The following is a 57,671-nucleotide window of genomic DNA, read 5'->3' as shown; positions in this document are numbered from 1 at the left end:
ACGAGCGCGCGCTTGCCTTCGGCCACTACGAACGCTTCAACCAAGAGATTCAATCCGAAGCTCTGAAGCCTTACATCGGACTCCCGCTAGGCGGGGCCAAACATCGGATGCACCAGCTAAGCTCCGCGGTCGGACGGGTTCAGCTCCGGCATTACGAAGAGAGACAAGCGGAAATTCGCCGCGCCATGAATTACTTCTGGGATCTGCTGGAGGGAGTGCCCGGTCTCCGGGCGCACCGTACCGCGCCGGGTTCGGACAGCTTGATGGGCGGCTGGTACGCCGCACACGGCCACTACCGTACGGAAGAGCTGGGAGGCTTGTCCGTATCGCGATTCTGCGAAGCGGTCAGAGCCGAAGGCGTCGAGGATTGCGTGCCGGGCTGCAATCTTCCGCTGCACACCCACCCGCTGTTCAAGGAAGCGGACGTGTACGGACATGGCCGCCCGACGCGGGTCGCGAACTCGGAGCGCGACGTCCGGACGCTGGACGCGGACCTGCCGGTGAGCGGTGGGATCGCAGCCCGCGTGTACGCGATTCCTTGGTTCAAGCATTATCGGCCGCAGGAGATCGAGCAGTACGCGCTCGCCTTCCGCAAGGCGGCGCTGAACTATAAGGAGCTGCTCGAAGGCGATACGGGCAATCCCGCTTCGATGGGCGGCTGGAATATGTTCAAGCGCAAATAGCATCATGCAAGAGGGGCTGTCCCAATTTATTTTTGGGACAGCCCCTTGCAAGTTCGATCACACTTTCCGCCGAATGTATGGTACCTCCTCCCACTGTTGCGCGCTCGACCACATTTCCCGCCGATTGTATGGTACCTCTTCCCACTGTTGCGCTCTCGACCGCACTATCCGCCGAATGTAGGGTACCTCTTCCCACTGTTGCGCACTCGACCGCACTATCCGCCGAATGTATGGTACCTCCTCCCACTGTTGCGCGCTCAATCACACTTCCCGCGGAATGTATGGTACCTCGTCCCACTGTTGCGCTCTCGACCGCACTATCCGCCGAATGTATGGTACCTCGTCCCACTGTTGCGCTCTCGACCGCGCTTCCCGCCGAATGTATGGTACCTCGTCCCACTGTTGCGCTCTCGACCGCACTATCCGCCGATTGTATGGTACCTCCTCCCACTGTTGCGATCTCGATCACACTTCCCGCCGAATGTATGGTACCTCGTCCCACTGTTGCGCTCTCGACCACATTTCCCGCCGATTGTATGGTACCTCCTCCCACTGTTGCGATCTCGATCACACTTCCCGCCGAATGTATAGTACCTCGTCCCACTGTTGCGCTCTCGACCGCGCTTCCCGCCGAATGTATGGTACCTCGTCCTACTGTTGCGCTCTCAATCACACTTCCCGCGGAATGTATGGTACCTCGTCCCACTGTTGCGCTCTCGACCGCACTATCCGCCGTATGTAGGGTACCTCATCCCACTGTTGCGCTCTGGATCACACTACTTGCCGAATGAATGGTACCTCGTCCCACTGTTGCGCTCTCGACCACACTTTCCGCCGATTTTATGGTACCTCGTCCCACTGTTGCGCTCTCAATCACACTTTCCGCCGATTGTATGGTACCTCGTCCCACTATTGCGCTCTCGACCGCACAATATGTCCCTCTGGTCCTTGCAGACCTTCCGGCTGCAAGCCGACTTCGCACTGCACGGCCGATACTTTGCCCGCATAGGACCCGCCCGAACCGTCATAGAAGCGGCCGGCACACTCCAGCCTCCCATCTTGGAATCAAAAGAAAGCCCTCCAAATTGCGAAGGGCTTTCTCCGTTTCCTATTCGATTTGAAACGCGCTTAGAGAGGATATCTTTTATTATATATGTTGTACAACAGCACCGCCGCTTCAGAGCGGGTCGTCATGCCGAGAGGATTCAGCTTGCCGCCCGATCCGGCAATGATTCCTTCCTTGACCAGCGCGGATACTGTTTCGCGCGCATAATCCGATACATTGGACTTGTCCGCGAACTTGTCCAGCTCATTGCCCGTTGCGCCCGGCTTCAGCAAGCCGGCCGCTTGCAGCGCCCTGTTCGTCAGAACGATCATATCCTGTCTGCTAATGCTCTTTTTCGGGTTGAACAGGCCTTGGTCCACGCCCGACGCGATGCCGAGACTTCTGGCGATGGCGATTTCCTCATAGTAGTAGTCGCCGGTCTTCACATCGTCAAAGTTGACATTCGCGGCAGCTTGCAGCCCCAACGTTCTTACAAGCAGCGCCACAAAATCTCCCCTGCTAATATTGGCGGTTGGCGCGAACCGATCGGCCGACAAGCCGTGGATGATTCCTTTGGATGCAAGCACCTCGACAGGATGCTTCGCCCACGCGATCTTCTCCACATCATTGAAGGTCTTGAAGCCGTCCGCAACTGCATAAGTTCCCTGAGCTTCCGCTTCGAAGACGATAACTCCTGCCGCCTTGTCATATCTGGCGCTTGGAACGGCTATTGCTTTCCCTTCGCTGTCCACTCTCCATACCGTAATGCTCTCTGCATGCTTCCGTTCTTCCGCTGTCGGCGTATACGGAAGCATGACCTCGACCTTGTCATTCCCTGCGGTCAGCGCTATCGGTTTTCCGCCTTCCGTTAGCGTCACGGTTACCGCAGGTCGAGTTCCGATCGCCGATGAATGTGCCGCCCCAATGTTCAGCACGATATTGTCCGCACCGGCTGCGTTCAGAACGGAATTCGGAATGCTTACTGTGCCTGCAGAAGTGCTTATTACAAGCACAACGGAATCCGTCGAGGCAGCTGCGGGATTCGGTATCTCTACCGAATAAGCTCCGGCGTTTTGCGTGTCGGGCAGCTTAATCTCGATTCTCTTCGTTCCATCCGCTTCTATTGAAGCAGACTTCAGAGCATTTTCCAGCTCTTCCGCAGTCATCTTGGCGCTGGCGATGCCTGTCTTGGAATCAAGAGCGGGATTGGCTATCGTTCCTTCGGCTTCGCCGCTTGGGACGACCGGAGTCGTTCCTCCTCCACCCGTGTTTCCGCCATTGTCCGTATGGCTAGGAATGTACTCGTACGCACCCAAATCGGGCTTACCCACTCTGGCGCGCCCCAGTATATCGACATTCGGAGCGTTTTCACTTACCCCTTTGTTGATGCTAGCGCTGGCAGAAGTAACATCCAGAATATCGTCAAATATTCTTTGAGCTCTCTCATATTCGTCCGCTGCGCCGGCGATAGAACCTTTAAAGCTTACATTCCCTTTGAACATATTAGTGTACCTGTTATTGGTCGCCGCCGCATTCTCGGCTGTCATAAAATCTTTGATCGACATGACATTCGTGACGAATTGAGCATTCGCCGGGAATGTTTTGTAATCGTACATGTTATTTCTGAATGTGTTCCCGACTACCATAGGGGTTGTGGTCTGGTCGGAATTTGTTCTGACGACATTGTACTGGTAACCGATAATGACCGGCTTCACTTTCCCGTAGACTGAATCATACTCCTCCGTGCGGTCATTATAGAAGATGTTGTTCTGGAACAGGTTATTGCGTACGTTCCAATCGAGATACAAATCGTTTTCCCAACTGTTATAGAAAGTATTGTTGGTTACCGTCACTCTTTCGATGCCGACAAGGATCAGACCGTACTTGGATTCGGAGAATACGCTGTTCTTGACGACGATATCCGTCGCATGAATGTCGTAATTGTCGCCAGCGTAAAACTGCAAGCCGCCGCCCGGCGAATTCGACACCTTTATGCCGTCGAAAACCAGGTTGGAGCCGTGACCGATATAAGCGCCGTGGTCGGCCTGGCTCTTGCGAGTCTGACCGATATCCCATATATTGATGTCTTTGAACAAGGAATTCGTAGTGCCGTTAATCAACAAGCCCTGTACACCGGAAGTGACCTCTTCAGGAGTATCGATATCCCATATGTTCAGATTTTTCAATACAATGTTGTCGCTGTCCAACGTCCAGATCCCGGCGCCTTTGAACCCTGTAATATAGAGTCCTTCTATTGTAAGATACGAGCTGTTCGTAATCTTCGTCATTAAATCGCCTTTCGCTGCTTCGTCGCGGTCCTGATAGTTCGTTTTGCTTGTGAAGACAGGTCCGGGAAGCGAGAAGTTGGCCAAGTCCAGCGGGTCGTTCGGATTCGTGCTGGCTTTGATGACGATTGGCGCATCGGCCACGCCGTGCTTATTGTTAATATCATAACGTCCTGAGTAAATCCCCTTATGGACAATGATCGTGTCACCGGAATCCGCCGCGTTGACGGCTTGGGCGAACGTCCGGAACGGATGCTCCGCCGAACCGTCGCCATTCAGTTCCCCGGCATTGTCGCCTGCCAAGTGGATCGTCTTTATGCTGTAAGGCGAATAATAGGCGCCGATATCCTGACCCAAAGCGCTGTAAGGCGTTCCCTCGAAATCGACGCTAGGAGCCGGAATGCCGCTAACCGATTTGGCGCCGGTTCTCGACGCTGTGCTTCCTTTTGACAGCTTGTAATTTCCGTTCGCCGCGTCTTTGAACGAAGGGCTTCCGATTCTTCCCTTTTGTTCATTGCCGTTCGCCGCTGTTTCCGCATAAGTTCGATCGACGCCGTTCACACGGGTAATCTTCTCCTCCGCAGACGCGTCATACAAGTTGTAATCGGAGATGAATCCCCCCATTTTGTCGATTCGGGTGAATGCGCCCTGACCTCTGGAGCTTCTGGAGAAAATATTGTTCACAATGGCCGGATTGGCCGCATTTCCTCCCGCTTGCGCAATGTCAATGCTGTACCCGCTGTTGTTATAGAAAGTATTGTTGAAAATGGAGAAGCTGGGTTCGCCCGTCCCCGCCACGCCTGCCGCCGAATACGTGATCAGGCTCGTATTAAGCGTCAGGACGATTTGGTTTTTCGCTTCGATGGCAACGGCGCTTGCATGGTCAACCGTCGAGCGGGTTACCGTTGCCGGAGTCGCCTCGCCGATTCCGTCCAGAACGATCCCCTTCTCAACATGGTGAATGTTAACCTTGTTCATGGACAAATTCGGACTGTCCGTTGCGCTGATCCCGTATTTTGCATTTGCGATCGTAAGATTGTTCAAAGCCGCTTTCGGAGAAGCGTTCAACGATACAGCCGTGTTTCCTGCGCCGGCATTGACGGTGAAGCCGTCGATGGTAACGCCGGTTGCGTTGTCCAACGTGATGCTGCCGTTCAAAATTGCGGCTCCAACCGCTTTGATCGTATATTCGCCGGTTTCCTGAGCCGTCCGGTTTGCAAGCACGATGTTCTCCGTGTAAGTGCCTGCTTTGACGATAACCGTTTCCCCGTTTCGCAAAGCGTTCAAGCCTGCGCCGATCGTCTTAAACGGCGATTCCGCCGTTCCCGAGTTAGTATCCTTGCCGGTCGAAGCGTCCACATAATAGCTCACATCGACGGCAGCTGCCGAATAGGCGCCGATGTCGGAAGGAATCTTTCTCATTATCCCGTTAATATCCTTCGCAGGAGTATTCGCATCCGTAATGCCTGCGCCTACAGCCGGACTGAGCTTATAAATACGGTAATCCTTGGCCCTGGCGTTGATAAACTCGGCAGGCGCTTTAACGGCATGCGCCTCCGCAATGGCATTCAAATCGGCCTGCCCTATCGTATCCGCATTGTACAAGTTGTAATCGAATTCATTGCTTGCGTTGCTTGCCCGCTTGGTTGAGAAGATGTTGTTCTTGAAAATATTGCCCGTTGAATCGGCGCTTAAATCAACGTCTTTTCCGTTTCCATACAGCGTGTTGTTGAATACCTTGTTAGCCGCAGATGCGTCCGCTAGATGAATAGCCGTCTGTCTTTCCGTTATGACGTTGTTGGTGATCGAGCTATTCACGCTGTCGTTCACCAAGATGGCGTCGGCCGCTTTCGGAGCAAATATATTGTTTGTAACCGCTGCTCCGTCCGCTTGGTATAAGGCTACAACGCCGTTTATACGGTTGCCGTCAATCGTTACTTTCTTGCCGGACAAAGCAGTACTGCCGGCAATGGTAAGATTCTTAATGGTGATGGCTTTATCCGCCGAGCCCTTCACATTCAATGCGCCGTTTATGATGACTTGGCCCTCATACGGCTTGACCGTGACATCTCCGTTACCGGTCGATGCCGCCATGTCGATGCTCTCGTCGGCGTTATAGCTGCCCGCCAAGACCTGGATGCTTTTCGCTCCCGCATTCACGGCAGCGCTAATGGATGGATACGGATGCAGCGGCGATCCGTCTGCGGCTCCGGAATTTGTTCCTACAAACGCAAAGGTTTGATCGAATGCATAGGCGCCGACCTCGTTCTGCGTTCGGACCTTCCCGTTCACATCGGTTGCCGGAGCCTCGATTCCGGGTACGATGCTCGTATCGGCTGCGCCGATCGCAGGGTTCGTGGCGAATATAATCCGGGCATCGCTTGCCGAATTAACGAACGTCACATTTCCGAACTTCCCGTTCGTCTCCAGAGCTCGGCCCTGATTGGCCCATGCCGTTCCGCTTTGCAGTCCGGCCAGCGTCAAGACGGGACCCTCTCCTCCTCCGTTGTACGTCACGCGTTGCGTGCCGGCAATCGAGTACACATTGTGGTCGAATACGACGTTCTGCGAAGCGTCGATAATGGATTTGCCGCCTTCCAACTGCGTGCGAATCGGCTTGGTAAAGATATTGTTCTTGAACACCAAATTCGTCGAAATGTTGATCGGATTAGCAACCTCGTCGTACGTGCCCTGCACCGGATAGAGGTCATATCTTCCGCTGCCGCCTGAGGCGTCGTACGTGTCGGCGAACGTGTTGTTGTAGAACAGCAGATTGGAGCTTTTGCCCCACAAATTAACGCTGCGCGACGCGCCGTAAATGACATTGTTAAAGATTTTGCCGTAGCTGCCCGCCTTGGCCTTGGCCTCCTGGAAGTACAATCCCAGCCGTCATTGGACACGATGACATTGTTGGAGATTTCGAAATCGCCAAACCCGACGTTCACTAAATCTCTTGTGGCGATTGCCGTGCTGGTATTTTCGAAGCGATTGCCGGTAACGGTAATGTTGGAGCTTGGCTGACTTCCTGCCGTATGGTTATCGATCCGCAGAGCAGTGCCTCGCGAGCCGTTCTGCGATGCATTCGGCGCGAACGTCAAGCCTTCGATCCGGATATGCTGGCTATGGCCGAGATATATAATGTAGTCCGGGCTGTCCGACGTTAAAACGGCCTTTTCATTCTGATAGCTTTTGAAGGTAATCGGTTTGTCTGCCGTACCGGTGTACGCTTGCAAAACGATAACGCCGTTGTACGTGCCTTCCCTGAAGTATACGGTGTCCCCTGCCTTCAGCTTGGCGATGAGGCTTGAAGATACCGTCCGTTTCGGGCTATCGATCGTGCCGAGATTCGCATCGCTCCCGTTCGACGAGATGTAATATTCGTTCATAATGAACGCTGCCGTACTGAAATTCCATACGACGTCAGCCGGAAGGTAGTTGCCGTTCGCGCTCATCAAATCTTTCTTTACCGTCACGGTGTAGGTCGAATCGTAATTAAGATTGGCCGACGGCGTAAACGTAATCGCGGAGCCCGCGCCTTCGTCTGCCGTACTGAAGCTGCCGGATACGGCGACCGTCTTCCCGTCCACGACCGTCGTCACCGCGACATTGCTCGCGATATTGCCGTTGTTGTCGTTTGTTTTTTCGGACAGTACAATCCGAATGGCGGAATTGACATTGAGGCCGCTTCCCTGCGGCGACTGACTGATGACATAGAACGCAGAAGCATCGCCTGCATATTCGTAAGCGCCGATGTCCGTCGTGCCAAAGCGGACGCTGCCGTCGCGGTCGAACTCGGGGGCATTCGTATTCGTCCCTCTGTTGATCGCGGCGCTGCCCAATTGAAGGCGATAGTCCGAGCCGCTTGCAAACAACGGATTGCCATATACGCTGTTCGTCTCGTTAGCGGGCTTTCCGTCCGCTAGGCCAGCGCTTGTGCTGTCATACAAGTTATAGTCGACCGTATTTCCTGCCCCGGCATCATAGAAGGAAGCCGGCGCTTGAATCGCGGCAGGACCTTCCGCCCGGAAAATATTGTTGGCGATGGTATTGCCCGTATCGGTTCCCTTCAGAATGATATTGGCGCCGTCGCCGTAACGGGAGACAAACACGTTGTTCATGATCAGCGTATCGGTAAAGCTGCCGCCCTCATTGAGAATGTTTTTATAATTTTCAAAAATATTGTTGTAGATTTGATTGTTTGAGGAATCTTTAAGCAGGATGCCTTTTTGATCGGCTTGCTTGAAGGTATTGTTGTAAAATCGGGAGCCTCTCGTATTGCCGGTTATTTCAATGCCGTGCACCGCCGTCGTAAAGGTCGATCCCGAGATCTTGCTGTCGATGACACCGTTCGCCAGAAGCGCGGAATTGCCGGTGCTTGCTAGCGACAAGCCTTCGATCGTCACATTGGCAATATCCGTTAGCGAAATGGCGGGGCTGGAGCCGCCGTTGATGTTAACGGTGCCTTCGCCCAGCTTCTTAATCGTTATCGATTTTGTGTCCGACGCGCCCGTTCCCGTAATCGCGATTTGGCCGGAGTAGCTGCCAGGCTTCACAAGCAGCGTTGCGCCCGGTACGATCGCCGCGTTGGCATCCGCCAGGTTGTTGAACGCGGCGGCTTCACTCAAGCCGTCCCCGCCGCCCGCAGCATTCGCATCGACAAAGTAAATCATGCCGTGCGTATAGGCGCCGATGTCGGCAACGCCATACCGCTCGTTGCCGTCGCGGTCATAACGCGGGAGACCGATGTCGGTGCCTGCATCAATACTGAGGCTGCCTTCTTTCAGATGGTAGTCCGAGCCCGATACGAACGTATCCGCAGCCGTCGCCACGACATCCTTGTCGGAGGTTTTTTGGCTGTCGCTTGTTACGCTGTTGTAGCCGACCGTATTTCCCGCTCCCAATGAAATAGCCGGATTCCCTAAGAAAATATTGTTCGTAATAATGCTATTCTCATATGTGCCGCCGTAAAAATGCTCGCCTTCACCTGCGAACACATTGTTGCTGATGACATTGTTCTTCGATGTGCTGGATTCAAAGTGGAAGGTCCACCATTGTGTAAATATATTGTTCGTGATGGTCGTGTCGTTAATTCCGTAGCCGTAAAAGGCATTGTCGGCGCCTTGGACGTAGTTGCCGTCGATGACCAGCTTCTCATTATTCGTGTTCAGGTAAAAGACGGCATATGCCGGACCGCTGTCCCCGAAAGAATTGTTGTGCACGTTCACATGCTTGGTTCCGCTAATTCCTGCCATGTAGCTATCGCCGGATTGGGGTGCGTCGCCGAATGCAAAATGAACATTGCTTATGTTGACGTATTGGCTGTTAATAATGCTGATGGTGAAATTTTTCCAAAAGGGAGCGTTTACATAAGCATTGGCCGTTATGCTCGCACCGTCCTCGCCCCGAATCGTAATCGGAGCTTGAGCGGTTCCCGTTAAGCCGTTCAGAACGAGCGCTTCGGTATAATCGCCCGCTTTGATGACTAACGTATCTCCAGCCTGCAATTGCGAAACCCCTTTTGCCAACGTCTTGAACGGTTCGGCGTTACTTCCCGCGCTGCCATCGTCCCCATCATTGGAAACGTAATACGTTGTACCCGCACCCGTGTTTCCTGCCGACGCAAAGCCTTGCGGCAGGACTGCAAATATCGTCATAACAACCATGAATGCCGCAAAAAACCTATTAATGCTCTTCTTCATCTTAGAACCTCCTTGTATGCTAAAGCAGCTTCTGAATTTAGGGTAGCTCTGATGATTATTGCACTTTCCAACATGCTTACCGTATCCCGCGCGTCGCCGCCCCTTTCGCCTAGCAGATTTTCATACATCAAAAAACCAAGCGGAAGCATAACCCATTTCGGCCTGCACAGTGAGATTCGCGATTTTTCAACCCCTTTATCTGATAGAATAGGTTTGGTACCTATTCTAGTAATCTAATAGGGATTTCGGTTATTGTCAATTATCAATTCTCACAATTCAGATAATTAAAGCCTGTGTAATGTCCATTTCCTTTTTTTTGTTTAGAGACAAATAACAATGCAGCCAAGCAATCGTTTAGGATAGAGACGCCGTTCCATAAATCGGTCCGAAGACGTTGAAGGATAGTCACAAAAATTAAAATTTCATTACTTTGGATTAAAAATAGAGAGGTTTGTGAGCCAGAGGGGAAAATGGACGCCCGCCGCGCAAACGGCGAGCGTTGGATTCGACAAACTAGAGGCGAAGAGGTCTATCGGGGAATATTCAGAACGATACCGTTCGATGCTCTCCTGCTCCGAATCGATAGGTATCGATACGGGATCGTTCAAAATCTATCGTAACGATATCCAAAGCCGTCTCGCTTAACGTGTCGGGCTCGCGTTCGGGACAATCGGGAAATTCCTTGCGCGTGCAGGCGTTAAGACTTGAAACCATCGGAATTCCGTCCTGGTACACCGTCTGGTCGAAATGAACATGCCCGAACAGACATCCGATGACTTTCCCTTTCCCTTGCGGGCTGAAGTCGCCTTCCACCGCGTAAGCGAAGTCTCCCTCGCCGCCCGTCAAGGAGTATGGGCTGCCGCTTTGGAAAGCCTTCACAATCTCCCACAATGCCTCCCCGTTGGCTACGGGATGATCCGTTCCGAATACTCCATCCTCAATGATCTCTACATGCGAAGCGATCAATACCCGCCAATCCGGCTTACCGGTCAGATTCAGCGCTTCATGCGCAAGCCAGTTCAATTGCCGGGACGAAAAAGCGTACTCCCATTGCCCCAGATAAGGCAGTCGGCCGTCGCTTCCGGCCTCATAAGGAATATTCATCGTATCAAGCACGATAACACGAGTCTGTTTGGCCTCTACATCCAAGTAATAATACAAGCTGTCGGGACAAGACTCATCCCATCGGGCCGCTTGGGGAATCCCTTCTTGGATAAGCGCTTTGGTTTCGGCAGGGTAAATGACATGACCCGCCCGGGTTTCCGGACGTTCGTGACCGTAGATGGAATTGTCGTCATGGTTACCCTTTACCGTCAGCAGCGGAACTCCGGGAGCGCGAAGCGCCTCGAAGATTTCTCGTTGAGCTGCCAGCGCAACATCTTTGGCAGCGTTAATGCAGCTGTCTCCCCCGTTCAGAATAAAATCCAACGGCAATCGCGCTGCCAATTCGCGTATGATCCGGGCGGCACGCAGTTGATTGCCGCCTTGGATATGGTGCAAGTCGGTAACGAATACAAAATTCAGCGTCGATTCATTTTGCTTGGCCGAGAGGACTTTAACGGCTTTGTCCAACTCTTGTTCGTATTGTTCATCGATGTCGACCACATGAATCCCTTCCCTTCTCCTCTTTGCAATGCCTTACGGGCTAGTCGCCCCAAATACCGATTAGCAAAATCCCGGCAAAGATTACTCCGGCCGATACGAGACGAATAACTTCCTTGCGCTCTTTCAGTAAATAAATGCCGGCGAATGCTCCGAACACGGTGCCAAACTCCCTTAGCGGCGCGATATAGGTCAGCGGCGAAAGATCCATAGCAAGCAAAAACAATAGATAAGAACCGGGGGAAAGCACAGAGCCGAGCAACAGCAGCCTGATCTTGTTCTTTCCTTGAACAACCGCGCGGATTTCATCCTTCTTGATAAAAGAAACAAGTCCAAGAATAAAACCCATATTGGACACTTCAAGCAGCGTTATCGGAGAGAAGTGCCTCAGGTTGATCTTGTCAATCAGTACGTAGCTCATTGTGCATAAGCCGACTCCTACTGTATACCAAATAACTTTTGACGAAACGGCTTGCCGGTGCCGCTTGGATCCTATACCGCTTGTTAAGCAAAAGCCTGCCGCAATGAACAGAAGTCCGATCCACCCCCATAACGATAAGGTCTCGCGCAAAAAGATGCTGCCGATTAACGGAAGCAGAAACGCGCTTATTCCTCGCATCATCGGATACACCTGCGACATGTCGCCGTTAGCCAGAGACTTGGATAAGAGGAAACCGTAAACAGCCTGTACCATCAGAGACATCAACAGCAGAAAGTAACCTTGACCGGAGATTCTCTGGTGAAGCAATTCGTTCGCAAAAACCGGAAACAGAAGCAACGTGCTCGGAATAAGAATCAGCAACAGAAAAATTTGTTTGTTGTCGCTGCGCTTGGTGAGCATGTTCCAGATCGCATGCGCAATTCCGGAAGCCAACACCAATAGAACAGACAAAATACCACTCCTAAAACACACATTTTCACACATAAACACTCATTATCACAAATTACGATTCAAATCGTACCATCATGCGCAGTCACCGTCAACAACGTATTGCTTAAAGTTTTGGGTCTTTCCCCCAACAACCGCCAAAGAGCCGCTGCGCAATGCGCAGCGGCTCTTTGGGAAGAAATCGTTCATTTATTCATACACAATTTGGATACCATGCTCCTTATACGAACGAACAAGATCCGGAGCGACATTGGAGTCTGTCACCACTTTATCTATCTCCTTGAGACTGCACACGGGAGATAAGGAGACGACTTCGAACTTGCTGCTGTCCGCAAGCACGATAACCTTTTTGGAGCGGAGCAGCATTTTTTTCTTAAGCTGGATTTCTCCGATCCCGTAATCGGTCACTCCATCCTTCAAGGAAATGCCGCTGATGCTCATGAAGAACGTATCCGCATGGAATTGCGAGACGAAAGCCTCGGCGATATCGCCCACGACGCTCTGCTCCGAATTGCGTACGGTTCCGCCTACGAAAATAATCGTAAATCCCTTCTTGCTCATCAGAAGATTGGCAATGGGGAAGGAGTTGGTCAGCACGGTCAGCCGCTCGAATCTCTCGCTCAGCACTTTGGCAAATTCCGTGTTAGTCGTGCTGACGTCGAGAAACAGCGACTGGCCTTCCTCTACGAATCGGGCCGCGGTCTGCGCCAATTCTCTCTTTTCTTTGATCAGCTTCAGTTCCCTTACCGTAAACGGAAGCTCGACTCGGTAATCGTTGGCCGGCAACGTAGCCCCGCCGTGCACTCGTTTCAGATATCCCTCTTTTTCCAAATGCTCGAGATCTCTTCTTACCGTCTCGAAGGAGACGCCGAACAACCCCATTAACTCGTTCGCTTTGACGAACTGATTTTGATGCAGCATATGTAAAATTTTATTGTGTCTCTCGTGAGCCAGCATGCCGAACCCCCTCTCCGTATTCTCGCATGCCATGCTGACAGTTTAGCATATGCCCTCGACAAATCACAAAAAAACACAACTCCACGCGGGCATCGGCGAAGTCTCCCACGAGGACACACGAATGAACCCCTCGCAGGGAGGGGCCTCTCGACATGATATCTCCATCCGGGTCCTTGTTTTAGTCGTCTCTATAAGCCGTGTAATCTATGGGATTGCTGTCTTCGGATGAAGGCTACTTAGACTCGTCGCTGGTGAAGTCCATATCCGTGTAGCCGCGATCGATCGGCTTCTCGCCGATGTCGTTGGCTGAATCGTATCCATATTTGTCGCCATCATATTTGTCGTCATTATAGATATCTTCATCTTGGCGATATTTGACATCATTGCTCGTATATCCGCCGCTCTCGACCTCTTCGGTCTTTTTGATAATTTCCTCTCGTTTATTTGCCCCAAAATATTTCTCTTCCTGAATGCCTGAGATCGGCGCAATCTTGGCTCTCTTCGATCGCAATTCCCTCATTAAGTTGGCATGATTCGACTGTACGTCATCGCGGTAATTGTAGTTGATCGGCTCCACGGGCTTGACCTTACCCAGCAATTCCTCTAACATTGCGTTTTTCTTGCCGTGCATGTCGCGCATGCGCTCTTCGGCGGCATCGGGCGAGTGATCGGCATATCCGAGCAGCTCCATCGCGGAAGCTTGCATGTTCTTAGACACAGATTGCAGCCCGTACTGGTCTAGTTTCTTGACCTTTTTGCCTTCTGCGTCGAGTCTGTGGACCTTCTTCCCCGTCGCCTCATCGACTCGGTGCTCCCCCGTTTTAAGATCCGTCTCGTACTCGAATTCAGGTTTTCCAATGAATTCTACGCCCAGTTGTTCAATCGGTACTTTGTTTTTCTCGAGCTGCTGCACGGTCTGAATCATCTGCCTCGAGCCCGGCTTGTAGTGGCCGCTTGCATCGGAGACAAGCTCGACTTGTCCGTCACGCACTTGAAGCTCGCCTGCTCCGGCAATGTCTCCCCCTGCATTGAAGCTGGAGTGATGAAATCGCTCCATCGCAGGGAGTTCCATATTCCTTAGCTTCTCCTGGTTCTCCGGATCGCTCTGCAAGCCTTTCAAGTCCTGCTTACGTTGGTTGCGGATTTGCTTGGAACGATCCCGGTTTTCCTTGACCGCATCGGTCGAATGGAATTCGCCTTGCCCATCCATCGTGAAAATGTGCCGGTCAGCCTTCGCGCCTTTAGTGGCCGATCTGTCAGCTCCGATCGTATTCACCGCTTTGCTATCCGTCTTGTTTACCATTTTGCCTGTGCTGTCGAAGCTTCGGCTATAGGAAGCCCGTTGCGATTCATTCGCATAGAAGGTCGTCGAATCGAGATCCACGCCGCTGATCGCCCCCTGGTGCAACAGCTTTTTATCAAATTTGGCTTCTTTGTTGCTCTCCATGTAGAAGCCCTTGTCGGAAATTCTGGGCAAGTTCGAACCTGACGCACTCGGTTCAGCCGCTCCTGAGACTTTTGATAATTGCCCGCTTTCAGAGTCTATCTCGCTGTCAGATTCTTTCTTGCTGTCAGATTCTATTTCGATGTCAGATTCAGATTCATAATTATAGTCTTCGGGAACGTCTTGTTTGAACGGTGTATACCCCATCGAAATCGTCTTCGGCGGGGTAGTCGCATAATCTTCGGGAACATCATGCTTAAACGGCGTATACCCCTTCGAAATCGTCTTCAATGGTTGGGAAGCCGCTTCCCCGCCTTTGTCGCTCTCAGGTTGAGATTGCGGCGCACTTGGTTCGGCCGATCCCGCGATGTTAAATAATTGCCCGCTGTCAGATTCAGATTCATAATTATAGTCTTCGGGGACGTCGTGTTTGAACGGCGTGTACCCCCTCGAAATAGTCTTCGGCAGGGAGGTCGTTGTGTTTCCATCCATATTGTCCGATTCATAATTATAGTTTTCGGGAACGTCGTCCTTGAACGGCGTGTACCCGTTCGAGCTATATGCATCCGTGCTGAATTGCGGCTTCGGTAACTCCTGCTCGGTTCCTCGTGCGGAATTCAATAGCAGCTCCTGCGTTGCTTGGTTTCCGACCACACTCTGCATCTCTAGTATCTGTTGCGTACGGTGCCCGCCGATCGGTAATCTTACGCGATGCGAGCCGATTGTCGGCTTGTGCGACGGCTTGGCTCCAATGAAGGGTGCATTCGTTGTAGAGATGGCGTTACTACGTTTTCTGCTCAAGGAATAACCTCCGATCAATTAAATGTTATCTTGCTTCTCCCATTACGTCCGGGCAATAAATAATTGAAAGCCTATCGGGGTGTCCCCTGAGTGATGACCTCTTCTTCTATCCGGCACCTAGCGCTTGAAGTATACCATTCGCCGTTTTTTGAAACTCTTAATGAAATCTTAAAAGATATAACATCGTCTATAGAATCTAAATAAAATGAGGGCCGCTCGCAGCAAACCTTTTCAGGAAGTGAACGTTATGTTCGTCTCTGAAACACGTTGCGCATTAGGATCTGCTTCTTTCTCTGTAGATAAATTCGATTATTAACACAAAGAACCCGAGAGAGAACACTTTATTCAAAGTGTCCATCTCTCGGGTTACCGTGGCAAGTGAGATAACTCTCCAAAAAAGAAAGTCTGGGACCCCTAAATTTCCAGCGGCGGTGTCCCCTCGTCAATGACAAACTCCACGAACCGGCGCAGGATTGTTGAAGCCTCTGCACGAGTTGCGTTTCCGGCGGGATCAAAACGATTGTTATCTTTGCCTTCCACAACGCCGGTTTGCTGGATAGCTTTTACCGCTTCTTTTGCCCATGAGCTGATTTTCGCTCCATCTGCAAAGGTGATGGTCTGTCGGGACACGGGCAGCTTATAGCCGATGACTTTGGTGAAACCCGCCATCATAACCGCCATCTGTTCACGGGTAATCGGGCTGTCGGGGCTGAACCGGTTATTTCCCACGCCCTGCACGATCTTGTTCTGCACCGCCCATTCGATGTAGGGCATAGCAGGGTTTGTACTTGAAACATCGGTGAAGCTGCTTTGCTTGTAGCCGCTCATGTCCACGCCGGAAAGTTTGCCTAGCGCCATCAGGAAGTCCCCGCGGGTGATCGCCGTGTTGGGAGAAAAGGTTTCCGTACTTGTGCCTGCGATTAGCCCGCGGCTGACAACAAAATCAATGTTCTCCTTCGCCCAATGCTTCGCCGTATCGCTATACGCCCGAGCCGGTTCCAGATAGCCCACTCCGTAGATAGATAGGCTGTTCCTGCTGAACGCCAGCTTGCCATTGTCATAGCGGGAACGGATCAAGATCTGTGGCTTACCATCTTTGTTCACATACACGGCATAGAGATTGACTGTCTTTTTTTCACCCAAGTCAACCTTGTAAGAAAAGCCTAGTGTGACCGTTCCTTTTCCAAAGTTGGTCACATATTCGGTCTTGCCATTCTTCTGATAGCTGACGGTGATCTCATACACCGGACGGCTGCCGATCAGTACCCTTGCCGCATCAGACAGCTTGGTGACAGGACTGGCTGTGATCGTGACGTCGCCCGATGCCTGAGACTTCATTTCCTGAATGGCTGTTTGGTCAAAGGTAGAGCTGACTAGCGAGGTGTTCACGGCAAAGCGTTTCACACCTTCCTTTTCCAGCAGGGCGAGGGCTCCTTCCTCCAGCTTCACGCTGAAGCTGATCCCTGCTGCACCGAACTGGATGTTGCAGGCAATGCCGATGCCGTCAACTGTATTTCCTTTGTTCTGAGCATCCTCTTTCGCCGCATCGATCAATGCCTTTACTTGCGACTCTGTGAGGGTGACCGAAGCATTGCCATTCTCATCGACGGTTGCATTCAGGCTCGTGGTTGCACTCGTCGGTTGACTTGGCTTTTTGTCGATCGTGATCGACATACTTGGCGCGGTTGACGATGAGCCTCCTCCGCTGCCCCCGTTCCCGCTCCAAGTGGCCGTGACGGTCACGTTATGGGCAAGCATGGCAAAAGTGGTAGCCACGCCGCTGGCGTCCGCGAAGGTCACGCCGTCCGACGAAGTCCAGCCATTAAAGCTGTAGCCTCTGCGAGTTCCTGCTTGTATCGAGACCGTATCGCCGCTTGCATAATCCCCGCTGCCGCTAGCACCGGTGCCGCCATTGATTACGGTCACGGTGTAGTGGGTAACCGGTGCAGGATCAGTTAGCGTAACGATCTGTTCAACGCTTCTGAAGCTTGTTGCCGTTGCTTTGACGCGAATATAGTAAGTACCTGCCGCTAGACCATCGATTTCGGTACCCGTTACGTCCGTCCAGGCACCTGCTGAAGCTTTGTACTCCATTGTAACGGTGACCCCTGTTATTTTACCTGTGCCGCCGATTATCGTCGGATTCACACCAACCGAAGTCGGAGTTGCCGGTCTTGCAGGAACGAAAAGGTCTTGGGCTTCGCTATCGACGGTCGTCGTCCCGTTCCCCTTCTTCACGATGGCAATCGTCGTTCCCAAGTAGCTCGCAACATCCAGCTTGCCGCTAACAGGGGCTACCGGTGTGCCATCGATGGTATAGCTCCCGCTTCCCATAAAGCCTGTCAACTGTTCATCGGCGTAGTTGATCTCGATCGTCGGCATGGCTTCCGCTCCCGGTGTCAGTGCCGTGATCGTAATGGTCTGCTCCGCGCTCTGGAAGCTTGTTGCCGTTGCTTTGACGCGAATATAGTAAGTACCTGCCGCTAGACCATCGATTTCGGTACCCGTTACGTCCGTCCAGGCACCTGCTGAAGCTTTGTACTCCAATGCAGCGGTGGCCCCTGTTATTTTACCTGTGCCGCTGATTGTCGTCGGATTCACACCAACCGAAGTCGGAGTTGCCGGTCTTGCAGGAACGACAAGGTCTTGGGCTTCGCTATCGACGGTCGTCGTCCCGTTCCCCTTCTTCACGATGGCAATCGCCGTTCCGATGTAGCCTGCAACATCCAGTTTGCCGCTAACAGGGGCTATCGGTGTGCCATCGATGGTATAGCTCCCGCTTCCCATAAAACCTGTAAGCTGTTCATCGGCATAGTCGATCGCGATCGTCGGCGTGGCTTCCGCTCCCGGTGTCAGTGCCGTGATCGTAATGGTCTGCTCCGCGCTCTGGAAGCTTGTTGCCGTTGCTTTGACACGAACATAGTAAGTACCTGCCGCTAGACCATCGATTTCGGTACCCGTTACGTCCGTCCAGACACCTGCTGAAGCTTTGTACTCCATTGTAACGGTGACCCCTGTTATTTTACCTGTGCCGCCGATTATCGTCGGATTCACACCAACCGAAGTCGGAGTTGCCGGTCTTGCAGGAACAACAAGGTCTTGGGCTTCGCTATCGACGGTCGTCGTCCCGTTCCCCTTCTTCACGATGGCAATCGTCGTTCCCAAGTAGCTCGCAACATCCAGCTTGCCGCTAACAGGGGCTACCGGTGTGCCATCGATGGTATAGCTCCCGCTTCCCATAAAGCCTGTCAACTGTTCATCGGCGTAGTCGATCTCGATCGTCGGCATGGCTTCCGCTCCCGGTGTCAGTGCCGTGATCGTAATGGTCTGCTCCGCGCTCTGGAAGCTTGTTGCCGTTGCTTTGACACGAATATAGTAAGTACCTGCCGCTAGACCATCGATTTCGGTACCCGTTACGTCCGTCCAGGCACCTGCTGAAGCTTTGTACTCCAATGCAGCGGTGGCCCCTGTTATTTTACCTGTGCCGCTGATTGTCGTCGGATTCACACCAACCGAAGTCGGAGTTGCCGGTCTTGCAGGAACGACAAGGTCTTGGGCTTCGCTATCGACGGTCGTCGTCCCGTTCCCCTTCTTCACGATGGCAATCGCCGTTCCGATGTAGCCTGCAACATCCAGTTTGCCGCTAACAGGGGCTATCGGTGTGCCATCGATGGTATAGCTCCCGCTTCCCATAAAACCTGTAAGCTGTTCATCGGCATAGTCGATCGCGATCGTCGGCGTGGCTTCCGCTCCCGGTGTCAGTGCCGTGATCGTAATGGTCTGCTCCGCGCTCTGGAAGCTTGTTGCCGTTGCTTTGACACGAACATAGTAAGTACCTGCCGCTAGACCATCGATTTCGGTACCCGTTACGTCCGTCCAGACACCTGCTGAAGCTTTGTACTCCATTGTAACGGTGACCCCTGTTATTTTACCTGTGCCGCCGATTATCGTCGGATTCACACCAACCGAAGTCGGAGTTGCCGGTCTTGCAGGAACAACAAGGTCTTGGGCTTCGCTATCGACGGTCGTCGTCCCGTTCCCCTTCTTCACGATGGCAATCGTCGTTCCCAAGTAGCTCGCAACATCCAGCTTGCCGCTAACAGGGGCTACCGGTGTGCCATCGATGGTATAGCTCCCGCTTCCCATAAAGCCTGTCAACTGTTCATCGGCGTAGTCGATCTCGATCGTCGGCATGGCTTCCGCTCCCGGTGTCAGTGCCGTGATCGTAATGGTCTGCTCCGCGCTCTGGAAGCTTGTTGCCGTTGCTTTGACACGAATATAGTAAGTACCTGCCGCTAGACCATCGATTTCGGTACCCGTTACGTCCGTCCAGGCACCTGCTGAAGCTTTGTACTCCAATGCAGCGGTGGCCCCTGTTATTTTACCTGTGCCGCTGATTGTCGTCGGATTCACACCAACCGAAGTCGGAGTTGCCGGTCTTGCAGGAACGACAAGGTCTTGGGCTTCGCTATCGACGGTCGTCGTCCCGTTCCCCTTCTTCACGATGGCAATCGCCGTTCCGATGTAGCCTGCAACATCCAGTTTGCCGCTAACAGGGGCTATCGGTGTGCCATCGATGGTATAGCTCCCGCTTCCCATAAAACCTGTAAGCTGTTCATCGGCATAGTCGATCGCGATCGTCGGCGTGGCTTCAGGTGCCGTGATATATTCCCATAGCGCAGTCAGCCCCAGCCCGTCCGTATAGGCGACTGTTTGCCCAGCGATATAGGTTGTGCTTGCGTCTCCTGTTTTTTGCCACTTGTCAAATGTCATATCGGCCGGTGGAGTCAACCCCGTACCGCTAGGCGCGGTGAAGTGATCTCCAGCGCTGACGATGTGAATACGATTTTCTCCATTCACACTTCCGTCGCCAAGATCCAGGGTGACATCCTTTACTCCATTAGGCCACAGCGTGCCGGCATTCCGAACTTCTAGGGCGGGCCGCCAGCCTATGTTCGTATTTTCAGTTGTTCCGAGAGCGGGGGAAAACGAGGGACCACGTACAATGCGGGCCGTTCCACTATAGGCGAAGGTATCCTGCGTCCATGAATAGATAGACTGGCCTTTTATCCAAGCAGCATTTTTACCTAAAATTTGATCCCATTCATTGGCAGTGGGTGTGATACCGCTGCTATTATCACTCCCCCCGCTTAGAGATCGCAGTGTATAGTTGGTATCGAAGGTTTTGCCAAAGATGAGGCCGTTCGTGTGCAGCGTACTCCACGAAACGCTATGGCTCACGACATAATCCGCTACAAAGAGGCTCCGATTGCTTGCAACCGCAGCTACAGATGAATTCATTATCCCGCTGCTAGTACTGTCAAGACTATACGCATTGATTTTGCCCGCGTAAGTGAACGGTACATAGTGCAGAGTAGGATCGGGCACAGCCGCATTCACAGTACCGATATCCCCTGCTTCGCTGGACAGATCGAAATAATAGGTGCCTCCGGGCGTTGTCCCCCATCGGGCATATAGCGTTGTTACCGTGTTTGGCACACTTGCCCCTGCTTCATAGCTAGTGCCGCTGCCATCCGCCGCTGTGTTCCACTCGTCCAATATCTTACCCGTTGGCGGGGTTAGGCCCGTGCCGCTAGGCGCGGTGAAATGACCGCCAGCGCTGACGACTTGAATACTGGGTTTGCTGTCGAAACTACCGCCACCCAGATGAAGGGTAACGGCAGTTAACCCATTAGCACCTAACGTACCAGCATTCAGCACTTCAAGAGCGGGCCGGAAGCCGTATCCGGCATTGATGGTATTCACCTGGATGCCTAGCGCATAGCGCACACCACCCGAGCCTCCTCTCGCAACGCGTGCCGACCAATTCATCGTATTCGTATCCTGTCCGAAAGAGCGTATGGACCAGTTTTTGATCAAGGAAGCATCTTTGTCTAGAATTCGATCCCATTCATTGGTTGTCGGTGAGCCAACAGCCCCTGTGATATTCCCCATACTCAGGGATCGCAATGTGTAGTTGGTGTCATAGGTTTTGCCGTAGATGAGGCCGTTCCCATTTAATGTATTCCACGAGACGGAATGACTCAGGGCATAATCCGCCACAAAAAGGTTGCGATTGCTTGCAGTGGCAGTCTCCGACGCGCTTGAATGGTCGCTGCTCGAACTGTCGAGACTATACGCGTTGATTGTTCCCACATAGGTGAACGGCACATAATGCAGGGTCGCATCGGGCACAGCAGTGTTGATTGTACCGATATGATCCGCTTCGCCGGATAAGTCAAAATAGTAGGTTTGTCCCGTTGGGAGAGAAAACTCTTCACCCGCGGCAAACGCCATTGTTGGCAGCACGGGCAGCATGGGCAGCACCATACACACCGAGAGCAGCAGGCTGCTAATTCGTTTCCTTATTTTTTTCATTGCATGGTTACCTCCAGAGTGTGATGTTTATATATTTCTTATCTAAGCAACAGACGGCTCATCGTTAACTTAACACTCGTCCGCGTGCTGTTACCATTTCTTGCAACCACCATACTTTCTCCCCGGATTGCTCATTCCTACCAAAAATTATACTTATCAGCACCCGTGTAACACTCTTAATGAAATCTTAAAAGATTCAGGGGAATCGCCAAAAAAATTAAATACTATACAGTAAGTATATATTAAAACAGTGCTCTGCTACGGTCAATGAAGTCATGTAGAAAGGAGAGGCGCGCACGGCCACACCTTAATCGGTCTTTTCTAACGTACTACGACAGCAATCGGACCAAGCCTTGGATCAACGCTTGATCGTTCACGCCTCCGAACAGAACGGAGAATATCGTATAACCTTCATTTAACGCAATCACTTGCATCGCGGTTAGACGGATATCTTTGTCTGGAGAGACCCAGCCTTGCTCTTGCAATACCCTCACAAGAGTAGAAATCTCGGATATCCATAATCCGTATTTCGCCTTCAGCCTCTCATGATATTCGGGATGATGTTTCGTCTGCAGATAGAAGTCGAGCAGTACGACGATCCAGTTATTGACCCCTTGCAGCTTCTCTGCAAGACTCACCACGGTGAGCCTGATAACCTCTTCCAATGTCGTATCCGCCGGGCTGTAGTGTTTAGGTACGTCTGTCCACCCTTGCGTCTGTTGATTCTGGTAATCCAGCACGTGGAAAAACAGCTCTTCCTTGCTCTTAAAATGACCGTAGAACGCTCCTTTCGTATGTCCGGTGCGCGCCACGATATCTCCTAACGTCGTTGATGTGTATCCTTTTTCGGAGAAACACAACAAGGCCGCTTGGAGCATCTGCTGATACGTAGCTTCTCTTTTTAATTGAAATTTGTTCTTCTCCAAACCGAACACTCCTCTTCCGACCCCAACATTCCTTCTCCTACGATAGCAAATAACCACCCTCGATGGAAGCGCAGTGCAGATAGCAGCAGACAATTGTAAGGGAATTATATGACGAATACCTTGATTCCAAAAAGAGGGCTGCCCTGAAGTCGATCAAATGTCATCAACACTTCAAATCGTCAGACTTCTAAAAATAAGTATTAGACTGACCATAAAAAATAAACAGCGACGGACTAGACCTTGAAAAATAAAGTCTTAGACTGCCGCTGTTTAATTGAACTAACGTCCCCGTTACTTTGCTGCTTCCACTAGTTTTTACTCGCCACAACGGTTTTGCTGCTTTCGGACCAAATCACCTTGTAGCCGAAGCTTTCATATACCCAGCGCAAGGGCAAGTAGGTACGCCCGTCTTGTACCGCGGCTTTGGTGTCCATGGTCACTTTATTACCGTTTACTTCCAGTACTTCACTACCGATATGGATCTTAACTGTTGTATCTTCACGAATTGCAGTGACCGTACGAGAGGCATGATCGTAATCGATCTCTGCTCCAATGGCTTCCAGCGCTTTCCTTACCGGGATTTGAATGCGATTCTGACCGTCCTTATAAGGCATTCCCAATTTCTCTTCCGGTGCGTACAACAACTCGCGATTGTCCACCACAATAAAATAATCGTCGAGATTATATTGTTCGTACCTTTGTATCATATCCAATACAGCTTTCAACCCGCTGGTTTCATCCCGGGTGTCCTCCTGTATGTCGAAAAACATAATGCCGCCGCCTTTATTCAAAGCAAGCCTGGTTTTCTGGCGGATGGTGTTGAGACCGTTGTAGTAGGAGTCCAATTTATCGCCGGGAACAAAATCGAGATACGCATTTGCTTTATCCAAAGCCACCAAATTCCTGTATTGCTTCCAGCTTGGTCTGGCATACAAGGGTATGCCAACAACGATACGGTCCTCGGGCGCTCCCCTTTTCTTCCAGTACTGAATGGATACATCCGCTAACCAATAGGGACTGTGCTGCCCTCCCGCCAAATCGTAAGCCATAATATTTATCCAGTTCAAGCTCTCAAGGGCTTTATCCGTCACGGACTGTACCGATTCGGCTTTCGTATTAACCGAGCCGGCTGCCGCCACGGCCGCGCTCAAGGTTTTGCCCATGGGGGACAGAACCTCTTTCAGCGCCAATAGGAGACGTTCATACTTCGCGGAAGCTTCGGCGTCGGGGTATTCCCAGTCGATCTCCACGCCATCCAGCTTGTATGTCTCGACGAAAGCCCACACTTCCCGGACAAACCGCTGAATAGCTTCGTCATTGCCGGCAAGAGCTTCAAAATGGCCTGACAGCGGTTCTTTCCCGTAGAACACCCCTCCGACGGCGATGACAACATTCACTCCATGCGCATGACTTTTATCAACCAGTTCCTTTAATCTTTCGGGCTGGCCGATCGGATAGAGAGAGCCGTCCGAAGCGGGCTTCAAAAACCCGTATATCAGGTGAGTCAGTCCGTCAAATTGAACAGCTTCATCGATTGGATCATTCAAATAGGAAGATTCGGTAAAGTACCCCATGACCTTAAAATTGCCGTTTTCCTTGCCAAAACTAATTTGCCGAGGAAAGAGGGACGCCGCGAGAATAACAACCATAAAGCCTATAAAAATCTTTCTTTTAATAATCGGATACCTCCCACTAATAAGGTAATGTTTTCTCCTGTCGTCTCACTCGTTCTTAGATTTTCAACCATCGATTATCCCGAGGGGGGAAATAATGTATTCGTCCCACAATTTTCTGTTTTGTGATCCTATTGTCATTAAAGCCCTCCATTTTCGGTAATATTATTATTTTACTCAAATACTAAGTACATTTCACTATTCTGCCAATAAGCTTAATGCCGCTACCAGTCTACAACTTTATTTTCCCAGTCTATTACTATATTTTCAGTGGACACCTGATTTTTTCGACAATAAATTGTATCTGTCGTATTTCTTCGTCATGTCGGACGATCGGGCAGTAAGTAATATCAGTAACCCACGCCTGATTGGGAGCGTCAGGTATGAGCTTCCTGTTCAGCGTATTATCATATACGGGCAGGTTGTGTTTGATCTTAACAACTCTTTTCGAACCGAGAATAAAACTTCCATGTTCGAAAATTATCTACTCTGCCATTTAGAGCAATGGCCATCTGTTAAGTAATAAAATGTTTAGAACCAACACTGTTGATGTTATTGGGATTTTCCTCAACTCATGGGAAAAATGCAAAAAAGAAAGTCTAAAACCACCAGATCTCACCATGTAAAAAGGTATAAACCTACATGCAACATTTCCCCTAACGAAAAATGAATAATGACCAACTAATCATATTTTTTAAAAGTGTAACTCTCCGTTCCCTTGCTTAAGTTCTGATTCATTCTTTAGCTTAATTGCATTATTTATAATAATCTTCTTTATTGATGAAGAGGAAACAGAATACTTCTCAAACATAATAGCCGCCGCACCACTTACTATTGCAGTTGAAACAGATGTTCCAGAATGCGTAATATAAGAATTTGTTCTTTTGTAATCAAGTGATAAAATATCTACTCCTAGCGTAACGATATCAGGCTTAATAATACCATTTTGACGATATCCTTCTGGAGAAAAGCTTGCTAATTTATCATCTTGAATGGAATAAGTTCTATTGTTTTTAACACCGCCCACAGTAACGACGTCTGAACTAGTTCCAGGTGATAAGATAGTATTATACCTTGAAGAAATATTGCCTGCTGAAGTAACAATAATTACTCCTGCTTGATCTAACTCATGTACTTTTTTCAATAAAAGATCATCATTATTCTTTATAAATGGACTACCTCCTAATGATAAATTGACAACTTTGATATTATATTTCTTCTGATTCTCGACAAGCCATTCAAGCGCAATTATCAATCTGTCTTTATCAACGTCTCCACTTTTATCCATAGCCTTTATGACTACAAAATTAACTTTAGGAGCAATTCCTTTTACTTTACCGTCTGCACCTATTATTCCAGCAATAAAAGTCCCATGACCGTTATCATCATAGGGTTCATTTTTTCCAGCAACAAAATCCTTAAATTCTAATATTCTATTTGACTTAATATCATCATGGACGGCTATTCCAGTATCAATAATAGCCACATTTACACCTGCACCTTGAAATTTCTTAAATCCATCAGCTTCCAAGCCTAAATACTTCCTGACGCTCAGTCCTTGTGCAGTTATTTGTTTTATTTTTTCTTGTTTCAAAAGGTTCCTTTCATTGATTGAAATTAGAAAAAAAATAATTGATACCATTATTATTGTTATTGAAATAATGTATCTACCATTCAAGACCATTTACAACACCTTTTAATTTTGTCATAAGCTTTACATTAATGGCGGTCTAGAATACTTCTACATTAAGTCAACTCACAAGAGTTAAACCCGGCGATGAAAACCGCTCAACTCTATGTGAAATTAAGGGTTGTGAAAAATCTTCTTATGGCCGATTCTGCAACTCAGATCGGCCATAAGACAAGAAATTCCCCACACAAACAATAGCCCAATTACTTAGCATTGCTTCAATCTTCGCAGCTTACTTCGCAACACACTCGTTGTGCTAATAGTATGAGGAAATTTGCAGCAATTCAAATATGGCTTTCAAATCACCTGTTGATCCAGTTTGAGACAGTTTAAATTCATTATGATCGGATTTCAATGTTAATACAAAGCTATTAATTTCAATTTTATCTTTCTCAGAAATCTCAACTTTTTTTGATTTCAAAGCTTTTGCTGTCGAATATACGTCTGGTTCCCCCAATGGACCAACTCTCTGTTTGTAACCTCCCTTAAATCGTAGATTTCCCAAACTCGACGTAATCTTTTGGTTCAGTAGTTTTGAGAGATTGTTGTCATTTAAAAGACCTATTATTTCACTTATATCCGTAACAATAATATTATCAAAGAGTTGTTTATTATCTTTCTCATCGCTTAAAATGCTTTTGATTTTTTGTTTCGTAGTTTTGGGGATTTTAGAATCTAATAATCTCAATATCTCCAAACCCGTCTTGTACTCCGAAATCGTCTCAACTAATTCAGGATAAGTTTTATATTCGAGCCTATTTAAGTAATCAACCACACTGTTTTCAATAGTCGCTGTACTTGGAAATGACTCTTCTAACTCTTTATAACTTAATAATACATATAATATTTGTTGTAACTTATATGAGTCATGAATATTACTATCCTCTTCAACATTCTTAATGACCCAAGAATTTAGCAACTGTAATACTTTGGCTTTATCGTGTGGAAATCCAAATGAGTTAGCAATTTTTAGGCCGTAATAGTTATCATCCATTGTTATATCGACATCGCCATTTTTTACGAAACTGACTTCAATTGAATCATTGACATATTGCAATAGCTCCTTTTTAAAGGGAAATTCAAAATGAGTACTTTGACAAATATTCAATAGCATATCAACATATTGAGGTTCTATATTTAATGATTCTTTCTCAGTAGAATTGATACTCTCGTATCCCATTCCTTCAAAAGAACCATTGTCTCCAAAGTAACTAGTTACGTATGAATTCTCAACCGATAATTGCAACTTAAAAAATGTATTGATTTTAATAAGTTGATTTAACACCATTAGGGAATAAAAATCATTCTTCCTTTCGAAGCTATTCCAATAATTAATCCAATCAATTCTTTTTTTATAAACTGCCTTAATTGAATCCTCATCTGGTGTTACCCCCAGTAACATCAAAGAAATGATAATGGGCCCACCATTATTAATGATCGTATTGTTAATATCATCATTGGTAAAATAGTTGTCATTGTTAAATAACTTGATAAGTTGTCCTTTAACTGAGGAAACTTCTTTGACAGTGGACAACGAATTCATATTGTTCAATATAGAAAGTACAACATTAGTTGCAGAAATTTTATCTTCCATAGATTCATCTTTATTTTTCCAAAAGTATAAGTTACTCTCGTTATCAAAGTGCTCTGAGATGATTTTTTTTATTTGTGTTTCATTATTTCCAGGGCTCCCTAAGTAGTTATAAACCCCTGTAATCATTCTTAAGTTGTCCAATTCTATGTAATTAGGGTTACTTAAAGGAAATTCTCCGCTGATTTTTTGTAATTCTTTCAAATCTTTAAAATCTCTAATATCATTACCCAGTTTTTTATTTAACGACAAAACCCAATACATGTTATACAGATTGGGAGCTGAATAAAGAGGAATAGAACTAAACCCGGAAACATCTTTTCCAGAGTAGTAAGTTTTTTTTAGCAATTTCCTAATTTCACTTTGACTAATTAAACTCTTATCGAAATTTCCAAGTTGATAGATCGGAGTGAATGATTGTGCAGTATCATCTTTCGAATTTAGTGTCACAATACCTACACAAAGTGTCGCAATAATAACACAGACTATCAATATAGATTTAACTAATTTACTTCTTGTCATAAACTCATCCTTTAAAATTATTAAGTATAAAACAGCCAAATACTGGAGCGGAGAATTGCTCTCTCACTCCAGTATTTTATTTTCTAGATTAGTGGGCAGGAATACTTTTGTTCCCGTTACTTACTGGTGTTATTGTTGTCGTACCAAAACGATAAGTTGCGGAATCACTTTGACTCGTACTCGTCATATAGTACGCTTTAAACTGAAGTCCGCTATATACATGATCATATTGATAATTATTGGTGATTTGTGGGTAAGCAAGGGTAGCAGTAGAACCAGAACCCGCGAATCCAACACCTGGCGGATACGATATTGTAATGCTCGTACCAACTTTTGTGACCGAGAATGAGTCAGTTTGATCAATCGAGTTCGCCTTGAATGGGCTTACTCCACTCCAAGAACTGCCTGATTCACCGCTCACAGTAAGTATGTCGTCCGTTAGTGCTCCCCATTACTATTGTTAATATCGGAATAAAACTGAGAAGTTACCTGTCCATCACTATAAGACAAATTTTTCAAACCACTATTTACAGTCGAGTATGAATACTGCGTCGAAAAACTTTCTAATTTAGCTTTAATTCTTTGTTTATCACTTTTGCCTTGTGCTGCGTTAGATGGCACGAAAGAAGCATTCCCCTGACCATCATCATATACAATCTCAAAATCTGGATCCTTTTTGATATTGTTGATTTTGATCTTATTTTTTTCTGTTCTTTCTTTGGTCAAATCTACATCAGAAGTTAAAATCCCGTTATTCTTAGTCTCTTGCGTTGCAAATACCATTCCAGAAAAAGATAGCAGCAATGCGGAAACCAACATAAATGAAACCATTTTTTTCATTTTTAGAAAATCTCCTCTCAATTGTCTTAACTAATTCTTACGTAGAGTCTGACGCTGAATACTAAAATCTATATTTCATATTGACTTATGAAGCCCTTATCGCACCACCTCCTTATGCCCTAGTTTCATCAATATATGTAATGCCTAGAAATCACCTGCCGAAATCCTCCGTTACCCACTTTATACATATTCTACCTTATTGTAAATAGCTTATTATGTAGTAATTTGTCATTACGTGTCGTAACGCCAGTTTATTTAATAGATGAATCGACATCGCTCTTCCCAGAAACACACGTACGCATTTCAATATATTTCAAGCTGTATATCTCGCGGTCAAAGATGTTTACCAACGAGTTTGCTGTATTACTGCTAGATCAGAAAAAAGACATGTACTGGAAAGCCCCTTTTGGCCGCAAAAATCGAAGGCTTCGCAAGTGTAACGCTTATACTCTTTCCCATCTTGTTTTCCATTCCATTTGAACGGTAATTCATAACCCAAGGGGCAAATATATCTATCGTTTATGGAATCATATTTAAAGTTCGCTTTGTCAAATCCACTTGCCACTTTGTCTTGCTTTCCCTTTTGAGGCTTAATTAAGAGTTCTGTGTTTTCATCGACAACATCGATAATTTCAAGGTAATTATAATAGCCTGTATCGGCCACAATTGTAGTTTTTTGATCGTGGAAAACCTGCTTTGCTTTATGCCCCATATTAGACAACTGCCCTTGGTCGTTAACATCATTGACCGTGTCGCAGTCCACGATTAGTTTAAATTTGCTGTCCACTGCAGTTTGAACATTGAAACAAACTTCATGCTTCCCGTTGTTTTTCATTGATTTGGCATCTGGATCGGTAACGCAAAGCTGACTTTCACCTATTTCCTTGAGTTCATGTTTCATTACCTGCAGCTCGTGCATTCTCTCTTGATAAACCGCTAACTTTTCCGTAATTTCCTGCTTCTTGAGGCGATTGTCCTCCGTTAAAAAGTCACGCAAATAGGCATCTATTTTTTCATCAATTTGCTCTAGCTTCTTACTGATAATGCTGTCATTAAAGTGTTTCTTTTTAGAGCAGTTCGCTTTTAATTTTGTTCCATCAATTGCGACAAGTTGACCATCAATTAACCCAAAACCTTTTAACATTAAGGTAAATTCTTTAAACAGCTTTTTTATGGCCGTTTGATTACTCTTCATAAAAGCAGATAAAGTGCCGTGGTCTGGCTGGAGCTTACCAATTAACCACATCAGTTCCATATTTCTTTTCGTTTCGGTTTCCATCTTACGAGATGAACGGATGCCGTTCATATAACAGTAAAGATAGAGCTTCAGAAGCTCTTGCCGGCGGTAAGGTTTTTGCCCCGCTTTAGAGCCCGAATACACCTGAAACCCCAACTTTTCTAAGGTTAAGCTATCGACGTAAGCATCAATAACTCGTACAGGGTTTTCTTCGTCTACAAAATCATCCAATGTATTTGGCAATAACTGAATTTGATATCTATTTTCACTTTCAATGAATGACATGAGCGCTCATCTCCCTAGATACAAAGATTCGACAAAGGTCATCCATTTTCATGCCCAAAAAAGCAGGATTATAATAATTGTTAGACAGTCTGACGTGAGGTTTTCCCTCATACGGCTTTCCGATGTTCGTCATTCATGCGCATGCGATTTACAAAAGCGTCTTTAACCTATACATTTGGCTTAACTGCTTCACATCATATCCCCAGCCGCGCCAGTATCTGCGCTGGCGTTTCTTTGCGTACCACTTCGTTAACCTCGACCGGATGTACCAATCTAACTTGGCCATCCATTTTGAGCTGTACGGTGTCGCATAGTAGTTCTTCCACCCCTGAATCCTCAGGTTGAGCCAGTCCACGTGTTCTTGGAACGAAACCCGCCGCATCTTCGGCGGGGCGAGTCGTTCTTTTACAACTTCCCGAATGTGGTTCTCTGCTTTAGCGCAGAGCCATTGCTGGGTCGTGTAGTACACGCGGTTCTGCCCCGTTTCTGCTTTCGTTTTCCGATGGTGCATGCCGAGGAAATCAAATCCTTCTTCTCCCGTCCATAGCCCCACAATTCGCGTCTTCTCCGAGTGCAAAGTCAGCTCAAGTCGCGTCACTATGGCTTGTATAAGCCTAAATGCGTGTATCGCTTCTTTCTTTGTCTTGCATACCACGACGAAGTCATCAGCATACCGCGTTAGTTCCCCGACTTCTTTTCCATGCTTTTCCCACAATCGGTCGAAGTAGTTCAGGTAAATGTTCGCCAGAAGCGGCGAAATCACCCCACCCTGCGGTGTTCCCAGGTCAGAACGTCTAATCGTTCCTTTTTCCATCACCCCTGCTTCGAGCCATTGTCGAATCAGTTTGAGCATGCGTCTATCGCTGATTCGCATTTCCACCAACTTCATCAACTTCTCTTGGTTAATGTTGTCGAAGTAGCCTTGGATGTCGACATCGACCACCCAATTGCCTTTGCGGTTGCAGCCTTTGCGAATTCTCTCCATCGCTTGTTTTGCCCCGCGCCTCGGACGAAACCCGAAAGAGCATTCCTGAAAGTCCGCTTCGAAGATCGGCTCTAGTACGAGTTTAGTTGCCATTTGCACGACACGGTCTCTCACCGTCGGGATGCCTAGCGGGCGTTTCCGTCCGTCTTTCTTCGGAATGTAGTGGCGACGAACGGGTTGGGGCCGGTAAGACTTCCTCAGCAATCGCTCCTGGCATTCCGCTATGAATCGGTCTTCACCTATTTTCGCGATATCTGCCATGGTCTCACCGTCGATGCCTGCCCCCCTTTATTTGTCCGCACCCTCCGCCACGCTTCCTGTAATACATCCTTTCGATGCACCTTGTCATACAGCGCATGGAATTTTCTGCTCTTGCTTATCTTGGCAGCATGACCTAGCTTCTCTTGGAGTTGTTGAACTTTTTCTGCTGGTGTCGTTAGCCTTAAGGCATTCACTCACTCGTACCTCCTTGAAAAGCTTGAACAAAGCAGGGCCCCTTCCCTCCCGCAGGTTGTGTTGTCCTACGTTCCTCAGTAGTATGGGCCCCTCGGACTCCCTTCCTGCAGATGGCTCACTTCACCCTTGGGCTTATAGAGCATCTCGTTACGAAAAAAACATCCGTGCAGGGGAGGGTCTCCCCAGTTCACTGCATCCTCTTTCATACCATGCCGATCCCTGCCGCTCCAAGTCCCAAGCAGCTTCCATGGCCTTCGTCCAGTACGCCGAGACTCGGCTTCCTCTTTTCCCTCTTGCAAGGCCTTTTTGACGACGCGGCAGGATTCACTTCATGTTACGGCCTGGTATGTTGCTCATTCTGTCTCTGACAGAATTTTCGTCGATACGCTTTTACGCACAGATTTCGCCATCCGTAAGTATCCAAGCTACGCGGGGTCTTGGCCCCTCCCGCGACCGGACTTTCACCGGCTAGAAGATGCATGCTTTGCTGGGCACGCGCGCACAAAGAAAACAGGGCTACCCGAAGGCAGCCCCGTTTGGAGTCATGATGTTATTCTGGATGTCGATTCTGTAAACAGTAGAAGAGCTCCTAGCAGCAGTATGGCCAAATTCGTCAGTCTAATACTTTATTTTCTTAGTCTAATACTTTATTTTCCGAGTCTAACACTTTATTTTTCAGCCTAATACTTTATTTTCTTCTGACAACTTTATTACCACCCCACCAAACCCTACTCCACCGTAACGCTCTTAGCCAAGTTCCGAGGCTTATCGACGTCGTGCCCCAGAGCCAGCGAAGCATAGTACGACAGCAGTTGCAGAGGAACGACGGACAGGGCCGGCGACAGAAGCTGCAACGTGCGAGGAATCGCGAATTGGCGGTCGACCGATTTGGCGACTTCTGCCTCGTGGCCTTCGTTGACGATGGCGAGGACGTGGGCTCCGCGCGCTTTTGTTTCTTTAATGTTGCTAAGCGTCTTCTCGTACAGATCCTCTTGCGTAAGGAGCGCGATGACCGGTACGCCTTCTTCGATGAGCGCCAGCGTGCCGTGCTTCAGCTCGCCTGCGGCGTACGCTTCGGAGTGGATATAGGAAATTTCCTTCAGCTTCAGCGACCCTTCCAGCGCGACCGCGAAATCCAGACCGCGGCCGATGAAGAACAGGCTGCTGCTTTTGGAGATGTCCTCGGCGACCGTCTTGATCGTATCCGCTTGAGACAGAATCCGCTCGACCTGCTCCGGCAACGAATCCATTGCAGCGAGAATGTGCGCGATCTGCTCAGCCGTCTGGCTGCCCGTCGTCTGCGCCCAATAAAGTCCGAACAAATAGAAAGCAATCAATTGGGACGTATAAGCCTTCGTCGATGCAACGGCGATTTCCGGTCCGGCCAGCGTGATGATGACGTCATCGGCTTCGCGAGCGACGGAGCTTCCGACCACATTCGTGATCGCGAGCACTTTGGCCCCGCAGCGTTGCGCTTCGCGCAGCGCCGCCAGCGTATCGGCCGTCTCGCCCGACTGGCTCACGACGATTACGAGCGTTTCCGGTGTAATGATTGGCGAACGATAGCGGTACTCCGAAGCGACGTCCGTCTCCACCGGTATGCGAACCAACGTCTCGATAACGGTTTTGCCCACTAGTCCTGCGTGCATCGCCGTTCCGCAAGCGACGATATGCACGCGATTAATGCCTTTAAGCGTCTCCGGAGTAAGCGTCGTCAGCTCCGGCAGCACGACGTTCTTGCCGTCCTCGCTAATCCGTCCGCGCATCGTATCGCGGTAAGCCTTCGGCTGCTCGTGAATTTCCTTCAGCATGAAGTGATCGAAGCCGCCCTTCTCGGCGGTCATCAAATCCCAATCCACGCGAAAAATCTCTTTCGCGATAGGGTTGCCCTCGACGGTCATAAGCTCCACTCCGTCGCGAGTCAGCACGGCCATCTCGCCGTCGTTAAGAATGTAAATATCCCGTGTATGCTCAAGGATCGCCGGAATGTCCGATGCGATGAACTTCTCGCCTTCGCCGACGCCGATGATGAGAGGGCTCGCATACCGTACCGCGACCAGCCGGTCCGGCTCGTGCTCGGTCAATACGCCCAAAGCGAACGCTCCGCGCATTTTGCGCACCGCTTTTTGCACCGCTTTGACGATATCGCCTTCATACTCAACCGAGATCAGATGCGAGATGACTTCCGTATCCGTCTCGGACAAGAACCGATGGCCGGCAAGCATAAGCTCTTCCTTCAGCTCCAGGTAGTTCTCGATAATGCCGTTGTGCACGACGGAAAATTTAAGCGAGTTGTCCGTATGCGGGTGAGAGTTGGCGTCCGACGGCTTGCCGTGAGTCGCCCAACGCGTATGCCCGATTCCGACCGTTCCGCGAAGCGGATCTCCCGTCAGACGTCCTTCCAGGTTCGCCAACCGTCCGACCGTCTTCGTCACTTCAAGTCCGTTCTCCGTGAAGACGGCGATTCCCGCCGAGTCGTACCCGCGATACTCCAGCTTGCTCAAGCCCTCCAGCAGGATAGGCTGCGATTCCCGATTACCAATATATCCAACGATTCCGCACATAGTTAAATTAGCCTCCGTTTTGGTTTCTCATTTGCCCGAGAGTCGCCAAAACAAAGCCGCAAGCACGTTACAAGCCATATGAAACTAAAGGTTGCGTCCGCCTGCGGCCGTCTCCGGCCTCGGACTTTCCCATTCATCGAATCTATCAAGCATCTTATCGGAATATTGTACGCCCGGTCGCCCGCTGCGTTTTGTCTTCCGATTATCGGCTTCGATGCTAAGCCGGAGGGTCCCCGCCGAATGATCCGAACACCCCCACCTCGTCAACTTCCCGGCCCGCACGAACAGGCTGTCTATCCGGTTCCGCATCCGCAATCGCTTTTCCGTTCGCGATTCCGCGCTTATCCCGACTCCCCGTGCTCCGGCAAAGTTCTGGCGCTTATCGTACTCGTTACGACCTCAACCCTCGCTTTCCATTTCTAAAATCTACCCCTTATCATATTCGTTTTGAAAATACGTTGCAACCTTTTCGACAATTATTCCTTCATTGCCCGGGAAATTTGTTGGGCTTGCTCGAGTGAACGATGAAATCAACGGAGCATGCAGCGGTCGCGCACATACACAACAAGCTTTCGACAATCGCGCACAGCCTCCAACACCTCTTCCGTATGCTACCCTCGCTTTAACGGAGAAAATGCGAAAAAGAACTTCGCCGGCTCGCCTTGCCCCCAAAACCCATTTGCCTGAAGCCTGCTCTAACCCGATTAAGCCCAATTGGAGAACCGAATTTGTCGCTATGGCTCTGCAATACAAACAACCATGTTCGAAAAGTGCGCTGCAATCGGGTAAAATCGGACTCCGGCTCGAATGAATACTGTAGAAGCAACTGCAGCTGGGCAAATTCGGACTGCAACCGACGCGGTTCTTGCAACAATGCCTCTCTCTACCTTAATCTGTCCAATCAAAATCGCCTTCGTTGTCCTCTGGACTTCGAAGAAGGAAGCTTCGCTTCGGTATCCGGTATTCTCATGAAAATCCGCGCCTCTTTCACCTTGGCCGTTTGACGAGCAGTTGATTAACTGTAATAGATACATCTCTCCATCCAGCAGAATCGCCGACGCTGATATTGAACTGCAAAAGCTACAGTTATTTTTTGTCATTTCGGAGATCAACGTTACAAACGCCCTCCATACATGCGCCTTTTGCAGCTAATATCGATAAAATACCCATCTACCATCAAATTAAAGGTATGTTTTACAGTTCAAAATCGAGCCTCTCCGCGCTGCTCTTTACAGCGATAAGGAACAAACCTCGCATACCGGCAGCTTAAACCAATCCTCAAATAGGTATTAACGCCAAGATATATATAAAAGCCGCCCCACAAAAGGGCGGCTCTCCAGTAATCTGCGCAACAATTAGGCCAATTCCTTGCGAACGACGTCCACGATCGCAGCGACATGCCGCTCGATCTCTTCCCGTTCCGGCCCTTCGGCCATTACGCGAATCAACGCTTCCGTGCCGGACGGACGCACGAGCACGCGGCCATTGTCGCCGAGCTCCGCCTCCGCGGAAGCGACGGCGGCCAGAATCGCTTCGTTGCCCGGATAACGCGACTTATCCGCCACCCGCACATTAACGAGCACCTGCGGATATTTGCGCATCATTCCCTTGAGCTCGCCCAGCTTACGTCCGGAACCGATCAACGTATCGACAAGCTGCAATCCCGTCAGAATACCGTCGCCAGTCGTGTTGTAATCGAGGAAAATAACGTGACCGGACTGCTCGCCCCCCAGGTTATATCCTTCTCTCACCATTTCTTCCATGACGTAACGGTCACCTACGGCCGTCTTCGCCGTCTTCAGCCCCAATGTCTCCGTCGCCTTGAAGAAGCCGATGTTCGCCATGACCGTCGTCACGACGGTATCGCGCTTCAGGCGTCCGTCCCGCTTCATCGCATCGCCGCAAATACAAAGCAAATAATCGCCGTCGACCTCTTCGCCGTTCTCGTCGATGGCAATCAGCCGATCCGCATCCCCATCGAACGCAAGCCCGAGATCCGCGCCAAGCTCCTTCACCTTCGCCGCCAGCAGCTCCGGATGCGTCGATCCGACGCCGTCGTTAATGTTAAGGCCGTCAGGCTCCGCGCCTAATGTGATAACTTCCGCGCCCAATGCGCGGAACACGACCGGACCCAGCTCGTAAGCGGCTCCATGAGCGCAATCGAGCACGATCTTCACCCCGGCGAACGAATGCTTCACCGTGCTTCTCAGAAACTCAACGTACCGCTGCTTAGCTCCCAAATCCTCGGATACGCGCCCAATACCGCCGCCTACAGGCCGCGGCAGCTCATCGGTCTCGGCGTCCATCAGACGCTCGATTTCCGCTTCCGTCTCATCCAGCAGCTTGAAGCCGTCGCCGCCGAAAAACTTAATGCCATTATCTGCAACCGGATTATGCGATGCCGAGATCATAACCCCCGCATCGGCTCCGAGCTCTCTCGTCAAGTAAGCGACCGCAGGCGTAGATACGACGCCCAGTCTAACAACGTCCGCGCCGATCGACAGCAAGCCGGCGATCAGCGAGCTCTCCAGCATCGGTCCAGACACCCTCGTGTCCAGTCCGATAACCACCTTGGGGCGTTCCGCCCGTCCCGCCAGCACAACGCCGCCGCACCGGCCGATCCGATAAGCCAGTTCAGGCGTCAACTCCGTATTCGCAACTCCGCGTACACCGTCCGTACCAAAATATTTTCCCATTCTAGCTGCTCGGCTCCTTCATCGTTGGCTTACTTTCGTTAGACTCCCGGCGAATCGGATGACTGCGGCGACGAGGACGGCGAAGGAGACGGACTCGAAGTCCCTTCGCCATCCTCTCCGGCAGCTTCACCGCCGGTCGTCACATCCGGCTCTCCCGGAGCCGTCGCCGGCACGTCGCCGGCAATCTCGACCGTTATCGTCTTCGTACCTCCCGCTTGCTCGATAAATCGCGGCAAGTAAACCGTCAGATCGACCGTATGCGTACCCGGACCTTTGCCGGTCAGCTCCGCCTTCACTTGCACATCGCCAGGCTGCAGCCGATCCAGCACGGAAGGCGCGCCCTTAACGCTAATATCCGCCTTGCCCGTCGACGGGTCCGTAATCGTCGCGATCAAGCCCTCGCCCAAGCCGTTAAGCTTGATCGGCAGCCCTTCAAGCGACCGGGTCGCCGACAGCACCACTTCAATGCTGATGACTGTCTCATTCGGCGAAATTTGCGTAATAGGCGGATCAAGCTTCAGCGGCACAGTCACCTTGCCGGATTGCGTCAGCTCGGCCAGCTGAACATCCGCTTCCACAAAGTCGATCTTATCGAGCGCCTCCTGCGGTCCATACACCGTCACTAGCTCGATGTCCGGCTTGAACGTAGCGATGCTAAGTCCAGCCGGCATGGCGCCCTGCAGCTTGAACTGCAGCGGAACCTGCTTGAACGGATTCGTGATCGGAACCTCCACCTCGACTACCGTCGGGTCGATAATGGCCCCTTCGATGATATTTCCTTCGCTGTCGTACGCAGCCAGCTTCACCGACTTGCTCTTGATCGTCTCCGTCTCCCCCTTGATCGGGATGGAAGCGCCAACTCTCTCCACTTTAGCCAGTGTATTCTTCGGAAGAGTAACGTGAACCCGATTCGAAGGCTTGATGACCGGCGTTCCGGCTTTGTAACCCTGTTCCGGCTCGCCGATCGTCGTGATGCTGACCTCGAACTCCTTCGTCTCCAGCGCTTCAACCGTCACCGTTACGGTGCTCGGCGTTATTTGAACCAATTGGATGCCTTTGGGCAGATCGAATTGCAGGTTGAGCGTCATCGTCCCTTCGCCCACCGTCCTCATATCGGCCTGTATCTTGTAATCGTCCGTAGACGCGGCGTACAGATCGCTTTTCGTGCCGCGCACGGTCAGCTTCACCTTCTGCGGATCGAGCCCCAGCAGGACGTAATTCCGTTCATCCAGCCCGTACGGCTGAATTTTCACCCCGTCTATGACTCGATTCTCATACAAGGACGCGACGTTGTTAGGTGTCGATGCCGGATCGAAATGGACGACGGCGAACATAATGATTCCGATGGCAAGCGCCACCAGCTTCAGAACCGTCGGACGGCTTAGCCACTTATCCACGGCGGCCACCTGCCTTCCGCCGCAGGAGCGACCTCCAGCTCCACTCCGCCACCTTCGCTTTGAGTTGCGGACGCAGCTCGTCGAACAGCTTGGAAATGAGAGATTCTTCTTTAATATCGCGAACGATTTGCCCGTTGATGGCGAGCGTCACCTGTCCCGTCTCTTCCGAGACGACGACCGAGATCGCATCGCACACCTCGCTGATTCCGATCGCCGCCCGGTGCCGCGTTCCGAGCTCCTTGCTGATGAACGGATTTTCCGACAGGGGAAGATAACAGCCCGCCGCCATAATTTCGTTGGCGCGGATAATGACGGCGCCGTCATGCAGCGGGGTGTTCGGAATAAACACGTTGATGAGCAGCTCGGAGGTTAGATTGGACGTCATCTTAATGCCGGATTCGATATAATCGTTCAAGCCCGTGTTCCGTTCAAAAACGATTAACGCACCTATTTTTCTCTGCGACATATAATTAACGGCCTTCATGATTTCGCCGATTTGGTGACTCACATCCTGCTCTTCGGGAGAGGAACGGGTGAACAGCTTGCCCCTCCCCAGCTGCTCAAGCGCCCTTCGCAGCTCCGGCTGAAAGATGATAAGCACCGTTACGACTCCGAAAGTGAACACCTGATTCATCAGCCACTTGAGCGTATACAAGTTAAGCCACGTGCTGAGAGCCCATGTCAGGACAAGAAGAAAAATCCCCCGAATCAGCTGAACCGCCTTGGTTCCCCGTACGAGAAGAATCATTCGATAAATGAGATAGCTAACGATAAGAATGTCTGCTATGTCTTTGATGGAGGTCGTCCAAGTCAGCCCGGAAAAATAATTCAAAAGGTGCCCCCCGATCCCGGCGCTTATTCATAGGCTCGAAACGTGTCGGATTTACGTATAGGATGAATCTACAATGATTTCTCTACTCCCCCGACGAAATCCTGTTGAACTTACAAAAAAAACCTCCCGAAGTCCCGGGAGGCGCCCTGAAAATCCGTCGTTATTGTCCATATGCCAGAGTGCCGAACCATGAAGTGACTTTGTACCAAAGCCAATCCACCGCTCGATCGATCTCCTTCACTTGTCCGGCGATATGGGCGGTCGATGCGAGCGTGACGTTCCCGTCGATGACGGTCAAATCACCTTGCAAATCCCCAAGCACCCTCGCGGACCCGTTGACGATGGTCAAATCCCCGGTTACCTTCTGTCCTTCGGGTACCGTCACGGTATGTCCTTCGATTATAACATGCTCAAGGTCCGGTCCGCTAATGGACAGCTTCTGATCCTGATTCCACATAGCGACGAAACTCGACAGCATGACGACTAAGAACATGGCTGCGGCCGAAGCGGCCGGATGTCGGCGCACCCATTTCGTCCAGGTGGACGGACTGCGGCGGGATTTCGGCAGCGACTTCATAATTTGCTCCGCCATATTCGGCGGCGTTGCAGGAGCAGGCATCGCTCGCGCGAATGCGTCCACCCTCTCCAGCTGGCTAAGCCGGGTTTCGCAAGACGAGCAGTGAGCGAGATGCTTCTGCAGATCGTCCACCTGACCGCGAGGAAGATCCCCGTCCAAATATTCGTGTATATACGCGACGGCGACGTTGCACTTCATATCAGCCATCCCTTTCCTTATAGCGGAGCCCGAGGCGCCGCACGAGTTGCTTCTATACCATACGTTCGGAAGGCCGGACCGGTTTCACCCATTCTCGAATTGGGTTACAACTTATTCTCAAGCTTCTTCCGCAAAAATTCCCTGCCGCGATGAACCCGCGTCTTCACCGTCGTCACCGGCATGTCGAGCACGTCCGATATTTCCTGCAGCGACATGTCCTGAAGGTATCGCAATACCATGACGGACTTGTACTTCACCGGCAGCGTATCCATCGCCTCGCGAATGAGACGCTGCGTCTCGGACAGAATCAGCTCGCTCTCCGGCGTTCGGTCGTCGCTCGGAAGCATCGAGTAACCGTCAAGACCCTCATGATCGGACGATTCCGCGTCAAGAGAGTACACGGCCCTCCGCTTCCGCAGCCTGTCGATGCACAAATTCGTCGCGATCCGATAGATCCAGGTGGAGAACTTCTGATTCTGATCGTAGCGATCCAGGTTTTTGTACACCCTTAGGAAAGCTTCCTGGGTAACGTCCTCCGCCTCCTGGCGGTTTCCGACCATTCGGTAGGCGAGATGGTACAGCTTGTCTTTATATAAATCCACAATTTCCGCGAATGCGCGCTGATCGCCCTTAAGAGCGAGCTTCGCGAGCCGCGTTTCCAATGACTTCACCGACACTCCTCACCTTTCTCGCCGGTTTTGACGAACGCCCCAGCCTTGCGATGCGGCGATTCCCGCCAAAATCAGCCCAACCCCTATCCCCTGCAGCCAAGAGAACGATTCTCCGAGCACGATAGCCGACACGACGACGGCTACGGGCAGTTCAACGGCTCCAAGCATGGCCGCCAAGCTGCCTCCCAGCTTCGGAATACCGATATTGAAGCAAATCGTAGGCAGCGCCGATCCTAGCAGACCCAGCAACAGCCCCCATCCGAACACCGACAGGCTGTCGTTCCACTGGAATTCGGCGGGCGAACGAAGCGCTGCGACGAATACAAGCCCCGCCGTCATCATGATTGCAGACCCCTGGATCGGATCCTTCTTCGTCCGGATCATATTCGTCAAAAAGAAGAACAAGCTGTATGTTAGCGCCGACAGCAGCCCGTAAGCCACTCCTAAGCCGTCCAGCCGCGTCACTCCGTTCTCAAGCAAGCCGACGGCCAGCAGCGTTCCGAGCACGACGAACGCCGCCGCGACCCGCTCCTTCTTGGACGGAGCTTTGCGATAGCGAATGCTTTCTAGCAAGATCGTAATCCACGTAAATTGAAAAAGCAAGACAATCGCCATAGAAGCGTCCAAATGAGCCAACGCTTGATTATAAAAGACGGTCGTAAGAGACAACCCGCATATCCCGACGGCCGCCAGCTTCAACGTATCCTTCCATCCGGCCGAACCGCCCTTTTGCTCCTTCGAGCCCGCACGGTCTCGCCCTCGGAAGGCCGTCTTTCTCATGACGAGCGCCGCCAGCCATAGAATGGCCGAGCCGGATGCGATCTGGGCGAACGTCAGATCCTCCGTTACGGCGCCGCTCTCAAGCGCCAGCTTGAAGATTGGAGAGAGAAGTCCGTAGCTGGACGCTCCGAGCAGCACGAGAAGCGCCGCGCCTATCGCAGTCGATTTTTTGTTCATGGATGCCGAACCCGCTTTCTTGTAGACGCAACAACGAGGCCCGGGACTTAAGCCCGGGCCTCGTGAATGGTATAGGTTGGCCGGCGGATCAACCGGTATTCCGGAGACCGGCTGCGATTCCGTTAATGGTCAGAAGCACTTCCCTCAGAATGACGGCGTCGTCCTGATCGTCTGCGCGCAATTGACGCAGCTCGGTAAGAAGCTGAACTTGCATATAGCTCAGCGGATCGACGTAAGGGTTGCGAAGTCGAATCGATTCCTGAATGACCGGAACGTTATCGAGAATTTCTTCCTGCCCGGTAATGGCAAGAATCATTTCCTTCGTCCGCGCATACTCCTCTTCGATCTGCGTGAAGATGCGCGTCCGAATCGTATCGTCCTTGATCATCTCCGAATATTCCCGTGCGATCAGAAGATCGGCTTTGGCCAGCGCCATCTGCAGATTGTCGATGAGGGAGCTGAAGAACGAATACTCCTTGTACATCGTCCGAAGCGTCTCGAGACGCTCCTTATCGCCCGCGACGTAGCCGTGGAACGCCGTGCCGGCCGCGTACCAAGCTGGCAGCAGATAACGGCTCTGCGTCCACGAGAACACCCATGGAATGGCTCGCAGATCCTCGAACCGCTCGCTGTTTTTTCGCTTCGATGGACGGGAGCCGATGTTCAGCTCTCCGACTTCCGGCAACGGCGTCGATTCCTTGAAGAACGTCATGAAGTCGGGATCCCGGAAAATCAAATCCTGATACTTGGTCTGAGCCGTCTCGGAAATGACCGTCATAATTTCTTCCCAGCGAGCTTCCGAGCCGTTCTCTTCGGAAGGATGGCGGGCCAGATAGGCGGCATTCACGAGAGCGCCCGTCGCCTGCTCCAAGCTGCGGTAAGCGATCCCCTTGAGGGAGTAACGGGAGGACAGCACTTCGCCCTGCTCCGTAATCTTGATGCCCGCTCCGACCGTGTTCGGCGGCTGAGCCATGATGCTGCGGTTCAGCGGCATTCCTCCGCGGCCCAATGCGCCTCCGCGGCCGTGGAAAAACTTCAGCTTCACGTTGTATTCGTTAGCGGTCTCCGTCAGCTCCTTGAGCGCCAATCGCAGCTCCCAGTTCGCCGTAACCATCCCGCCGTCTTTGTTGCTGTCGGAATAACCGAGCATGATTTCGTGCATATTGCCCATCGCGGACAAGCATTCGCGATAGATCGGAAGCTCGAACAGCGTCTTCATGATGCCCGGCGCCGCATGAAGGTCGTCGATCGTCTCGAACAACGGAACCGCCTGCAGCGTGCTGAAGTACGCGCCGTTGTCGGAACGGCGGAACAAGCCCGCTTCCTTCGCGAACACGAGAACTTCAAGGAAATCGCTCGCGCTCTGCGTCATGCTGATCAGATAGCTCGTGATGCAGCCCTGTCCGAACTCCTTCTGGGCGCGATAGATCGTCTTGTAGACGTCAAGGCACTCTTTGGTGGTATCGGTCAGCTCGGCGGTTTCGTACAGAAGAGGACGAACGTCGCTGAGAAGGTGATGCAGCAGCTCAAGCTTCGCTTCCTCGGTCAGATCGGAATAGTTCTCGATCACTCCCGCTTTGGCCAGCACCTCGGTCATCGCGTTCTCATGCTCTTTGCTATGCTGGCGAACGTCGAGCGCCGCCAGATGGAAGCCGAACAGCTCCACTTGACGAATCAGCTTCTTCAACAGCGTGTCGGCCACATAGTCCGCATAATGATGGCGAAGACTGCGGTCGATGACGCCGAGGTCTGCCAGCAATTCGGACACTTCATGGTAACGCTGCTTCGTGCCCTTGAATTCTTCCTCGCGCATATTCGAGAGCTTCTGAAGCATATAGGTCATCTTGATCCGGTACGGTTCCTTCTCGTTCGTCCACGGATCGACGATGCGCAGCTCGATGTTCTCCCGATCCAGCTTGATGGACTCCGTCAATTCCGGCGAAATGTCGGCGATAGACGTGCTGAAGCTCATCTGGCGCATCAGCGACCGAATGTTCTGCTCGTATTTGTAGATGACCAGATTCCGTTGCATCGTAAGCGTCTGCCAGGTAATCGCCGCGGTTACGGACGGGTTGCCGTCGCGGTCTCCGCCGATCCACGAGCCGAAGCGCAAATACGTCGGAACGTGCCACGCTTCCTCCGGATAATGCTTCGTAAGGCACCGTTCCAATTCTTCATAAACCTCGGGAAGAACTTCGAACAACGTCTCATGGAAAAAGTACATGCCGTTGCGCACTTCGTCGATAACCGTAGGCTTGCGGTCGCGAAGCTCATCCGTCTGCCATAGCGTGAGCACTTCGTTCAGAAGCTTGTCGCGAAGCTTCTCGCGCTCCCGATACGTCAGCGTCGGGTTGTCCAGCTCCATCATCTCGTCGGCTATCCGCTTGTGGATGTCCAGCACGGCGCGTCTTGTCGCTTCCGTAGGATGCGCCGTCATGACGAGCTCCAGAGAGATGTCGCCGATCATTCCGCGCAGTTCCTCAAGCGGAACGTTCTTTTCCTTCAGCGACTGAACGACGTTCTCGATCGATCCCGGCTGCACCGCTTCTCCGGCCGAACGCTCGTAATCCCGCTTGCGTCTGATCCGATGGTTCTGCTCGGCGATATTGACGAGTTGAAAATAAATAGCGAACGCGCGAATAACCCGGTGCCGGATTTCCGGCTCCATCGATTTGACGTTCTTGACGAATTCCGCATACAGCTCGGGAAGAAATTCCGCCCGCAGCGCCTTGCTCATCTCGCGTATTTTTTCTACTTGATCCAACAGTTCGCGTCCACCTTGATGCACCAGCACTTCCCCGAGGATGTTCCCGAGAAAACGCACGTCGCGGCGCAACAAATGATTGGACGAGGAACGTCCGGCAGTTGCCGTTGCCAATTCTGTCATCAATTTCACCCCAGACGAAATCAAAAAACTCTTCCTGTTATGATACTACAAATGAGAATGAAAAGCTTCAATTTCTTTCATTCGGCAAAGCATTGCCGCAGAAAGTCAATGGGTAAATAGGCAACGTCAGGAAAAAATCTTTTGAGAACAAATTTGTCGCCCGCCCCCAGCGGCGCCTTGTCGTTTTACATCGGAACCCCTTGATCCCGATCCGCGCGCGGAGACAGCCATAGCGTTATCCTCGAATAAGCGGCATATACGCCGTAGCTTTGCAAGAGAACCAGTATCGGTATCATATCCAGCCGATAACGTCCCTGAATCTCGATGAACAGATGGATCGCGGCATAGCCGAAGAGCAGAATGAGGAACAGCCGATGCCACTCATATTGCCGATCGCGAACGAGGGCAAGCAGGCCGATTGCTCCAAAAAAGCACATGGCTGCGTATACGGCTCTCTCCAGCTTGTTCACCCGCTCCGTTTGCTTCGGCATATTCAGCTTTTCCATGCTCCAAAAAGCCGAGGAATCCGGGCCGCCCCAGAAGGAAACGAACTTGCGGGCGAATAGCGAAGGCAGCGCGTCGACGTTCGACAGCCTTTCGATCACGACTCTCCGTTCCTCCCGGTTGCGCTCCTCGCCCAGCTTGAATTGCCGCATATGCTTGCCGTCCGCCGCGTTCCACACGCCGCCCGACTCCGTATTCAAGCCAACCACGAACTTCCAATAAGGCTCGCGATTGGCAAGAGGGTAAGCCGTCACCCCCGTCTGGATGAACGATTGGCTGACCGTCGCCTGGAGAAGATAGAAAACGACTACGATGCCGGCTGTCTTCGCAAGCAGCGGTCCCGAGCGTTTAAGAGACCACGGAAAAGCCCGAAACACCGTAACGAACACGAGCAATGCCGCTATATAGACTCCCCCGATCGGTCTCATGATATGGCCGATTGCGAACGACAAGCCGATAAGGAGCCAGCTATATTTTCCCGTCAGCCCTCTGTGAACGAGCAAAGCGCAGCCAAGCATGAAAAAGAACATCGAGACATGCTGGTTCGTCAATACCGAGCACATGACGATATTCGGTATGTAGAACGCATACGCTATCGCTGCGGCGCGGCCGCAAAACTCGTTGAACGCTTTTCCGGCCGTCCAATAAACAAGCGCAACCGTACCCGTGCTCCATAGAACGTTAATGACCTTAAGAAAGATAATCGGAGTGCCGAACAGCTTGACGATGAGCGCTTCATACATAGTAAAGCCCAATTGGTATGCCCAACTGGTGTAATAATCCGACGACGCGAACGAGAAGTCTCCCTTCGCCGCGGCCAATGCCGCATTGTGCATGAACAAAAAGTCGGACGAAGGAGGCGTATCGACGAGAAGCGCCCAGATGAGCCTTAAAGCCAAAGCAACTCCCGGTACAATAATAATGAATGCCTTTTTTCCCACCCTTCGGTTCATCGCCAAAGCGGAGACCGCCAACAGGGCGATAACCGCCGCAAGGAAAGCTCCCGAAGCGCTCGAGAAGGAATCGAATACGGTAAGCGAATGGACAAAGGCGCAAACAAAGGCAATCGAGAAAAAAACAAATCCGGCAATAACGAGCAAGCGAGAAGCGATGGGGCTGGCAATCTTTCCGAAATTCATCTTCATCCTCCGTATACTGAGCTGAGACAAACAAAAAACTCCTTGCGGCTGCAAGGAGTCTCGATTGTAAATAGTGGAGCGGGTGATGGGAATCGAACCCACGCTATTAGCTTGGAAGGCTAAAGTTCTACCATTGAACTACACCCGCGAAAAGATGGTCGGGACGACACGATTCGAACATGCGACCCCCTGGTCCCAAACCAGGTGCTCTACCAAGCTGAGCTACGTCCCGACAATGATATGTTGCACTAATGGCGCGCCCTGAGAGATTCGAACTCCCGGCCTTTTGATTCGTAGTCAAACGCTCTATCCAGCTGAGCTAAGGGCGCATATGGAGCGGAAAACGGGGCTCGAACCCGCGACCTTCTCGTTGGCAACGAGATGCTCTACCACTGAGCTATTTCCGCATGTGTCTTACTTGTCCTCGTCAGCCTCGTGAGCGCCGTGTCTCAAAAGCGACTTTTTTATATTATCAAGTTCGGCGAAAGAATGCAAGCTGTTTTTCGTATTTTTTTAATTGGATTTTTCTTGCAGAGGAAATCGGCTCTTCGAAAGGCCGCGTTTACGGGAACTCCGCATTCCCGAAAAGCGGCCTCGAAGGCCGGATTAGCTCGTCGGAGCGTTCGCGTTCAGCTCCGTTCTTGTCCCCGGATGTCCGGGCTTCAGTCTGTCCCCGTGACCGAACAGCTTGCCTCTTAGCGAACCCGCTTCGTATTCCGACTGAACTCTGCCTAGCCGCTGCAGCTCGGGAACGACCAAATCGGCGAAGTCGCGAACGCTTGCGGGACGAATCGCGTAAGCGACGTTGAACCCGTCGATGCCGGTCGCGTCCGCGAACGCGATCATCCGCTCGGCGATTTGCTCCGCGGAGCCGACCGCGACGTTCTCGATGCCGCCGAACGCATACAGCTTGGCCAGATCCGGCACCGTAAGAGGACGTTCGGCGGAAGCGCGGCTCAAGTAGTCGGCGATGTACTGGCTTCCGTTCCCTTTGCGCTCGATGAAGGCGAGCAGCTCGTCGCGGCCGAACGCCGAGAAATCGATCCCCGACCAGGACGAGAGCAGCGCGAGCGTCCCTTCCGTGCTCACTTGCTCCAAATACGACTCGAATTTTTCCCGTGCTTCTCTTTCGGTCGGGGCGACGACCGGCACGAACCTCGGGAAGAACAGAATGTCGGCCGGGTCGCGCCCCGCTTCCTTCGCCTTCGACCGGATATCGTCTACCAAGTATTTCGTTTCCTCCGGCGTCATGGCGTTCAAAAAGACGCATTCCGCGTGCTTTGCGGCGAACAGCCTTCCCCGCTGCGAGGAGCCGGCCTGGAAGAGCACCGGCGTCCGCTGGGGCGATGGCTCGGACAGATGAATGCCCGGCACCTTGAAGAACTCGCCCTCGTGTCCGATATCGTGAACTTTGGACGGGTCGGTGTAGACGCGCCGCTGCCGATCCCGAACGACCGCATCGTCCTCCCAGCTTCGTTCCCATAGCTTGTAGCACACCTCAAGAAATTCGTCGCCCCGATCGTAACGCCGGTCATGCTCCAGCTGCTCCCGCCATCCGAAATTTAACGCCGCGCTGTTCAAGTTCGACGTCACGATATTCCAGCCGATCCGTCCTCCGGTCAGATGGTCGAGCGTCGACATTTTGCGCGCCATGGCGTAGGGATGATCGTAGGTGATCGAGCTCGTCACGGCGAAGCCGAGATGCTCGGTGACGGCCGCCATTGCCGGAATGAGATAGAGCGGATCGTTGATCGGCAAGCTCATCCCTTCCCGGACCGCTGTATCCCGGCTATTGCCGTAAGTGCTGAAAGGGCCGAGCGCGTCCGCGAAAAAGATCGCGTCGAACCGCGCCTCTTCTAGCAACTGTGCGAGATCCGTCCAATAGTGCAATTCCTTGTACAGCTCCGGACGGCTGTCGGGATGACGCCACATGCCGATGTTGTCCACGGTCGGGCAGTTTTTCTCGATGAAGTTCAATCGTATCCGCTTGGGCATCCGCCTCGCATCCTCCTTGTACGCTTCGCTTAGTCCGGTCCGTACGTCAGTGACCGCTTAAGTCTCTTGCGGCGGACGGTCCCGCTCCCCATTTTGCCAGCCATTCGCGGATGATGTAGCTCCTTACGCCGTTCGCGACGAAGGGATCGCGCTCGACAAGCTCTTGAACGCTCTCGCGGGACTCCCCCCGATAGATAACGAGTCCGCCGGAGCCGTCCGCGAATCGGCCGTTAGCGAGCACGACGCCGCTCTCCCTCAGCCGATCCAGAAATTCGATGTGCGCCTTTAGATGCTTCTCCGCTTTGCTCGCATCCAGCACAGGCAATTCCACGATAAAATCAGCCATGCGCGTTCGCCTCCTTTTTGCTCGTATGGGCATGAAGCTGTCCCGGATGATCTTCCCGCAGGTGCGGCCCTTCGCCGAACAGCTTGTTGCGGTAAGTGCCTTCCGCGTATTCCTTCTGGGTCAAGCCCCGCTTCTGCAGCTCCGGCACGACGAGATCGACGAAGCTCTCGACCGTTCCCGGCTGAATAATGTGCCCGATGTTGAAGCCGTCCGCCCCCGTCTCTTCTATGAATGCCTCCATCGCGTCGGCGATCCGTTCGGGAGAGCCTATCGTCAGCGAGCTTGTGCCGAATGCAAAAAAATTCGCCAACTCGTCCACCGACCACTTCTTATTCGGATCCGTACGGCGAAGCGACTCGATCAAGCCGCGATTGTCCCGCTTCTCTACGAATTCAAGCAGCTTGTCGTCCCCGGCCGTCACAAAGTCGATCCCGGACCAAGCGCCGAGCAGCGCGAATATGCCTTCCGTGCTGGAATAGCGCAGAAAATCCTCGAACCGCGCCTCCGCTTCGGCTTGCGTGCGCCCGACGATCGGCGTCAGCTTCGGGAAGAACAGCACCTTGGACGGATCGCGCCCTTGGCGCTCCGCCCGCTCGCGGATATCCTGAATGATGAATTTCGTCGCTTGCGCCGTCGGCGTGTTCAGGAACACCGCCTCCGCGTGCTTCGCCGCGAATTCCCGCCCTCGCGTCGAATTGCCCGCCTGGAACAGCACCGGCGTCCGCTGCGGGAAGGCTCGCTCAAGTGAATGCCCGGCACGGAGAAGTACTTCCCCTTATGCCCGATATCATGCACTTTGTTCGGATCCGTATAAACTCGGTTGTCGCGGTCCAGCACGACTGCGTCCTGCTCCCAGCTCGCTTCCCACAGCTTGTAAGCGACGTCCATGTATTCGTCGCCTCGGTCGTATCGCTCGTCGATCGCAATCTGACCTTCCAAGCCGAAGTTCTTGGCTGCGCTGTCCAAATTCGAGGTCACGATATTCCACCCGATGCGTCCCCGCGTCAGGTGATCCAGCGTCGACAGCTTTCGGGCCAGCGCGTAAGGATGCTCGTACGTCGTCGAGAAGGTCGCCGCGAAGCCGAGGTTTTTCGTAACGGCCGCCATCGCCGGAATCAAGTAGCTCGGATCGTTCAGCGGCACTTGAATCGCCTGGCGGATAGCCGTATCCTTGTTGTTCTTATAGACGTCATAGACGCCGAGCATGTCCGCGAAGAAGATCGCGTCGAACTTGCCGCGCTCCAACGTCCTGGCAAGCTCCGTCCAATATTTCAAGCTCGTATATTCGTGCCCCCGATCCTCGGGATGCGCCCATAGACCGGGCGAAGCCGTCGGTCCGCTGATCGTAATCGCGTTCAAATAAATTCTTTTTTTGCTCATGTTGTCGCTTCAGCTCCTGTTCGGGTTTGTCTTCCGGGATGACTCTCGGGCAAGCGCGGGCCGTTGCCGAACAGCTTGTCGCGGAACGTTCCGGGCGCATATTCGGACTGGACGAGCCCCCGTCGCTGAAGCTCGGGAACGACCAGCTCGATGAATTCCGAGAATGTGTCATAGCGCAGAACGTAGGCAATATTGAAGCCGTCGACGCCCGTCTCCCGGACGAAAGCTTCCAGCCGGTCGGCGATTTGCTCCGGCGTTCCCGCCAACAGCGAGCCCGCGCCCCCGAACGCGAAATATTTGGCCAGCTCCTCTCGCGTCCATTCCGCTCCCGTATGATTACGGCTGAAAAAATCGGCGAGATAGCTGCTGCCGTTCCGCTCTTCGCCCTTCTTAATGAAGCCAAGCAGCTGATCCGCTCCGAACGTCGAAAAATCGATGCCCGTCCAAGCCGACAGCAGCGACAGCGAGCCTTCCGCGCTCGCCGCAGCCAAATAGCTGTCCAGCTTGCTCCTTGCTTCCTCTTCCGTTCTGCCGACAATCGGGTTGATCTTCGGAAAGAACAGCACCTCGTCCGGGTTCCGGCCTTCCGCAGCCGCTTTCGCCCGAATATCCTGCACGAGATAGCGGGTTTCCTCCGCGTTCATCGCGTTCAGGAAGACGCATTCCGCATGCCGCGCGGCGAACGCCCGCCCTCTCTCCGAGGAGCCCGCTTGGAACAGAACCGGCGTCCGCTGCGGGGACGGCTCGCACAGATGAATGCCCGGCACTCGGAAATAGCGCCCTTCATGCCCAATGTCATGCACTTTGGAAGGATCGGTATATACCCTTTCGCCGCGATCTTTGATGACGGCTCCGTCCTCCCAGCTTTCTTCCCACAGCTTATAGGCCACCTCTAGAAATTCGTCGCCTCTTTCATACCGCTTGTCGTGAGCGATTTGTCCGTCCAAGCCGAAGTTGCGCGCGGCGCTGTCCAGGTTCGAGGTCACGATGTTCCAGCCGACTCGGCCGTCTGTCAGATGATCCAAAGTGGACATTTTGCGCGCCAACGAATACGGGTGATCGTAAGTCAGCGAGCTTGTCACCGCGAAGCCCAGATGCTCCGTAACGACGGCCATCGCCGGAATGACGTAAGCCGGATCGTTCATCGGCACATACAGCCCTTCCCGCACGGCGGTATCCCGGCTGCCCTTGTAGACGTCATATACGCCCAGAATATCCGCAAAAAAAACCGCGTCGAACTTCCCTTTTTCGAGAAGCTCGGCCAGCGATACCCAATAATCGAGGTCCTTGTAACGGTCGGCGCTATTGCCCGATAGTTGCCACATGCCGGCGTTGTCCTGCAGCGGGCAGGCCATTTCGACGGCATTGAGCCGGATGCGTTTGCTCATGTTCATTTCTCCTTCGCTAGTTCTCCGTGCGCATCGCAGATTCGTGCCACGAGCTGAGCAGCCATTTGGAAATTTGGTTGACGATCAGAAAAAAGACGATTCCTAGCGCCGAAGCCGATAATCCGCAAGCGAACAAATAGGGAGTCTGCAGCCGGATCGCGGCCGAAGTAATCGCGAAGCCCAAGCCGCCGTTGCCGCCTCCGATGCCCGCCACGTACTCCCCGACGATAGAGCCGACGACCGACAATGACGCCGAAATTTTCAAACCGCCGACCATATAAGGAAGAGCCGCGGGAATGCGCAGCCGCCACATCGTCTGCCATTTTCCCGCATCGTACAAGTAGAAGAGATTGCGCAAGTTCTGGTCGGTCGAGTTCAAGCCGATCAGCGTATTGGACAGCATCGGGAAAAAACCGATCAGAAACGCGATAATGACGACCGCATTAAGCCCCGCGCCGAACCAGATGACGATGATCGGAGCAATCGCGACAATCGGAATCGTCTGCAAAATAATCGCATACGGATAGATGCTCTTCTCGATCAACCGGGATGTCGCAAGCAGGATGGCAAACGCCACCCCAATGACGATGCTGAGCAAAAAGCCAAGCAAAGATTCGTAAGCGGTCGTCCATACGGAGCTCAGCAGGTTGTCCGCGTTCTCCGCCGCCGCTGCCGCTATGTCCGTCGGCTTGGGCAGCAAATAAGCGGGAGTGCCTAGCAGCACGAGTCCGAATTGCCATATTGCCGCGAATACGACGAACGCCGCTAACGGCGGAAACAGGCTTCTCAACAAACGGCTCCCCGAGGCGCTCTTGCGGATCGTCGCCGATTCGGACCTTCCGTCGAGCCTGGCGGCTGCTTCATGTGCCATTTTCAACCTCCTCCTTTGCCATTCGGTTTTCAATGCGCGAGAACGGCTCCGACGCTCCGAACGAGCTCGCCGAATTCCGGCGTCGTCCGGAAGTCGTGCCCTCTCGGATAAGGAACGTCGACTTCGATCTCCTTGGCGATCCGACCGGGACGCACAGACATCACGGCGATTCTCGTCGATAGGAATACCGCCTCGAACACGTTATGGGTAACGAACAGAATCGTCATCCGAGGGTCCTTCTCTCGTATGGCGAGAAGCTCGTCCTGAAGAGACTGGCGCGTCATTTCGTCCAATGCCCCGAAAGGCTCGTCCATAAGCAGAAGCTTGGGATTCGAGATGAGCGCACGAGCGATGGATACGCGCATCTTCATCCCGCCGGAAAGCTGTCTTGGCAGCGCCTTCCGATAATCCTTCAAACCAACCAGCTCCAGCACGCGGTCGGCCCGCTCCAGCCTGTCGCGCTTCGCGGTGCCGGACAGCTTGAGCGGCAGCGTCACGTTGTCAAGGACGCTGCTCCAAGGCATCAGCGTCGCGTCTTGGAACACGTAAGACACGCCGCCCTCCCGCCTGGATTGTTCCGGCGTCCTGCCGAGAATATCGATCGTCCCTTCGCTCGGAGAGCCCAGTCCTGCAATCATGCGGAACAAAGTGGACTTCCCGCAGCCGGAAGGACCGACGAACGATACGATTTCCCCTTCCCGAATAGCGAGGTTGACGTTCCGCACGGCGACCGTTCCGTTTCCGTACGCTTTGCTGACGTTGCGCAGCGATAAGAGAGGGGCGACCTCCTTCTCCGCTTGCCGATTGCCTCCAATATCGGACAAGGCGGCGCCGGGATGCGTTTCTTTGCCAGTTGCGATCAAGCTCATACGATTCACCGTTCCTTTCTCGTTCGGCTGAATGAACCGAACGGCTGAAAAACCGGGCCGCCCCCGCTTCCGCGGCGGAAACGGCTCCGGCCTTTTGCAGCAATATTAGCAATTGACTAGCGACGTTAGCGGCTATCGCTCGCCAGAGCGGTCGACATTTAGTGCTGCCGTCGCATAGAACACTTCCCATTCGTTGCCGTCCGGATCGTACAGCAGAATCCGTTCCTCGCCCGACAAGCTGCGATCCGGGATCGGGTCAAGCCCCGCTTCCTTCAGGCGGCGCGCGGCCTCCCGAACCTCCTCCGCATTTCGAACCTGCAAACCAAGGTGGTTAAGCTCCCCCTTCTTTGGCTCCCGTGCGGGAGCCGGCTCGACTTGGAAGAGCCCCGTACTACTGGCTGTATCGACAGGCGCGGCTTGGACGAGCCCCGCATCATTATTGACTGTATCGACAGGTTTCGCTTGGATAAGCGCTACGTTAATGGCTGTGTCGACAGGCTCGAACTTGGCGAAAGCGTCGCTCTGCTTGTCCGGCTCCGATCCTAGCAGCCTTCGGTAGAAGGCCACCGACTTCCCAACATCCGCCACATTGAGCGCAAGATGAATGCGATAAACCATATCAGCTCCTCGCTCCTTCCGGAATAGCGGCAGCCTGCCTGCGGTTACCGCCCGGATGGCTGTCCGGCAAGCCGGGCCCTTGACCGAACAGCTTCTCTCGAAGCGTGCCCGGCGCGTATTCGGCTTGCACCCTTCCGCGACGGCGAAGCTCGGGTACGACCAACTCGACGAAATCCCGGATCGTGCCCGGCCGCGTCAGGTAAGAAATATTGAACCCGTCGACGCCCGTCTCTTCGACGAACCGCTCCATGGCGTCCGCGATCTTGGCCGGCGACCCGACGTGAAGCGAGCTGGTGCCGAATGCATAGAGGTTGGCAAGCTCCTCGACCGTCCACTTCTTCTCCGGACGTTCGTTGATATACTCGACAATCGAGCGGTTTCCGCTGTTCTGGGCGAACTTCAGCAGCTTTTCCGGACCGAATTGAGAGAAATCGATGCCCGACCAGCCTCCGAGCAACGCAAGCAAGCCCTCGGTACTTGAATAATTCAAATAGTCGCGATACTTGGCTTCCGCTTCCTCATCCGTCGGTGCCGTAATGACCGTCAGCTTCGGAAAGAACAAAATATGTTCCGGCTTTCTCCCGAGCTTCGCAGCCCGTCCGCGTATGTCTTCGACGATCGCGCGCGTCGCCTCCAGCGTCGGCGTGTTCAGGAAGATGCACTCCGCATGCTTCGCCGCGAAATCCCTTCCGCTCGACGAAGCCCCCGCTTGGAACAGCACCGGAGTCCGCTGCGGGGAAGGTTCGCTGAGATGGATGCCCGGAACCCGAAAATGTTTGCCTTCATGTCCGATGTCGCGCACTTTTGCGGGATCGGTATAGATGCGAGCTTCGGTATTCCGTACAACGGCGCCGTCGTCCCAGCTCTCCTCCCACAGCTTGTAGCATACCTCAAGGTATTCCTCTCCCCGGTCGTATCGCTCCTCCGCGCCAAGCTGAGCCTCCAATCCGAAGTTGCGGGCCGCGCTCGTCAGGAAGGAAGTTACGATATTCCAGCCGACCCGCCCCTGTGTCAGATGATCGAGCGTGGACAATTTTCGAGCCAGGGCGTAAGGATGCTCGTAGGTGGTGGAGCTTGTGACGGCAAAGCCGAGATGCTTCGTTACGGCCGCCATCGCCGGGAGCAAATAAGTCGGATCGTTGATCGGCGACTGGATCGCCTGCTCGAGCGACGTATTCCGGCTTCCCTTGTAAACGTCGTATTGACCGAGCACATCCGGCAGGAATATCGCGTCGAACCCTCCCGATTCAAGCAGCTGTGCAAGCTCCGTCCAATACGACAGCTCCTTGTAGCGATGTCCTTCGTCGTCCGGATGAGCCCACAGCCCCGCGTGTCGGTCGGAGTCGCTTTCTCGATAGCGTTAAGCCTTATAAGTTTCGTCTTGGCCGTCACTTCGTTCCCTCCTCGCGAGCGCCGACGCTGACATCGGGCGCAAGCTTCATATCCCATTCGTGGATTTCATAGCTGCGAATGCCGTTGCGGACGAACGGATCCTCTTCGACATAGAGCCGAACGTCTGCTTCCGACCCCGCCCGATACACCGCAACTCCTCCCCAGCCATCCGTTAACCGCCCATGAGCGAAAATAACGCCCTGCAAGCGCAGGCTCGACTGATATTCAAAATGCGCCTGTTGATATTGCGAGGCTCCAGCCGCGTCGATCGTTTGAAGAAACACGATGTAGTATCTCATCGCTCATCCCTTACGGCTTAGGCAAAAACTCGGTCGTGAACGCCTTCGTGACATCCTCGTCCTTTTTCAAAATACCGATGTCGTGAAGCTGCTTGTTAAGCTCTTCCCAACGCTCTTTCGTGAAGTAGCCTACGCCGTTCTGAGCGGCATCGTGGCCGTAGACGAAATCCTTCTGAGCTTCCGCTTCCTTGTTAAAGTCCTCGACTTTCGCTCCTTGGTTCACCTTGACGATCTCGGCATTAACCTCAGGAGCGTTGTCCTTGTAGTAATTCCAGCCTTTAACCGTAGCCTCCACGTACGCCTTCACGACGTCCGGGTGCTCCTTCGCATATTTTTCCGTTGTGAAAATGACCGTGTAGTACGGACGATAGCCCGAGTCAGCGACAAGCAGGTGGCCTGTCTCCACGCCTTGGCTTTCCAGGCTTGCGAGCGTATTGGTGACATAGCCTTGGGAGACGGCTTTCGGGTCGCTAATGAAATTCGCGTATTGGCCGTTGAACTGGAACTCCTGCACTTTGTCGAGCTTGTACGTATCCTTCAGATACTGCCAGTAGGTTGCCGCCAGTACCGCGTACACCTTGCGACCGTTCAGGTCGGAGAAATCCTTGATGTTGTCTTCCTTGTGGTAGAAGAGCGCAGACGGGCTGATTTGCAGCACCGCGCCGAGAGCGACGACCGGGATTCCTTGCTCTCTGGCAAGCAACAGCGCGTCCGCTCCGGCCAGTCCGAAGTCCGCCGAGCCCGATGCGACGATTTGCACCGCCGACACTTGAGGACCGCCGTTCTGCAAGGTCACGTCAAGGTTGGCGTCCTTGTAGAATCCGGTTTTCTGAGCCGCGAAAAAGCCTCCATGCGTCGGTTGGGCGAACCAGTCGAGCACCTGTGTCACTTTTGTCGTCTCGTTTGCCTTCGCGATTTGATCGCTTGTTGCGGATGAAGGCGAAGGAGAGGCTTCCGGCGACGGGCTTTCTGTCGAAGCCGGTGCGCTGTTCGACGGGGAAGCGGACGGAGACGGGCTCGCGTTCGAATTCGATTTATTGCCGCATGCCGCAGCGATCGATGCGAATGCTAGCAGGAGTATAAGGACGATGATCGGTTTTTTTGCCATTTTGTTTTCCTCGCTTTTCGGTGTTGGATTGAGTGTTGCAGAGCGTCTTCCTTGTCTTGATCGATTGGCTGGCCGAGCTTTCGACTTCGTTGTGCACCGATCCTCCCGCTCTTCGGATGTCTGGCAGCAAGCCGCGTCATTCCGGATCTTCGGAGCTATGCGGCAGACCTTTATACGTCCAGCGGGACACATGCCTTATTAGCCGATTTCTCGTTTCATGTTATTCGGATGAGAATAATCGGATTTAAGGTAAAAAGAAAAGATCTTCGTCCGTAAGGGTAACAAAAAAAGACCATACCCATCCGCTTACGCAGAACTGGCCAAAGGTCCTTAACCTTAGGGAGGCGTTCGCCGAAACCGTGCATGCGCTCGCCGATTACCCGTCGAAAAGCTGCGCCGAGCAGGCGCCCGATCGGGAATCCTTCTGATCTTACGACTATATTAGACGATGCAAGATTGAATTTCAATCCTCTTCGCAAAAATAATTTTAGTTTTCTTATTGGATTAATAAGAAATCCTCCAAAGTCGATAACCTTGGAAGGATTCGATAGATATAAATCCGCGAGCTAAAGCTCTACCAGCTGTAATCTGCCGACCGTTTCCCGGTGCTTGTCGACCGGGTCGTGCAGCGTCAGCGTACGCGCATTGCGGTAGTACATGTCGAAGTTGTTCTCGCGGGTGGCCGCTCTGGCGCCCATCGTCTGGAAAATGCCGCTTGTCACCTCTAGCGCGGTCTCCGTGGCAATTATTTTCGCATGGGAGGCGGCGGCTCGGACGGAAGGCAGCAGTTCGGGCGTTTCCTGGTACGCTTGCAACAGGCGGGCCGCATGCAGGACAAGCTGGCGGGACGCGGCCAGCTTGGCGGACATGTCCCGAGACGCAGCGCCAGTACCGGGTCTGCTCCTTCTGCGTCGGCGGACTGCCCAGCCGCGCGCTTGCCCGCCGCATAGCGGAGCGCTTCGCGATACGCGCCGTAAGCGATGCCGGTAAACTGG

General features: G+C 52.0%; 37 protein-coding genes and 4 tRNA genes (2 of these 41 only partly in view). 1 reads left to right on the top strand and 40 read right to left on the bottom strand.

All coding sequences use genetic code 11. The features are described from left to right. Window positions 1–683 carry the 3' portion of a DegT/DnrJ/EryC1/StrS family aminotransferase gene (locus tag D3H35_RS02780; protein ID WP_119147672.1) on the top strand. The gene continues 655 nt to the left of window position 1, outside the view, so the window shows 683 of its 1,338 coding nt (coding positions 656–1,338); its start codon lies off the left edge, out of view; it ends in the stop codon at window positions 681–683. 1,128 nt (window positions 684–1,811) lie between these two features. Here D3H35_RS02780 and D3H35_RS31930 read toward each other — a convergent pair. The 40 genes from D3H35_RS31930 to D3H35_RS31925 form a co-directional block, all read right to left on the bottom strand. Further along, window positions 1,812–6,107 (bottom strand): right-handed parallel beta-helix repeat-containing protein, encoded by a 4,296-nt coding sequence (locus tag D3H35_RS31930; RefSeq protein ID WP_233567728.1) that lies wholly within the window; start codon window positions 6,105–6,107, stop codon window positions 1,812–1,814. Window positions 6,108–6,526: 419 nt separating this feature from the next. Continuing rightward, the gene (locus tag D3H35_RS02765; RefSeq protein ID WP_119147669.1) at window positions 6,527–9,712 is read right to left on the bottom strand and encodes a choice-of-anchor Q domain-containing protein; all 3,186 of its coding nucleotides are present in this window, start codon (window positions 9,710–9,712) and stop codon (window positions 6,527–6,529) included. A 543-nt stretch (window positions 9,713–10,255) separates the two neighbouring features. After that, window positions 10,256–11,317, bottom strand: a complete 1,062-nt coding sequence (locus D3H35_RS02760; RefSeq protein ID WP_158593910.1) for a metallophosphoesterase family protein — start codon at window positions 11,315–11,317, stop codon at window positions 10,256–10,258. 40 nt (window positions 11,318–11,357) lie between these two features. After that, window positions 11,358–12,206 (bottom strand): DMT family transporter, encoded by an 849-nt coding sequence (locus tag D3H35_RS02755; protein WP_233567717.1) that lies wholly within the window; start codon window positions 12,204–12,206, stop codon window positions 11,358–11,360. A gap of 186 nt (window positions 12,207–12,392) precedes the next feature. Continuing rightward, on the bottom strand, window positions 12,393–13,160 hold the full coding sequence (locus D3H35_RS02750; protein ID WP_119147666.1) for a DeoR/GlpR family DNA-binding transcription regulator: 768 nt from the start codon (window positions 13,158–13,160) through the stop codon (window positions 12,393–12,395). Window positions 13,161–13,392: 232 nt separating this feature from the next. Then, window positions 13,393–15,096, bottom strand: coding sequence for a hypothetical protein (locus D3H35_RS02745; RefSeq protein ID WP_147355715.1), 1,704 nt, complete (start codon window positions 15,094–15,096; stop codon window positions 13,393–13,395). Window positions 15,097–15,819: 723 nt separating this feature from the next. Further along, complete coding sequence (locus tag D3H35_RS02740) at window positions 15,820–21,783, bottom strand: S-layer homology domain-containing protein (RefSeq protein ID WP_119147664.1); 5,964 nt, start codon at window positions 21,781–21,783, stop codon at window positions 15,820–15,822. A gap of 329 nt (window positions 21,784–22,112) precedes the next feature. Further along, on the bottom strand, window positions 22,113–22,709 hold the full coding sequence (locus D3H35_RS02735) for a TetR/AcrR family transcriptional regulator (protein ID WP_119147663.1): 597 nt from the start codon (window positions 22,707–22,709) through the stop codon (window positions 22,113–22,115). Window positions 22,710–23,017: 308 nt separating this feature from the next. After that, window positions 23,018–24,358, bottom strand: a complete 1,341-nt coding sequence (locus tag D3H35_RS02730; protein ID WP_119147662.1) for a glycosyl hydrolase family 18 protein — start codon at window positions 24,356–24,358, stop codon at window positions 23,018–23,020. A gap of 718 nt (window positions 24,359–25,076) precedes the next feature. Then, complete coding sequence (locus D3H35_RS02725) at window positions 25,077–25,976, bottom strand: S8 family serine peptidase (RefSeq protein WP_158593909.1); 900 nt, start codon at window positions 25,974–25,976, stop codon at window positions 25,077–25,079. Between the two features lie 352 nt (window positions 25,977–26,328). Continuing rightward, the gene (locus tag D3H35_RS02720; protein ID WP_119147660.1) at window positions 26,329–28,185 is read right to left on the bottom strand and encodes a hypothetical protein; all 1,857 of its coding nucleotides are present in this window, start codon (window positions 28,183–28,185) and stop codon (window positions 26,329–26,331) included. Window positions 28,186–28,623: 438 nt separating this feature from the next. Further along, window positions 28,624–29,025: a hypothetical protein gene (locus D3H35_RS02715; RefSeq protein WP_119147659.1), complete on the bottom strand. Its 402-nt coding sequence runs from the start codon at window positions 29,023–29,025 to the stop codon at window positions 28,624–28,626. A 343-nt stretch (window positions 29,026–29,368) separates the two neighbouring features. Next, window positions 29,369–30,547, bottom strand: a complete 1,179-nt coding sequence (locus D3H35_RS02710) for an IS1182 family transposase (RefSeq protein ID WP_119147658.1) — start codon at window positions 30,545–30,547, stop codon at window positions 29,369–29,371. 148 nt (window positions 30,548–30,695) lie between these two features. Beyond that, on the bottom strand, window positions 30,696–31,793 hold the full coding sequence (gene ltrA / locus D3H35_RS02705; protein ID WP_233567716.1) for a group II intron reverse transcriptase/maturase: 1,098 nt from the start codon (window positions 31,791–31,793) through the stop codon (window positions 30,696–30,698). Between the two features lie 923 nt (window positions 31,794–32,716). Continuing rightward, the gene (glmS, locus tag D3H35_RS02700) at window positions 32,717–34,552 is read right to left on the bottom strand and encodes a glutamine--fructose-6-phosphate transaminase (isomerizing) (protein ID WP_119147657.1); all 1,836 of its coding nucleotides are present in this window, start codon (window positions 34,550–34,552) and stop codon (window positions 32,717–32,719) included. A gap of 1,355 nt (window positions 34,553–35,907) precedes the next feature. Next, on the bottom strand, window positions 35,908–37,248 hold the full coding sequence (gene glmM / locus D3H35_RS02685) for a phosphoglucosamine mutase (protein WP_119147654.1): 1,341 nt from the start codon (window positions 37,246–37,248) through the stop codon (window positions 35,908–35,910). 38 nt (window positions 37,249–37,286) lie between these two features. Further along, window positions 37,287–38,645, bottom strand: a complete 1,359-nt coding sequence (locus D3H35_RS02680; protein ID WP_147355714.1) for a CdaR family protein — start codon at window positions 38,643–38,645, stop codon at window positions 37,287–37,289. Then, window positions 38,638–39,477, bottom strand: coding sequence for a diadenylate cyclase CdaA (cdaA, locus tag D3H35_RS02675; protein ID WP_119147652.1), 840 nt, complete (start codon window positions 39,475–39,477; stop codon window positions 38,638–38,640). Before cdaA ends, D3H35_RS02680 begins: the two co-directional genes overlap by 8 nt. Window positions 39,478–39,637: 160 nt before the next feature. Beyond that, window positions 39,638–40,252, bottom strand: a complete 615-nt coding sequence (locus tag D3H35_RS02670) for a zf-HC2 domain-containing protein (protein ID WP_119147651.1) — start codon at window positions 40,250–40,252, stop codon at window positions 39,638–39,640. 104 nt (window positions 40,253–40,356) lie between these two features. Next, window positions 40,357–40,923 carry an RNA polymerase sigma factor SigW gene (gene sigW / locus D3H35_RS02665; RefSeq protein WP_119147650.1) on the bottom strand — a complete coding sequence of 189 codons (567 nt, stop codon included), beginning with the start codon at window positions 40,921–40,923 and terminating at the stop codon, window positions 40,357–40,359. Between the two features lie 9 nt (window positions 40,924–40,932). Further along, entirely contained in the window at window positions 40,933–41,880 is a 948-nt protein-coding gene (locus D3H35_RS02660) for an EamA family transporter (RefSeq protein WP_119147649.1), read from the bottom strand. A gap of 88 nt (window positions 41,881–41,968) precedes the next feature. Beyond that, entirely contained in the window at window positions 41,969–44,767 is a 2,799-nt protein-coding gene (gene ppc / locus D3H35_RS02655; RefSeq protein WP_119147648.1) for a phosphoenolpyruvate carboxylase, read from the bottom strand. Window positions 44,768–44,952: 185 nt separating this feature from the next. Beyond that, window positions 44,953–46,410 (bottom strand): glycosyltransferase family 39 protein, encoded by a 1,458-nt coding sequence (locus tag D3H35_RS02650; protein ID WP_158593908.1) that lies wholly within the window; start codon window positions 46,408–46,410, stop codon window positions 44,953–44,955. A 74-nt stretch (window positions 46,411–46,484) separates the two neighbouring features. Further along, window positions 46,485–46,558, bottom strand: a tRNA-Gly gene (locus D3H35_RS02645). A gap of 7 nt (window positions 46,559–46,565) precedes the next feature. Continuing rightward, window positions 46,566–46,642 (bottom strand) — tRNA-Pro (locus D3H35_RS02640). A 20-nt stretch (window positions 46,643–46,662) separates the two neighbouring features. Then, window positions 46,663–46,739: transfer RNA gene (locus D3H35_RS02635), tRNA-Arg, on the bottom strand. Between the two features lie 3 nt (window positions 46,740–46,742). Then, a tRNA-Gly gene (locus D3H35_RS02630) sits at window positions 46,743–46,817 on the bottom strand. A 199-nt stretch (window positions 46,818–47,016) separates the two neighbouring features. Continuing rightward, window positions 47,017–48,405, bottom strand: a complete 1,389-nt coding sequence (locus D3H35_RS02625) for an LLM class flavin-dependent oxidoreductase (protein WP_119147646.1) — start codon at window positions 48,403–48,405, stop codon at window positions 47,017–47,019. Window positions 48,406–48,451: 46 nt separating this feature from the next. Beyond that, window positions 48,452–48,751, bottom strand: coding sequence for a YciI family protein (locus D3H35_RS02620; protein ID WP_119147645.1), 300 nt, complete (start codon window positions 48,749–48,751; stop codon window positions 48,452–48,454). Next, window positions 48,744–49,466, bottom strand: a complete 723-nt coding sequence (locus D3H35_RS33965; RefSeq protein ID WP_325049990.1) for an LLM class flavin-dependent oxidoreductase — start codon at window positions 49,464–49,466, stop codon at window positions 48,744–48,746. The genes D3H35_RS02620 and D3H35_RS33965 overlap by 8 nt, the downstream gene beginning before the upstream one ends. Beyond that, on the bottom strand, window positions 49,394–50,131 hold the full coding sequence (locus D3H35_RS33960) for an NtaA/DmoA family FMN-dependent monooxygenase (RefSeq protein WP_325049989.1): 738 nt from the start codon (window positions 50,129–50,131) through the stop codon (window positions 49,394–49,396). Before D3H35_RS33960 ends, D3H35_RS33965 begins: the two co-directional genes overlap by 73 nt. Beyond that, window positions 50,128–51,519 carry an LLM class flavin-dependent oxidoreductase gene (locus D3H35_RS02610; protein ID WP_119147644.1) on the bottom strand — a complete coding sequence of 464 codons (1,392 nt, stop codon included), beginning with the start codon at window positions 51,517–51,519 and terminating at the stop codon, window positions 50,128–50,130. Before D3H35_RS02610 ends, D3H35_RS33960 begins: the two co-directional genes overlap by 4 nt. 16 nt (window positions 51,520–51,535) lie before the next feature. Next, window positions 51,536–52,390 (bottom strand): ABC transporter permease, encoded by an 855-nt coding sequence (locus D3H35_RS02605; RefSeq protein WP_119147643.1) that lies wholly within the window; start codon window positions 52,388–52,390, stop codon window positions 51,536–51,538. A gap of 29 nt (window positions 52,391–52,419) precedes the next feature. Then, window positions 52,420–53,259: an ABC transporter ATP-binding protein gene (locus tag D3H35_RS02600; protein ID WP_119147642.1), complete on the bottom strand. Its 840-nt coding sequence runs from the start codon at window positions 53,257–53,259 to the stop codon at window positions 52,420–52,422. A 132-nt stretch (window positions 53,260–53,391) separates the two neighbouring features. Further along, window positions 53,392–53,877 carry a VOC family protein gene (locus D3H35_RS02595; RefSeq protein ID WP_119147641.1) on the bottom strand — a complete coding sequence of 162 codons (486 nt, stop codon included), beginning with the start codon at window positions 53,875–53,877 and terminating at the stop codon, window positions 53,392–53,394. A 1-nt stretch (window position 53,878) separates the two neighbouring features. Beyond that, window positions 53,879–55,159 (bottom strand): LLM class flavin-dependent oxidoreductase, encoded by a 1,281-nt coding sequence (locus D3H35_RS02590; RefSeq protein WP_233567727.1) that lies wholly within the window; start codon window positions 55,157–55,159, stop codon window positions 53,879–53,881. Window positions 55,160–55,265: 106 nt separating this feature from the next. Next, window positions 55,266–55,568, bottom strand: a complete 303-nt coding sequence (locus D3H35_RS02585; RefSeq protein ID WP_119147639.1) for a YciI family protein — start codon at window positions 55,566–55,568, stop codon at window positions 55,266–55,268. Between the two features lie 10 nt (window positions 55,569–55,578). Next, a complete protein-coding gene (locus D3H35_RS02580; RefSeq protein ID WP_119147638.1) occupies window positions 55,579–56,676 on the bottom strand; it encodes an ABC transporter substrate-binding protein in 1,098 nt (365 codons plus the stop codon). A gap of 566 nt (window positions 56,677–57,242) precedes the next feature. Beyond that, the gene (locus tag D3H35_RS02575; RefSeq protein WP_233567726.1) at window positions 57,243–57,533 is read right to left on the bottom strand and encodes an acyl-CoA dehydrogenase family protein; all 291 of its coding nucleotides are present in this window, start codon (window positions 57,531–57,533) and stop codon (window positions 57,243–57,245) included. Further along, on the bottom strand, window positions 57,422–57,671 hold the 3' end of the coding sequence (locus D3H35_RS31925; protein WP_233567714.1) for an acyl-CoA dehydrogenase family protein. 392 nt of this gene lie beyond the right edge of the window; only the last 250 of its 642 coding nucleotides appear in the window; its start codon lies beyond the right edge, outside the window — the gene reads right to left on this strand; its stop codon occupies window positions 57,422–57,424. The genes D3H35_RS02575 and D3H35_RS31925 overlap by 112 nt, the downstream gene beginning before the upstream one ends.

The organism is Cohnella faecalis, from assembly GCF_003570905.1.
GTDB classification, from domain to species: domain Bacteria; phylum Bacillota; class Bacilli; order Paenibacillales; family Paenibacillaceae; genus Cohnella; species Cohnella faecalis.
Note: the sequence above shows the minus strand (reverse complement) of the source record. Positions and strands in the feature narration are given on the sequence as shown.

Excerpts from the sequence above, each read along its gene's own strand:
- D3H35_RS33960 (WP_325049989.1), bottom strand. The coding sequence starts at position 50,131 with ATGAGCAAAAAAAGAATTTATTTGAACGCGATTACGATCAGCGGACCG.
- D3H35_RS02605 (WP_119147643.1), bottom strand. The coding sequence starts at position 52,390 with ATGGCACATGAAGCAGCCGCCAGGCTCGACGGAAGGTCCGAATCGGCG.
- D3H35_RS02610 (WP_119147644.1), bottom strand. The coding sequence starts at position 51,519 with ATGAGCAAACGCATCCGGCTCAATGCCGTCGAAATGGCCTGCCCGCTG.
- D3H35_RS02715 (WP_119147659.1), bottom strand. The coding sequence starts at position 29,025 with ATGAAAAAAATGGTTTCATTTATGTTGGTTTCCGCATTGCTGCTATCT.
- D3H35_RS02745 (WP_147355715.1), bottom strand. The coding sequence starts at position 15,096 with ATGGATGGAAACACAACGACCTCCCTGCCGAAGACTATTTCGAGGGGG.
- D3H35_RS02765 (WP_119147669.1), bottom strand. The coding sequence starts at position 9,712 with ATGAAGAAGAGCATTAATAGGTTTTTTGCGGCATTCATGGTTGTTATG.
- D3H35_RS02600 (WP_119147642.1), bottom strand. The coding sequence starts at position 53,259 with ATGAGCTTGATCGCAACTGGCAAAGAAACGCATCCCGGCGCCGCCTTG.
- D3H35_RS02595 (WP_119147641.1), bottom strand. The coding sequence starts at position 53,877 with ATGGTTTATCGCATTCATCTTGCGCTCAATGTGGCGGATGTTGGGAAG.
- D3H35_RS02660 (WP_119147649.1), bottom strand. The coding sequence starts at position 41,880 with ATGAACAAAAAATCGACTGCGATAGGCGCGGCGCTTCTCGTGCTGCTC.
- glmS (WP_119147657.1), bottom strand. The coding sequence starts at position 34,552 with ATGTGCGGAATCGTTGGATATATTGGTAATCGGGAATCGCAGCCTATC.
- D3H35_RS02585 (WP_119147639.1), bottom strand. The coding sequence starts at position 55,568 with ATGAGATACTACATCGTGTTTCTTCAAACGATCGACGCGGCTGGAGCC.
- D3H35_RS02720 (WP_119147660.1), bottom strand. The coding sequence starts at position 28,185 with ATGACAAGAAGTAAATTAGTTAAATCTATATTGATAGTCTGTGTTATT.
- D3H35_RS02580 (WP_119147638.1), bottom strand. The coding sequence starts at position 56,676 with ATGGCAAAAAAACCGATCATCGTCCTTATACTCCTGCTAGCATTCGCA.
- D3H35_RS02750 (WP_119147666.1), bottom strand. The coding sequence starts at position 13,160 with ATGCTGGCTCACGAGAGACACAATAAAATTTTACATATGCTGCATCAA.
- ltrA (WP_233567716.1), bottom strand. The coding sequence starts at position 31,793 with ATGGCAGATATCGCGAAAATAGGTGAAGACCGATTCATAGCGGAATGC.
- D3H35_RS02670 (WP_119147651.1), bottom strand. The coding sequence starts at position 40,252 with ATGAAGTGCAACGTCGCCGTCGCGTATATACACGAATATTTGGACGGG.
- D3H35_RS31930 (WP_233567728.1), bottom strand. The coding sequence starts at position 6,107 with ATGGCGGCATCGACCGGTAACGGAGATGTCACGGTCAAGCCGTATGAG.
- glmM (WP_119147654.1), bottom strand. The coding sequence starts at position 37,248 with ATGGGAAAATATTTTGGTACGGACGGTGTACGCGGAGTTGCGAATACG.
- ppc (WP_119147648.1), bottom strand. The coding sequence starts at position 44,767 with ATGACAGAATTGGCAACGGCAACTGCCGGACGTTCCTCGTCCAATCAT.
- D3H35_RS02650 (WP_158593908.1), bottom strand. The coding sequence starts at position 46,410 with ATGAATTTCGGAAAGATTGCCAGCCCCATCGCTTCTCGCTTGCTCGTT.
- D3H35_RS02730 (WP_119147662.1), bottom strand. The coding sequence starts at position 24,358 with ATGGTTGTTATTCTCGCGGCGTCCCTCTTTCCTCGGCAAATTAGTTTT.
- D3H35_RS02625 (WP_119147646.1), bottom strand. The coding sequence starts at position 48,405 with ATGCCCAAGCGGATACGATTGAACTTCATCGAGAAAAACTGCCCGACC.
- D3H35_RS02740 (WP_119147664.1), bottom strand. The coding sequence starts at position 21,783 with ATGAAAAAAATAAGGAAACGAATTAGCAGCCTGCTGCTCTCGGTGTGT.
- D3H35_RS02620 (WP_119147645.1), bottom strand. The coding sequence starts at position 48,751 with ATGGCTGATTTTATCGTGGAATTGCCTGTGCTGGATGCGAGCAAAGCG.
- D3H35_RS02710 (WP_119147658.1), bottom strand. The coding sequence starts at position 30,547 with ATGTCATTCATTGAAAGTGAAAATAGATATCAAATTCAGTTATTGCCA.